This is a genomic window from Paenibacillus sp. FSL M7-1414 (assembly GCF_038003195.1).
GTDB classification, from domain to species: domain Bacteria; phylum Bacillota; class Bacilli; order Paenibacillales; family Paenibacillaceae; genus Paenibacillus; species Paenibacillus amylolyticus.
Window position 1 is genome coordinate 2,479,876 of sequence record NZ_JBBOOS010000001.1, and the last position, 57,671, is coordinate 2,537,546.

Consider the following 57,671-nt stretch of genomic DNA (forward strand, 5'->3'; position numbering starts at 1 on the left):
AGCCGGACGGTGACGCAGTCAGCTCGACGGTAACGGTGGGCTGGCTGCTGTCATGTCTGGGTAAGACATTCACGATGATTAATGAAGGTGAAATCCCCGGGCGTATGCAATTTTTGTGGGAAGCAGGCAACATTGTGAACATGACCGAACAACCACCGCAGCGAAAATATAAAGCTGTTATCTGTGTGGATTGTGCAGACTTTGCCAGAGTAGGTTTGACACGTCATTATTTCGAAGACGATGCTGTTATTTTGAATATTGATCATCACCCTACAAATGACGGTTATGGTACAGTCAACATCATTAAGTCTGATGCTGCTGCAACGGCTGAAATCTTGTTCGATTTTCTTAACCTGTTCCAAGTAACATGGGATAAAGATGTTGCGACGGCAGTTTATACAGGATTGCTTACCGATACAGGTGGATTCCGCTATGCCAACACCAGCCCAAATGTAATGACAACTGCCTCCAGACTGCTTGAACATGGCGTGGATGGACCCTATCTCGCCCAGACCTTGTTGGAGCAGGTGACTCTTCCGCAAGTTCGGATTTTGAATCAGGCACTATCAAGCCTGCAGATGACAGATGATGGAAAGATAGCCTGGGTTGTTATTACACCAGATGATATGGTGGCTTGTGGAGCAGCTAATGAAGATCTTGAAGGGGTAGTGAACTATCCGCGCAACATTCAGGGCGTGGAAGTTGGTATCTTTTTCAAAGTCATCAACGAGAATGCAGTCAAGGTTTCTTTGCGTTCAGCTGGTAAAATTGATGTTGCTGCACTAGCACAGACCTTTGGCGGAGGCGGGCATGTGCTCGCAGCCGGATGTCGTCTGGAAGGCAGACTTGATGATATTATCGCAAAAGTGCTGAAGCAGGTGAATTCACAATGGTAAAGCCATTTGAAGGTGTACTTCCGGTATATAAACCGGCGGGATTTACTTCTCATGATGTTGTAGCCAAAATGCGTCGCATTCTCAAAATGAAGCGCATTGGGCATACGGGCACACTTGACCCACAAGTTACAGGCGTTCTGCCGCTCTGTCTTGGACGGGCGACACGTGTGGTGGAGTACATGCAGGAGCTTCCGAAGGAATATCTGGCTACGCTGAGATTGGGACTGTCTACTGACACAGAGGATATGACAGGGGAAGTCATTGAGCGGGCTGAAACGACTGTGGAAGTAACACAGGAACAGGTTCAACAGGTGCTTGAGCAGTTTCTGGGCACGATCTCACAGGTACCACCCATGTATTCTGCGGTAAAGGTAGACGGCAAACGTCTTTATGAGCTTGCTCGTGAAGGTAAAACGGTAGAGCGTAAGAGCCGTGAGGTCACAATCTATGAGCTCGAACTTACAGGAATTGATACTCAGGGTGAGACCACCGATATATCCTTCCGGGCCTTATGTTCAAAAGGTACTTATATTCGGACATTGTGTGTAGACATTGGTCGGCAACTCGGATATCCATCAACCATGGTTCAACTGGAGCGTACGATATCGGCAGGTATCTCTGCAGATCGTTGTCTTCGTATTGAAGAAGTGGAACAACTTATGGCTGACGGGACTTTGGCGGAGGCGCTGATTCCTGTTGACGAGGCTATTGCTTCAATTCCGGCCCATAAGGTTGGAGAAGAACAGACCAAAGGAGCACTTCAAGGTCAGAAACTGTCTGCACGTCTTCTGGAACCGCCTGTAGAGCAACCTGGTCTATTGCGGTTGTATGCTCAGGATGGTACGTTTCTGGGGATATTTGAACGGGATGAACTAAAACCAACGGTGAGGGCAGTTAAAGTCTTTTTGCCGGAATAAAGAGGTTTCGGGCTTGGAGTTGTGGTGATGCTCTAGCTTGGCCTATCTAGTGAAATGCAGGTGAATGATTGTGAAAACCGTAATGCTAACCTATCCGCAGACGTTACATTCGACTGAGCTGAGCACACTGCCCCAAGTGCTTGCGATTGGTCAATTCGACGGACTGCATCTCGGACATGCAAGTGTCATTTTATCAGCTGTCCGCATTGCGCGGGAAACGGGCATGCAGGCAGCGGTCATGACCTTTCATCCACATCCGAAGGAAGTTATGCGCAAAGGGGATTACGAGGGTTATTTAACTCCCTTGAGAGATAAAGAAGACATCTTGGCAGGAATGGGCGTTGATGTACTCTATGTGGTGGAGTTCAATGAAGATTTCTCACGGTTGACGCCGCAACAATTTGTACACGACTTGTTGATTCCTCTTCAGACACGAACAGCGGTGGTGGGTTTTGACTTCCGTTTTGGTCACAAGGGTGCAGGGGATGAACAACTTCTTCGTACTTTGGGAGAAGGAGAGATGACGGTGGAAACCGTTCCTCCTTTCTTGTTAAATGGTGAAAAAGTGAGCAGTTCTCTCATTCGTGGCCTGTTGAAGCGTGGGGAGATGGATGAGGCCAGTCAGTGGCTTGGCCGACCTTACAGCATCAGAGGAACCGTCATTCACGGGGAGAAGCGTGGACGAACGATTGGATTTCCTACAGCCAACCTTGAACTCACGGATCATTACGTTACCCCGTCGAAGGGTGTGTACGCTGTTCGTGTGCAGTATGGCGAACAGGAACTGCATGGCGTAATGAATCTCGGTGTGAAACCTACGTTTCACGAAAGTGGGATGAAACCTACGTTTGAAGTGCACCTGCTTGATTTTGATGGACACTTGTATGACCAGGAACTAAAGGTTGAGCTCGTTCACTATATTCGTGCAGAACGAAAGTTTGACTCCATTGAGGCATTGATTAGCCAGATTCGTGAAGATGCATTAACTGCCGGCCGCCTGTTATCTTAAAGGTTCAGGATTAAATGCATGTTTACATTTACTTTAACTAGGCAATTATGATATACTGTACTACGTTGTCGATTGAGGCAACATTAACCTTGGCTTGGTTGCTTGCTCTCACCGGCGGTGACGAGGCTAATGGCGATTATATTGAAGGAGGTGAACAGGATGGCATTGACTCAAGAACGTAAACAACAACTGATCGACGAGCACAAAACTCACGAGTCCGATACAGGATCTCCAGAGGTGCAAGTTGCTATCCTTACGGAAAACATCACAAGTTTGACAAACCACTTGCGTACGCATAAGAAAGACCACCACTCACGTCGTGGACTTTTGAAAATGGTAGGTCAACGTCGTAAGCTTTTGGCTTATGTGAAAAACAAAGATGTTAAACGTTACAGCGCACTGATCGAAAAACTCGGATTGCGTCGTTAATTATCGTACATGTTTTCAAAATCAACCTGGCTGTTATCCGTCATTCTTTTGTCTAAAAGGACAAGCGGAACTTACAGCCGGGTTGTTTTGTAGATGAACATGTTGCCATATATTTGTAGATGGGGCTCCGTGAGGAGCTTTTGTTGTGCAGGTTAGCATGTTGAAAGTTCCATACATAGCTAATGAATGCAGGACAAGCAGGAAATACTGTGAATATGCAGAATCCATTGAATTAGGAACGAATAAAAGGAGGGGTTTCATGGAACAGCGTGTTGAAATGCAGCTTGGTGGAAGAAAGCTTACGCTTGAGACCGGGCGTTTGGCCAAGCAGGCTAATGCTGCCGTTAAGGTAACATACGGGGATACCGTGGTATTGTGTACCGTGACAGCATCAAGTGAGCCGAAAGATCTGGACTTTTTCCCATTAACGGTGAACTATGAAGAAAGATTGTACGCCGTAGGTAAAATCCCGGGAGGATTTATTAAACGTGAAGGCAGACCGAGTGAGAAAGCCATTCTTTCAAGCCGTCTGACAGACCGTCCAATTCGTCCTTTGTTCCCGGAAGGCTTCCGGAATGATGTACAAGTTCTGAATATCGTTATGAGTGTGGATCAGGATTGCGAACCGCAAATCGCTGCAATGATTGGTACATCGGCAGCATTGAGCATTTCGGATGTTCCATTCAGCGGACCGATTGGTGGCGTGAAAGTTGGACGTATTGATGGCGAGTTCATCATTAACCCAACGATTGCACAGCTTGAAGTCAGTGATATTGAACTGGTCGTTGCAGGAACCAAAGATGCCATCATGATGGTTGAGGCCGAAGCAAACGAAGTGCCGGAAGAAGTGATGCTCGAAGCAATCATGTTTGGACATGATGAGATCCAAAATATTATTGCTGTAATCGAACAACTTGTGCAAGTTGCTGGAAAAGAAAAAATGGCTGTTAAGTTGCGTACCGTTAATGCTGAAGTTAACAGCAGTGTGCGTGAATTCGCCAGCGCTCGTCTGGTCGAAGCGGTTAAAATCGCCGAGAAACATGCTCGTCAAGATGCAATCGATGTAGTGAATGACGAAACCGTTGCTCACTTTGAAGAGAAATATATTGAAAGTCCGGAATTGTTCAAAGACGTGAAGGAAGTTCTGCACGATATCGTCAAAGAAGAAGTGCGTCGTCTGATCACGCATGATAAAGTTCGTCCGGATGGACGTGGACTTGCTGAAATTCGCCCAATTGAATGTGATACATCTCTGTTGCCACGTGCACATGGTACAGGACTGTTTACGCGCGGTCAAACGCAAGCACTTAGTGTTTGTACACTTGGTGCACTGGGTGATGTTCAGATTTTGGACGGAATCAGTCTTGAAGAAACGAAACGATTCATGCATCACTATAACTTCCCACCATTCAGCGTAGGCGAAGCGCGTCCATTGCGTGCTCCAGGCCGTCGCGAAATCGGACATGGTGCTCTGGGTGAGCGCGCTCTTTCCAAAGTGATCCCTTCCGAAACGGATTTCCCATACACGATTCGTTTGGTATCTGAAGTTCTGGAATCCAACGGCTCATCATCTCAGGCAAGTATCTGTGCCAGCACTTTAGCTATGATGGATGCAGGGGTACCAATCAAAGCTCCAGTTGCGGGTGTAGCTATGGGTCTGATCAAAGATGGAGATCATGTATCCATTCTGAGTGATATTCAGGGTATGGAAGATCACCTGGGTGACATGGACTTCAAGGTAGCAGGAACACCTGATGGTGTAACCGCGATTCAAATGGACATTAAAATTGCTGGTATTAATCGTCAAATTTTGTCTGATGCATTGGCGCAAGCCAAAGAAGGTCGTATGCACATTTTGGGCAAAATGAACGAAATTTTGAAAACTCCACGTGAGCAGTTATCACAATATGCGCCTAAAATTACAACGATGCATATCAATCCGGACAAAATCCGTGATGTTATCGGTGCAGGTGGTAAAATTATCAATAAAATCATCGAAGAAACCGGTGTTAAAATTGATATTGAACAGGATGGACGTGTCTTTATCGCTTCTTCCAACCAGGAGATGAATGATAAAGCCAAAGCGATCATCGAAGGTATTGTGCGCGAAGTATTGGTCGGCGAGATTTATGTCGGCAAAGTAAAACGCGTAGAGAAATTCGGTGCATTTGTTGAAGTACTTCCGAACAAAGAAGGTCTGGTACACATCTCGCAACTGTCAACTGAACGTGTTGCCAAAGTGGAAGATGTTGTAGCTATCGGTGATTCCATTACGGTAAAAGTAACAGAAATTGACCCACAAGGTCGAATCAACTTGTCCCGTAAAGCAGTTTTGACTGCTGAAGCTCCGGCTCAATCCTAGGATACCGAAGCGACAGGTTATAAATGGATAGATTGAATGAAGAGACAGAATGTGAATTTCTGGCTCTTTTTTTAACGTTTAAATACGTAAAGCAAGGATGAAACCATGGCTCAGCATTCATATTTTTGCCCTTGTCCTCATATGATGGGGACAAAGACGGCGGGAGGATGGAGCTGTGGGAAACCAATCCAAAAAGCTGGCGGCTGTTCTGGCGGGTGTGACTGCGGTCATATTGATCGGACAAGTTGGCAGTGTACGTACATACATTACGGAGATCCGTGATGGGCCAGGTACGCAAAATGCTTTTGACATGTTTAAGGAGGCAACTGGAGAAGATGCGCTGTTGTCTGCGATTCGGGATAAAGCGGCTGAAACGAAAATTGCTCCGATAAATGCCAGAGTGGATCGGGTATGGAAAGCGATTCCTGGTTATAATGGCATGGAGATTGATGTGGAAGCGACATACCGTAAGGCGCTGAGTGGAACATTGAATACCAAAATAGCGTATGTCTACCGTCAGATTGAGCCGGAGATTCAGCTTAAGGATTTGGGTGCACATCCGATCTATCGGGGGAACGCAAACAAACCGATGGTTTCTTTTATGATTAATGTGGCTTGGGGGAACGAATACATTAAACCGATGCTGGATACGCTCGATGCCGAGAAAGTGAAGGCTACTTTTTTTCTGGATGGAAGTTGGTTAAGCAAAAATGTTGAACTGGCCAAAGAAATTCAGAAACGTGGGCATGAGATGTCCAACCATGCATATTCTCACCCTAATATGAGTCGATTGAGCGCAGAACGGGCTAAGCTGGAAATTAGCAAAACGCAGGATCTGCTCCATAAGACACTGGGCGTAGAGAATCGTTGGTTTGCTCCGCCATCCGGTGACTTTAATCAGAAGACCGTTGACATTGCTTCATCCATGGGACTGCGCACGGTGTTATGGACAGTAGATACTGTGGATTGGCGTAAGCCAAGCCCGGATGCCGTTGTTGCCAAAATTGCTAAAAATACCGAGGCTGGAACGTTAATTCTAATGCACCCTACAGCTGCTTCTTCGGGAGCTTTAAAGGGCATGATTCAATCCATACGGGCCAAAGGTTTGGTGCTCGGAACAGTAAGTGAGACGCTGTCTTCAGAACGTGTAGATACGTCTGCGGTTGAGTGAACGTTGTTTTTTTGTTAATATCAAACAGTTGGAACCAAATGTCGATTTCAATTTCAAGGTTGAGATCAAGGCAATTATAGAGATGTAGGAGGGCCAACCATGAAAAAAATTCAGCTGGGCAATGGCCTCAGAGTTGTCATGGAACAGATACCGACCTGCCGTTCTGTGTCTTTCGGAATATGGGTCAAGACAGGTTCGCGTAATGAGCAACCTGCAAGTAACGGAGTATCACATTTTATTGAACACATGTTGTTCAAGGGAACCGATCGTTATGATGCCAAGGCGATTGCGGAGCAGTTCGATGCGATTGGCGGTAACGTGAACGCATTCACTTCCAAAGAATACACGTGTTATTATGCTAAAGTATTGGATGAGCATTTGCCGATTGCGGTTGATGTATTGTCTGATATGTTTTTCCGCTCCAAAATGGATGATGGTGAATTGATCAAGGAGAAAAACGTCATTCTGGAAGAAATCTCGATGTATGAAGATACGCCTGATGATATGGTTCATGATCTGATGGCCTTGGCCGCCTATGGTGAGCATCCACTCGCATACCCAATCCTGGGTACGGAAGAACGTCTCAAAGCGATGGATTCCAGCCATCTGCGTGCATATATGAAGGAGCACTACACAATTGAGAACACGGTCATTAGTATCGCGGGTAACATTGATGACAGTGTAATCGATCTGATGGAGAAGCATTTTGGTGCTTTTGATGTAAATGGAGTATCGGAAGCAGTCACGATGCCAGCCTTCCAAAGCGGACAGCTCTTTCACAAAAAGAAAACGGAACAGAATCATATCTGTATCTCGTTCCCGGGCTGTAAAATCGGAGATCCGCTGCAATTCGCTATGGTTGTTCTGAATAACGCCATTGGTGGAGGCATGAGCTCCCGGCTGTTCCAGGAAATTCGTGAGAAACGGGGTCTTGCGTACTCCGTGTATTCCTATCATAGCTCTCATGCGGACAGTGGACTTTTCACGATATACGCAGGTACAGCACCGAAACAGACCAAAGAAGTGCTTGATCTGACCAAAGAGGTTCTACGCGACTTGGCTGTAAACGGCTTGTCCGAGGATGAACTTCGTAAAGGAAAAGAACAGCTGAAAGGCAGCTTGATTCTGAGCTTGGAAAGCACAGGCAGTCGCATGAATCGTCTGGGTAAAAACGAGCTTATGCTGGGCAGACACCATACACTGGATGAGATGATCGCCAAAATTGAGCAAGTTACCATGGACGATATTAACGCGGTACTAGATCTGATGTTTGCTGAACCTTTTGCACTTGCTATGGTTGGCGCTTCAGATAAAACGATCGCTGGATTGAGAAGGGATGATTTTGTTGCATTACGTTCAAATACAGAAACTGCCGGGCAATGAAGATATTAAACTGCCTCAAAAAATGTCTGAGCTGGCATCCGGCTTTGATGTAGTAGCTGCACTTCAGGAAGATGTTGTACTGCAGCCGGGTCAGCGTACACTGATTCCGACCGGACTTGCGATGGCAATGCCAGCTGGATTGGAAGCACAGATCCGTCCTCGGAGCGGACTGGCTTTCAAACATGGTATTACTTGCCTCAACACACCGGGGACCATTGATGCGGATTATCGCGGAGAAGTTAAAGTGCTGTTGATTAATCTGGGTCAGGAACCGTTCACGATTGTACGGGGAGAGCGCATTGCACAGATCGTCTTCCAGACCGTGCCTGCGGTTGAATTGACGGAAGTGAATGAACTTTCGGAAACGGTACGTGGCGAAGGCGGATTCGGTCATACCGGGAAATAAGCAGCGTAAGTATACTCATTCTTTAGAGTCGTCCCTGACAGGGGCGGCTCTTTTTTACATTTGAGAAACGGACGGTGGAATGCAATTATTGTTTTCACCCCCCTGTGGGCCCCTGCATACGATAAGGCATACATGTGGTGAAAGGAGTGACGTCCCGATGCTGACCGGAGTCCGGATTGTAGTCCTGGGCGGAGATGCGCGGCAGCTTGAAGTCATTCAAAAGTGCGCTGAGCTGGATGCAACGGTAAGTGTGGTGGGTTTCGATAAAATAGAGCGTTCCATTCCAGGGATCGAGCACCAGGAACTGGAGGATGAAGTGTTTGCTTCCGCAGATGTACTCGTACTGCCTGTTGTCGGTTGCGATGAGCAGGGAAAAGTAAGTACTTCATTCAGTGACACACCGATCTATTTGAAAAAGGAACATATTGCAGCATTACCAGAGCATTGTATTGTGTTCACAGGTATGGCAAAGCCGTTCTTGCGCGAACTTTGTCTTGAAAATGGGCTGCGACTTGTTGAAGTACTTGATCGTGATGATATTGCACTTTATAACTCTATTCCAACAGCTGAGGGAGCCATCGCCATAGCTATTCGGGAGACGGACTTCACAATCCATGGTTCGGAATGCATTGTGCTTGGCATTGGTCGAACAGGATTCACAATGGCCAAAACACTGCAGGGACTTGGAGCAAATGTACGGGTGGGAATCAGGCGGGAAGAGGATGCTGCCCGCGCTACAATCATGGGCTGGAAGCCTTTCATGACAACGGATTTGGCCGCTCAGACCGGGGAAGTTGACTTGCTTTTTAATACGATACCGACTATGATAATCACAGCACAAATCCTGTCCAGAATGCCGCAAAAGGCTGTCATTATCGACCTCGCATCCGCTCCTGGCGGCTGTGATTTCAGGTATGCCGACAAACGCGGTATCAAAGCGCTACTTGCGCCTGGCCTCCCCGGCATTGTTGCTCCCAAAACGGCTGGCGGCATTATTGCCGACGCGTTGATCCGTTTGCTTTTGGAAGAACAGAACGCACGGGAGGTTAAATCATGAACTGGCAGGGAAAAACGGTAGGTTATGCAATTACGGGTTCTCATTGTACGTTTGAAGAGGTTATGCCGGTAATTAGCCGCTTCGTAGCTGAAGGTGCCAACGTCATTCCGATTATTTCGAATTCGGTTCTGACGACGGATACACGCTTTGGTACGGCGCAAAATTGGCAAAAACAGTTGAAAGATATAACAGGTAATGATATCATTTCTACAATTGTTGAAGCGGAGCCATTAGGGCCTTCCAAGCTGCTTGATGTGCTGGTTATTGCTCCATGCACAGGGAATACAACAAGTAAGCTGGCTAATGCGATGACCGACAGTCCAGTGCTAATGGCAGCCAAAGCGCAGATGCGCAATCAGCGTCCGCTTGTGCTCGCGATTTCCACGAATGACGGTCTGGGCTTGAATGCTGCGAATATCGCCAAATTGCTTGTGGCTAAATACTTGTATTTTGTGCCATTTGGGCAAGACGATCCAGTGAAAAAACCAAACTCGTTAGTCGCCAAAATGGAATTGATTCCAGAGGCTTGCTGGAGTGCTCTTGAGGGCAAACAGTTGCAGCCGATGATTGTGGAGCGTTCTTCACAGGCTTGATGGAACAATGATTTGGTGACAACGTTTATGCGCTTGGAGAAATGAAGAAGGGTTCGAGAGACAAAGAAAATCATGGGGGACAATATGCTGGATTGAACAGCTACTATGTCCACGTTCCTGTCTATAAGGCATTCCTGCTTGCGGGCAGTACAGGTTAAGCAAGCGGGAGAGGTCTATTGTGAATGTATGCATCATGACCTCGATAACAACCGCGACCTTTGATTTGCGATTGTCCCAGACAATTACAGAAAATAAGGAGCGGCATGGAATGCCGTATAAAATGCTGAAATTATCGCATCAGAACGCTCCCTAGAGTGATCCATTTGTTGATTTGACCCGTGTCCAGTCTTCTTGCGTACACAAATGGAGGAATAAAGATGCGTATCATGGTACAGAAATTCGGAGGCACGTCTCTCTCCACTGTTCAGGCGAGAGAGCATGTGCTCCGTCATGTTAAACGTGAACTTGAAGCAGGATTGAGTCTGGTCATCGTTGTGTCTGCGATGGGGCGCCGCGGCGAGCCATATGCGACCGATACGTTGCTGGACTGGGCTGCACAGAACGGAAACGCACTATCCGCACGCGAAAAGGATTTACTGCTGTGCTGTGGTGAAATCATATCGGCGACAACGTTGAGCAGTTTACTCGAACATGAAGGCATTCCAACTACAGTGCTGACCGGTGCACAAGCAGGTTTTGTGACGGACGACAATTTCGGGAATGCCCGGATATTGGATGTCCGTCCTGTTCGTGTGTTGGAGCAGCTTCAGCTTGGCCGTGTCGTTGTTGTAACCGGATTCCAGGGGCAGACAGAGAACGGAGACTTCACGACACTGGGTCGTGGGGGAAGCGATACGTCAGCTACAGCTCTCGGTGCAGCATTACGTGCTGAAATGGTGGATATTTACACAGATGTGAACGGGATACTCACCGCTGATCCGCGAATTGTTGAGGATGCACGTCCACTGACTGTTGTGAGTTATGCAGAGATCTGTAACATGGCCCACCACGGGGCCAAGGTAATCCATCCACGTGCGGTTGAGATTGCGATGCAATCCCAGATTCCAGTGCGGGTAAGATCTACTTTTGCAGACACGGAAGGAACGCTGGTTACGCATCCGGAAGGATTCCAGGATGTGCAGACAGGCATTGTTGACCGTTATGTAACAGGCATCGCCTACGTGAGCAATGTAACGCAAATTACGGTGGATGTGCCTGGTGGTGGTGCAGATCGATTGCAACTAAAAGTGTTCAAAACCATGGCTGAGAATTCAATCAGCGTTGATTTTATTAATGTTACCCCCTCGGGAGTTGTCTATACGGTTTTTGACAGTGATTCCGAGAAAGCCATACAGGTATTGCAGGAGATAGGTCTCAAGCCACAAAGCCTGTCCGGTTGTGCCAAAGTGTCCGTCATTGGCGGAGGCATTAATGGTGTACCTGGAATCATGGCTCGAATCGTGGAGTCCTTGACACTGGCAGACATTCAGATCCTGCAATCGGCAGATTCGAATACAACAATCTGGGTACTCGTAAAAAAAGAAGATATGGTTCAGGCCCTGAGGGCACTTCACGCCTCATTCGAACTTCATTTGTAAATAACTGAAGTTAGAGGAGCCAAACCTGTTTTGAAGGAGGAATCGAATTGGACTTTGGAAGATTGATTACAGCAATGGTCACTCCGTTCAATGAACAAGGAGAGATTCATTGGGAGGAAACGGCACGTCTAATCGACTATCTGATTGTAGATCAAAAGTCGGAGACGCTTGTGGTTTCTGGAACAACAGGGGAGTCTCCAACACTTAGTGATACTGAGAAAGTTCAATTATTCGAATTTGCAGTGAAACATGCGGCCGGTCGGTGCAAAATTATAGCCGGAACGGGAAGCAATAACACGGCACATTCCATCCATTTGACACAGGAAGCTGAACGTGCCGGAGTGGATGGCATTTTGTTGGTTGTTCCGTATTACAACAAACCTAGCCAAGAAGGTTTGTTCAAACATTTTGAAGCGATTGCAGGCTCCACCAAGCTGCCAATTATGCTCTACAACGTGCCTGGGCGTACAGTAACCAGCCTGTCAGCAGAGACAACGCTTCGTCTTGCACAGATTCCTAACATCGTCGCTACGAAGGAATGTGCGTCTATGGAGCAGGTTACGCTGATTGCAGCAAGTGCTCCAGAAAATTTCAGAGTTTATTCCGGTGATGATGCTTCAGGCTTACCAGCGATTGCGGTTGGAGCACATGGAATTGTCAGCGTGGCCAGTCATGTCGTAGGGGCAGAAATGAAGAAAATGATTGACGCCTTCTATGGCGGAGCACCTCTTCAGGCTGCTCAGATTCATCAGCAGTTGTTCCCGGTGTTCAAAGGCCTGTTTGAGTGTCCACAGCCTCTACCAAACCCCGTAGCGGTGAAATATGCGCTGACATTGCGTGGTCTAGACGTTGGTTCCGTACGGTTGCCCCTTATTCCCCCAACGGAAGAGGAGCAGGTTTATATCAAAGGTTTGCTTAATTTGTAATCATTTTGGTTGTATATGGACTATTTTATTAATCATGGGAATATCCTTCAGATCAGCAAAAGAACCGCTCCTCTTCCTAGAGGCTGCGGTTCTTTTTTTTACGAGTAATGTGAGGTTTCTTTTCCACTGCTAAGGGGAAACCTACAGGTTAACGAGAGAGTGACTTGTTTTTTTTGTTTTTAATCATGTATAATGATGTCAAGTGACTGGGTGCGGTATTTTTTTGAAATTGAAAGCGACATCGCTTCGTGGTGTAGCTTTGCGGTGAAAAAGGAAGGAACGGCTAAGAGGGAATTTCAACTCCAACTTGTTGGTCAAAGGGAATAACTTCGAAGAACTTCTTCCAAATATCGTGAATAAAGGTGTTCTTTTGCATTCATCCCGATAGGTGGGTATGTGATGTATGGACTACTTTTCTTAACTTACAATAAATAATAAGGTACGACGTCCAACTACCATAGGAGGTTTAGATTCATTTGTCTAAGAAAAATAATAACGATAAACTGATGATTTTTGCTTTGGGCGGCGTAGGCGAGATTGGTAAAAACATGTACGTCATCCAATACGCCAACGACATTGTAGTCGTAGATGCTGGTCTTAAATTCCCGGAAGAAGATATGCTTGGTATTGATATTGTCATCCCTGACATTTCTTACCTGACTGAGAACCGTGACAAAGTAAGAGGAATCATTCTTACTCACGGACATGAGGATCACATTGGTGGTCTGCCATATGTTCTCAAACATCTGAATGTTCCTGTATACGGAACAAGACTTACGCTTGGACTTGTAGAAAACAAGTTGAAAGAAGCGAATTTGCTGGGTGAAACAAAACGTATTCTGATTGATGCTGATTCCGAGATCCAACTTGGATCTGTTCTGAAAGCATCGTTCTTCGCTACTAACCATAGTATTCCCGATTCTGTTGGTGTATGTGTCGAAACACCGGAAGGTGCAGTTGTTCACACAGGTGACTTCAAATTCGACCATACTCCAGTCAATGGTCAATATGCAGATCTTCAGCGTATGGCACAGATCGGAACAAATGGCGTGTTAGCGCTGTTGTCCGACAGTACGAACGCTGAGAAACCTGGATTCACACCATCGGAGAAAAATGTGGGTATCGTGCTGGAAGATATCTTCCGTAAAGCAAGTCAACGTGTTGTTGTGGCGACATTTGCTTCCAACGTACACCGTATCCAACAGGTGATCAATGCAGCAGAAGTGACTGGACGTAAAGTTGCAGTTATCGGACGCAGCATGGTGAACGTGGTTGGTATTGCTTCAGAACTGGGTTATCTTGAGATTCCGGATGGCATGATCATTGAGCCTGAAGAAGTAGGCAAGATGGCAGCTGATCGTGTCGTGATTCTCTGCACAGGAAGTCAAGGAGAGCCAATGTCAGCACTGACACGTATGGCTCGTTCCACACACCGTAAAGTGGACATCCTGCCAGGTGACACTGTTATTATTGCAGCAACTCCGGTTCCAGGTAATGAAAAATATGTAGGCCGTACGATTGATGAACTGTTCCGTCTGGGTGCTAACGTGCATTACAGCGGTGCTAACAGTGGCGTCCACGTATCTGGTCACGGTAGCCAGGAAGAGCTGAAACTGATGCTCAACCTGATGAAACCGAAATTCTTCTTGCCAATCCACGGTGAATTCCGTATGCAGCGTCGCCACGCGGTTCTTGCTGAATCTGTAGGGGTAGAACCTGAGAACATTTTCATCACGGATATCGGTGAAGTGATTGAAATTCAAGGTGGAGCAGCACGTAGAGCAGGTAAAGTTACTGCAGGTAATGTGTTGATCGATGGCTTGGGTGTAGGCGATGTGGGTAACATTGTACTTCGTGACCGCAAATTGTTGTCACAAGATGGTATCCTTGTTGTTGTGGTAACACTGAGCAAACAGGATGGAAAAATTGTTTCCGGTCCTGACATCATCTCTCGCGGATTTGTGTACGTACGCGAATCGGAAGGACTATTGGATGAGGCCAACCGGATCGTTAGCAGCACATTGCAGAAGTTGATGAGTGAGAACGTTAACGAGTGGGCTTCACTCAAAACAAATGTTAAAGATGCACTGGGACGCTTCCTGTATGAGCAAACTCGTCGTAGACCGATGATTTTGCCAATCATTATGGAAGTTTAAAATAAGTTAAACAAAAACATATATTCAGGCACACAGTCGCCCCTTCTCTACGAGTAATATTGGACGGTTCCTCGTAGAGAAGGGGCTTTTTTTGCGTTTTCAGGAAGATCTGCAATAGCGTCAATATGTGAAGCAATTTGATGCTAGCGGGTATAAGGCGGTTGGAAAAATCCCCATACTAAGGAAATACATTAAATGTTTCTGGAGAAGGGGATTATTGAAATGAATGAACGTATGAATGACAAGCAGGCGTCAAGATCCAATCAACCGGAAGTTGAAGCGCCGGAAATTCCGATTCAGGAGGAAAAGGCCATCTCTCCCGTGACAGAGACTATTCAGCAATTTGGGCAGACACAGTCGCCTGCAGGTGAGTCGAATATTTTCTGCATGACCATTATTGGACAGGTCGAAGGGCATTTGATTTTGCCACCACAAAATAAAACAACAAAGTATGAGCATATCATTCCACAGCTGGTGGCCGCAGAACAGAATCAGCGCATTGAAGGTATTCTGATCATTTTGAACACGGTAGGTGGAGATGTAGAGGCGGGTCTGGCCATTGCAGAGATGATTGCTTCTCTGAGCAAACCTACGGTGACTGTGGTCATTGGAGGTGGGCATAGCATTGGAGTACCGATTGCTGTAGCTTCAACATATTCCCTGATTGCGGGAAGTGCAACGATGACGATCCATCCGATTCGGATGAACGGCCTTGTCATTGGTGTACCTCAAACGTTTGAGTATATGGAGAAAATGCAGGAAAGGGTTGTTCGGTTCGTGACTTCGCATTCGAATATCTCTGAAGAGATGTTCAAAGAACTAATGTTTAAGACTGGTGAGTTGAATCGGGATATTGGTACAGCTGTAGGAAGCGCAGATGCAGTGAAACATGGATTAATGGATGCAGTGGGCGGGATTGGACAGGCTATTGCTCAGTTAAATCAGCTCATAGGAGACAAGAGACAGACTCTGCAAGCGGGAGGTTATACCCAATGACATTATATACAGTGATGCCCCCGGAACAACTCTGGTCGGGAATGTGGAAAGAGGGCGAAGATACAAAGGAGATCAAAATGAATGGTTTGTTAATGCAGGTGAGACCTGTTAATGACAATGAAGCCGTTATTGTACGTTTGCTGGATTGTCCACTTGAAGCCTATCTCAATCCTGCTAATATGCCCGGTTCGACCATTCCGCTTTCGGGTAACTTGGGATCAGCATAACGCGACGAATTCAGACAAATTGAGCAGAAAAAGAACATATGTACGGATTATATTTGTATGGTATAATATTCTTCTGGGGGTGACCTGATTTTGGCCAGAAGAAAAAAGAGGAAAAAAAAGGGCGCTGGTTTTAGTGGCGTTTTAAAATATGAAATTTACGGGATTGTGCTTATTACCCTTGCTGTCATAGCATTATCGGGTGAAGCCACCGTTGGACGTTCGCTTTCCAAGATGTTCGGACTGATGCTTGGTAAGTTTTATTTTGCGATTCCACTTGTTGGTATTTATTATGGTCTCATGGTGATGATTCACCGGAAATGGCCGAGTGGCTGGACCACACGCAAGACAGGACTTGTTTTGCTGGTCTTTGCTTTAACTCTCATGAGTACTGTTTCTGCAATGCACCAGAAGCTCATTCCGGTTGGTGCGCTTGAGCCTGGTGCTGTGATTACGCAGGTACATAATGATATGCAAACCGAGTTGCTAACCCCTGCTGCGCCAGGTGAGAGGGACTCCATGCTTAACAAGGACATCAGCGGTGGTTATCTCGGAGCTGGGCAATTTGCTCTTTTCCTGTGGCTGTTCGGCAGCCTTGGGGCGAGACTCATCATGATTGTCATGTTTATCATCAGTTTTATGCTGATTACGAGTCTATCTTATGTGGATTTGATTCGAATATTCCGTACAAAGATTTGGGATGCTGGGAGTTCGATGTACAAAAAGCTGGAGTCGAGACCGTCTGCACGTTCTGCTTCAGCATCTGATGGAAGGAAGAAAGGTAACGCTCGTAAAGTGGTGCCTGTTCCTGTTGAAGATGACGAAGACGAGTATGAGGATGAATTAGAGGAACAGCATCTGCCAAAACGAAACTCGCCCATATTCTTCCAACTTTTCGGAAAATGGGGAGCTAAACGGGACCAGGCGACATCAGGACGTGAAATGGATGAGGTCGATTCGGCAGAAACAGAACAGATTTTATACCGCGCCGAACAAGATCACAATCTAGAGGCGTGGCAGGATGCAACCGAAGACGTAGCGAACAAATCAGCTTCATCACGTGTTCCTGTTCAGGCTAAACCTAACTCAGCGCCGATCATTCGAGACTTTTTCGAGCACGTCAGAACAGAAGAGGCAAGCATTGAAGATGATCTGGACGATGCTTATCCTTTCCCGGATAATCTGGCCGATCCAAATGTAGTACAACAGGGCGAGCATGCCATTAAAATAACGGATGAACTGGTAGAGACGGAGTGGTCTGCATCCGATGCGGGTACAAACGGGATGAATGCTGTGGATGAGATTCAGAGTGGAGAAGAAGTACCTAATGATGCAATGCAGGGAACAGATACTCCAACTCCTGAAGGGCAGGACACACAACCGGTGAAACCACCACCGCCACCTCCTAAGCCGTACAAGCTACCATCATTCCGTCTCCTTGCCAAGCCAAACAATGGGGGCAAGGCGGGTGACCAGAAGGATTATATGCAGACAGCACGCAAGCTGGAAGCTACACTGGAGAGTTTCGGTGTTCGCGCCAAAGTGCTTGAAGTGGTCCGGGGCCCTGCCGTTACAAGGTATGAAATTCAGCCTGATATTGGTGTTAAGGTCAGCAGAATTGTCAGCCTAACTGATGATATCGCGTTGGCTCTGGCGGCAAAAGATATTCGGATGGAAGCACCGATTCCCGGAAAGTCTGCGATTGGTATTGAAGTACCTAATGGTGAAGTATCGGTTGTAACGATGCGGGAAGTAATGGAGACAGCAACGTTCCAGGATGCAGAATCCAAAGTGACCATTGCATTTGGCCGAGATATCTCGGGACAGACGATTATTGGTAACTTGGCTCGTATGCCCCATTTGTTGGTTGCGGGTGCTACAGGTTCTGGTAAGTCGGTGTGTATTAACGGAATTATTACCAGCATATTGTACAAAGCCAAGCCGGATGAAGTGAAGTTCCTGATGGTCGATCCCAAGATGGTTGAGTTGAACGTATATAACGGGATTCCCCATTTGCTGGCACCGGTAGTAACTGATCCTAAGAGAGCGTCACTTGCTCTCAAAAAGATCGTGGTTGAGATGGAGAAACGATATGAACTGTTCTCCAAATCAGGCACACGTAACGTCGAGGGTTACAATAATCTGATGAAAGATAATCCTGCGGCTGTTCTGCCTTATATCGTTGTCATTGTGGATGAGCTTGCAGATCTGATGATGGTTGCAGCCGGAGATGTGGAGGATGCCATTGCACGACTCGCTCAGATGGCTCGTGCAGCAGGAATCCATCTGATTATTGCCACACAACGTCCTTCTGTTGACGTTATTACCGGGGTAATCAAGGCTAACATTCCATCGCGGATTGCCTTCGGCGTATCCTCCCAAGTCGATTCCCGAACGATTCTGGATATGGGTGGGGCTGAGAAACTGTTGGGTCGTGGAGACATGTTGTTCATGCCAATGGGCGCATCAAAACCGGTTCGTGTACAAGGGGCATTTATGAGCGATGAAGAAGTCGAGAATATTGTAAACTACGTACGTGGTCAAGGTGAAGCGCAGTATGATGAGTCCCTTGTACCTGAGGTGGACGACACTATCCAGGCTGAAGATGAAGTACAGGACGAGTTATACGAAAAGGCAGTACAGATTATTCTGGAGGCCAAGCAAGCGTCTGTTTCTCTGCTACAACGTCGAATGCGAGTAGGATACACCCGTGCCGCACGTTTGATTGACTCCATGGAAACCCGGGGCGTTATTGGTCCTTACGAGGGTAGCAAACCAAGGGAAGTACTGGTTTCACTTGAACAGTATCAGCAGAATAAAATAAGCTCGTAGTGTAACATGTAACATGGTTTCAACGAATCGTTTAAGCCCTCAACCGTATTGGTTGAGGGCTTTTTGCTTGCTCAGCAGACTGAAGTTTTGCCATCTACTCCAAAGATCGGATGTTTTGGTGCATAGGAAACAAGCAGGCTTGTCATAATAACCTTAGCGATTCTGTTAATCCCACAAGAGAAAGGTAGAGCACAGTCGATGCGAAAAATGAACCTATGGCTTTTCACTGCTATTTTGCTGATATCCGCATTGGGAATTCGTTATTTGCTTCCTGGGAATACAGCAACTGAAATTTCAGCCGAGCGTACACCGCAGGTAGAAGAAAAGGCCTTGCCTACGTTTAGCAGCAATACAGTGAAATATGGAAGTTACGGTCAGGATGTATATGAGCTTCAGGGGCGTCTGAAGTACCTGGGATTTTACAATGGTAAAATCGACAGTAATTTTGGCAGCAGCACACTGAAATCCGTTAAATGGTTTCAATCCGAGTTTGGCATGAAGGCAGATGGTGTGGTTGGAGCTGAGACCAAGCTCAAGCTGTACAATGCGTCAACCAAATGGTCGCCAACAGAGCCGCCGCTACACAAGGAATCCTCAGGTGGGGGTGGAGGCAGCAACAATACGGCAAATAAAGAGCAAGACAATATGGGATCTGCCAATGCCCTTGGTCTCTCAGAGAATGAACTCAAGATTATGGCTAACGCTGTATATGGTGAAGCCCGGGGTGAACCGTTTGAAGGTCAAGTCGCAGTAGCAGCAGTAATTCTGAATCGCGTAAATTCACCAAGCTTTCCAAGTACACCTTCTGGTGTAATTTTTCAACCAGGTGCATTTACGGCTGTAGCGGACGGACAGATCTATCTGGAACCAAACGCACAAGCCAAAAAGGCAGTTGAGCAGGCCCTGAATGGATGGGATCCGTCCGGTGGATGTCTCTATTATTTTAACCCGAAGACAGCAACATCCAAATGGATCTGGACCCGTCCACAAGTGAAAACAATCGGACAGCATATCTTTTGTATGTGATGATGTTGGAAGCAACCAGAAGGCGTGACTTCGGTTGCTTCTTGCCTTTTGAATGGGTTAAAATGGTTGTTACGTTTAGCTTAATATGATTGCATGATAAATGACGCCGTAAAGGGGTTTTAACATTTGAATACATCAGGATTCGAACGAGGTAGCAAGAGAGAGTTTCGTATACATGTGCTTCCGACTAAACGTTTTAAAACGTTTGCTATATCGTTATATGCAGGAGTTCCCTTACGGGAAGATACAGTAACCAAAGTAGCGCTGACACCTTTTGTTCTACGACGCGGCACGGAGTCCTATCCGGAAACAACGCAATTTCGTGAACAACTGGAGCATCTGTATGGAGCAGGTTTTGGTTTTGACGTTTATAAACGCGGGGATTACCAGATTGTACAGTTCCGAATGGATACGATTAATGATTCCTTTGTTGGAGGGGATGAGCAGCTACTCGATCGTTCATTTGCCTTCCTTGGAGAGGTTCTTACACGACCTGCACAGGAGAATGGACATTTCAGGACGTCTTATGTACAAGCAGAGCGAGAGACTGTTCGTAAAAAGCTGGAGTCCATCGTGAACGATAAAATGCGCTATGCCGCTGAACGCAGTATCGAGGAAATGTGCAAGAATGAGCCGTACCGTCTTCATCCACTGGGTGAGCGAAAGGATCTGCCTGGGATTGAGCCCGACACACTGACTGCGTCTTATCACGAGTGGCTGCAGCAGGCGAGTATGGATCTGTACGTGGTAGGGGATACGACACTGGAGGAGGTCGAGGACCTTGTTCAGCGTCATTTCAATGTTGATCGAACGTCCTCCTCCGATTACCAGACACAGGCAGCGGTTCGAGGAGATAAGGAAGTGGAGACCGTTGTTGAGCGACTGAATGTGAGTCAGGGAAAACTCAATATGGGACTCCGTACATCTATCACTTATGGAGATCCTCAGTATGCCGCAGCACTAATGTACAACGGGATTCTCGGTGGTTATCCTCATTCCAAACTGTTTGTCAATGTTCGTGAAAAAGAAAGCCTGGCGTATTACGCTTCTTCGCGTTATGACGGACATAAGGGCATTGCAACGATTCAATCCGGGATTGAAATCCCTAATTATGAGAAGGCTGTCACCATCATCAAGCAGCAGCTGGAAGAAATGAAAAGCGGTACAATCAGTGATCTGGAAATGTCCCAGACCAAAGCAATGATCCGTAACCTGCTCAAGGAAATGCAGGATTCTGCTTTTGAGATGATCGCTTATGACTTCAATCGACAGTTGTCTGGCAAAGAAAGAACGGCTGAAGAACTGTTGGCTCAGGTAGAACATATTAGCAAGGAAGATGTACGTGAGGCGGCAGAACAATTCCGTCTGGATACGATTTATTTCTTGCGGGACGAGAAGGAGGAATAATCGGTGGAGAGCATTCGGTATGAGCATTTGCAGGAGACACTATATTACGAAGTAATGGATAACGGACTGCATGTCTATATTTTGCCTAAACCGGGGTTCCAGAAAACGTATGCCACGTTTGCAACCAAGTATGGATCGGTGGATAATCATTTTCAGGTTGAAGGGCAGGAAGAAGTGAAGGTTCCGGATGGAATTGCTCATTTCCTGGAGCATAAAATGTTTGAAGAACCAACAGGCGATATTTTTGCAACATTTGCGTCTCACGGTGCCTCAGCTAATGCGTTTACGAGCTTTGATCAGACGGTTTATTTGTTTTCAGCGACTGAATATGTGAATGAAAATATACAAACATTAGTCAACTTTGTGCAAAATCCTTACTTCACGGATCAAAATGTGGAAAAGGAAAAAGGCATTATTGGACAGGAAATTGACATGTATGCTGATAATCCGGATTGGCGTGTTTATTTTGGATTGATCGAAGCCATGTATCAGAAACATCCGGTGCATATCGATATTGCAGGAACGGTGGAATCCATCCGTACGATTACCAAAGAGATGTTGTATGAGTGTTATAACACCTTCTATCACCCGAGTAATATGCTCTTGTTTGTGGTGGGTGGTGTAAATCCACAAGAAGTCATTGATATGGTTCGATCGAACCAGGAGCAGAAGGATTATAAGCCACAGGGGAGCATTCAACGTTTCTTCGAACCGGAGCCTGAGCAGGTAGGAGAAGCCAGACGGGAAGCGAAACTGGCTGTTTCACTGCCCAAATGTCTGTTTGGATTCAAGGAGACGGACGTTGGACTTACCGGGGAACAATTGTTACGGCGAGATATGACAACGCAGCTTATGATGGATCTTTTGTTTGGCTCAAGCACACGATTATTTCAGAAGCTCTACGATGAAGATCTGATCTCGGATAGCTTTGGACATGAGTATAACAGTTCGCCGCAATATGCGTTTTCAGCCATTGGTGGTGATACAAAAGACCCGGATCAACTGCTCGCGCGTATACGTGAAGAAGTGGATGCCATTGTAGAAAAAGGGTTCGAATCCACGGATTTTGAACGTGCACGCAAAAAGAAAATAGGCGGATATTTGCGTATGCTCAATTCTCCGGAGAACATTGCGCATGAATTTACACGTCAGCAATTCCGTGGCGGTGATTTTTTCAATATGCTCCCGCTCTATGAATCGATTACACTGGAAGATGTAAATCTCAGACTGAGAGAGCATATTCGCTGGGATCAACTGGCTGTATCGCTAGTCGTGAGTCCTTGATATGGAGAGGGGAACAGGACAATTGAAGGCAATCGGGGAAATGACTGTACTGGTAACTGGTGCAAGCGGTGGTATTGGAGCGGCTATCGCAGAACGCTTCGCCAGAGTGGGAATGAATGTTGTTATACACTATATGAAATCGCATGAAGCAGCGAATGAAGCCGCCAGACGGTGCATGGAACAGGGCAGTGGAAAAATCATGACCGTGTCTGCGGATCTTCGCAGCCGGGATCAGATTGAGCGCATGCGTGAGAAGCTCGAGTCGCATAATCTCATGCCTGATATTCTTGTGAACAATGCAGGAATCTCGCACTATGGGATGTTGGCTGATGTTACAGAGGAGATCTGGGATGAAGTGATGGCGATTAACCTCAAAGGCACGTTTATGTGTACACAGGAAATGATGCCTCACATGATCTCCCAAAGGTATGGCCGAATCATTAATGTATCGTCGATTTGGGGACTGTCTGGTGCTTCTTGTGAGGTGCTGTATTCCACAACCAAGGGTGGGGTGAATGCATTCACCAAAGCGCTTGCGAAAGAACTCGCACCTTCCGGAGTAACCGTAAATGCCGTTGCTCCTGGCGCCGTTCAGACATCCATGCTGAACCATCTGGATCAGAGTGAACTGAGGATGCTGGAAGAGGAAATTCCGGCAGGAAGACTTGCTCAACCTGATGAAATCTCATCACTGGTTTATTTTCTGGCCCTCCCTGAATCGGGTTATATCAATGGGCAGATCATCAGTCCAAATGGCGGTTGGTTAACGTAAAAAAGCAAGAAAACTTGTCTGGCTGTGAACGAAACAGGTGAAGGTTGCTTGAGAAGCGACCGTCTTCCGGATTATTTTCAAAATGCTCGTATATAAAATGTCTCGAAAGCACATATTACAACTGTTGATTTTAAATCTCATGCGTCATCTAAGGAGGATTTATCATGTCAACAGAAAAAACAGTGCTCTCCAGTTTTGACACATGGAAGAAGTTCCTGGGTGACCGCGTACTGCAAGCAGAGAAGATGGGGATGAGTGAAGAAACCATCAACAAACTTGCGTATGAAATCGGCGACTTCCTTGATGAGAAAGTCGATCCGGCGAACCATTCCAACCGGGCATTGAAAGAGTTATGGGATGTCGGCGATGCAGATGAGCGTCGTACGATTGCGTGCCTGATGGTCAAATTGGCCAAACAAAACGCATAAGATTACAGATGAAGAGCTCCCGCAAGGGGGCTTTTCTCTAATGATTACAAACGGATTACAGAGCTGTTCTTGTAATTCATTTTCATTTTATATATCATTAACGTGACCCATTTGTAGAAGATGTCTCAGATTGTTGTCCAGTGGACACGTTCTGTTGCTGTCGAATAATGTGGAATAATGCATTACGGGGTGTTGAAATGGAATCTAAACAATGGTATATGGAATATAAAATACATAAGAACAGACCCGGTTTGTTAGGCGATATTGCCTCTATGCTGGGGATGCTTGAAGTGAATATATTGACCATTAACGGTGTTGAAGGCAAAACTCGAGGCATGCTGCTTGAATCGGATGATGATGAAAAAATCCGTTTGCTTGGTGAAATGCTTGGCAAAGTAAACAGCATCACCGTATCGGCTTTGCGGCAACCTAAATTGGTGGATATTCTGGCCGTGCGTCATGGCAGATACATTGACCGTGACTCGGATGATCGCAAGACATTTCGTTTTACACGAGATGAACTTGGGTTACTTGTGGACTTTTTGGGTGAAGTATTTAAGAGGGAAGGCAATCAGGTCATCGGTTTGCGCGGAATGCCTCGTGTCGGCAAAACGGAGTCAATTATTGCGGGCAGCGTATGTGCAATGAAGCGATGGACGTTTGTTTCCTCCACACTTCTTCGTCAGACGATAAGGAGTCAAATGTCCGAAGACGAATTGAACCCGAACAATGTCTTCATCATTGACGGAATTGTAAGCACGATTCGTTCCAGTGAGCGGCATTACAATTTGTTGCAGGATATTATGTCCATGCCTAGCACCAAAGTTATTGAACATCCGGATATTTTTGTGCAGGAATCCGAATATGATTTTAATGATTTTGATATTATTATTGAACTTCGCAACAATCCGAATGAAGAAATTATTTATGATACGTTTACGGCTAGCTACACCGACGAATTGTAAGGAACCGTACGGAATCATGAAATAGATTAGCAACAACTCAAGAGATAAACATAAGGAGGAGATGGCATGTCTGAACTGGGTCAGCAGTTAAGGGAGGCCCGGCTGCAAAAAGGGATGAGTCTTGACGATGTACAGGAAATGACAAAAATTCGCAAGAGGTATCTGGAGGCCATAGAAGCAGGAGACTACAAAGTGCTGCCGGGTAGCTTCTATGTGCGTGCTTTCATCAAAACCTATGCGGAGACCGTGGGACTGAACCCTGATGAGCTGCTGGAGGGACACAAAAAAGACGTACCCGCAGAAGAGACGGAAGCAACGATGGAACCGGTTATTCAGAAGCGTTCCAGCCGTCCGGTTGAGCGTAGTAATCGGTGGATGTCTGTCGCGTTGATGTGGACATTCCCTGTTTTGATCGTAGTACTGTTGTATGTATACGTGGTGTATAACAATGGTGATGAATCAGATAATCCGGGGCTTGATTCAGTCAAAATTACAGACAGTCAACAACAGCCTGAGGATAAACCGGATCCACCTGCCGACAACGGACAGGCATCTAATCCGCCTGCGACAGATTCAGGTACTGACGGGACTGGTGAGGGCGACGCTGGGGGTAATGGTGGCGGTACAGACACTGAAGGACAGACGGACGGTCAAACTGATGGCCAAACGGATGGACAGACGGATGAAACTGAGGAAAAACCAACTGACAATTCACCGTCTAATGTGACTGTGGCAGAAGATGGTAAATCAGGGAATATTACGAACTTTAAAGTTAACGGTAGTGCAGGGCAACCTGTAACGGTTACGATCAAAGCAACAGGTAATAGCTGGCTGGAAGTGTATAAAGGCGAAAACTCCAGTGGAGAGAAGTTGGAGTATGGTAACACAGCCGAAGGTGACAGCTATACCTTTGAGTTGGATAGTGTAGGCATGTATATTAAGTCTGGTTACGCTGCAGCGACCACGATTGAAGTTGGCGGGCAAGTTGTAACGGATGGCAAGGCGACCAATCGGATTCGTTTGAAGCTTGGTGAAGACAGTAGTAGTACTACTTCCACAGGTGTCGAAAATGGATCAACGGACGGTACAGGAGGTACCACGGGTAGCGAATAACCGGGTCAACTGCAGGAGACAATAATCGTGTCTTAACTTGCAGTTAACTTTTGGTGAAGTGAGGTGGATGGCTGTGACAGTCAGCTGGATCGTAACAGGTTTAGGGATCATTGTCAGCCTCCTGGGTTATTACCTGACTCCAAGTGCTTGGGGTTACGGAATATTGGGTTTTGGACTTGCACATGTACTTTTGGGTGTGCTCGATATGTTCAGACAGCCCAACCGCAGCCGCTATTAGGTTGGAAGCTGGAACAGCAAGCATTTTTGGCAACCACTTGAAGTGGAAGCCAAAAATGCTTTTTTCTTTGTGTAAAACAGCTTGAAATTAGACTTTTGCTTAAGGTATCCTCTATAATGTTACAGAACATACGATTAACTGAAAGGGTGACTGGTTTGAGCTCAGAAAATTCATTTGATATCGTGTCCAAAATGGACTTGCAAGAACTGACAAATGCCGTTACACAAACCGAGAAAGAAATTGGCGCTCGTTATGACTTCAAGGGCAGCAAGAGCAGCCTGAAACTGGATAAGGATGCGTTAACGATCGTATCTGATGATGAGACCAAACTCAAGGCTGTCATTGACGTGCTTCAATCCAAAATGGCGAAGCGTGGTCTACCATTGAAAAACATTGATTACGCAAAGGTAGAGCCAGCGTCTTCTGGTACAGTCCGCCAGCGTTTGAATTTTAAACAGGGGATTGATCAGGACATCGCCAAGAAAATCAATATCCTGATTCGGGATTCCAAGATGAAGGTGAAGAGTCAGATTCAGGGAGATCAACTTCGGGTAACTGGTAAGAGTAAAAATGATTTGCAAGCTGTCATGCAGTTGCTAAATGGTGCTAACCTGCCTCTGGATTTGCAATATACAAATTTCAAGTAATAAGGCCTTTTTGTAGCAAAAGTGTTTTTTGACACGGTATTGGGCGTATATTATACTAAGTGTGCATTGCTGGCAGTCAAGCATCAAGTCCAGTCCTCATCGTTTGCTGACTTTGTGAAAAGCAGTACATCTTCTGGAAGTCACCGGAACGTTTAAAGCGTTTTGCTTTTGAGCGGTTGACTTTATTTTTTGCGTTTCTACATAGTGGGATCATGTTAATATGGATTGACATTGAAACTGTACATTTCATGTTCCGGATGATGATAACGGGATTATGATGATTGTTTGGGATAATGGAGGATATGAGGGAGGGCGTCTTGTGAATTTACCCAACCGGATTACGCTTGCACGAATTTGCTTAATCCCTTTTTTGATGGTGTTCCTGCTCGTGGATTTTCCATTTTATCCAGAGCCGTTGCAGCTTGGAAGCTTGTCGCTTCCGTATAATCAACTGATTGCTGCTGTTATTTTTATCATCGCCGCAAGCACAGATGGAATTGACGGATACCTTGCGCGGAAAAATAACATGGTTACCAATCTGGGGAAACTGCTCGATCCACTCGCAGACAAGCTGCTGGTTACTGCAGTTTTGATCTCGCTTGTGGAGATGGGCAAGCTGGATTCCTGGATTGCAGTTGTGATTATTAGTCGTGAATTTGCAGTTACCGGCTTGCGTCAAATTGCATTGCTGGATGGTTCGGTTGTTGCCGCCAGTGCTTGGGGCAAGCTGAAGACTGTAGTGCAGATTGTGGCGATTGTGCTGTTGCTGTTGAACAATTTCCCGTTTTCATACACGGGTATTCACGTCGATATTATCGCGGTATGGGCAGCAGCGCTTATTACCATCTGGTCGGGTATCGATTACTTTATCAAAAACAAAAACCTGCTTCATTTAACAAAAGCATAATGGTTTGTTCTTAAATGGGTAATCATGAAGGAAGCATTGGGTCAGGGGCAATAGGAAATTATCCTATTGCCCTTTGATCACTCACCACGTGTACAGGAGGATGCTCAATGAAGGCAGAAATCATTGCAGTTGGCACAGAGCTACTGCTTGGACAAATCGTCAATACCAATGCCAGATACCTATCCCGTGAGTTGGCTGCGATGGGGATCGATGTATATTTCCAAACGGTGGTTGGGGATAACCTGAACCGACTTAGTGAAGCTATTCGCATTGCGCAGAGCCGTGCAGACGTTATTTTATTTTCCGGTGGCATCGGACCTACCCAAGATGATCTGACCAAGGATGCGCTCGCAGCTGTTCTTAACCGGAAACTGCATACAGATCGAATGGCAATGGACAAAATTGAGAGCTTTTTCAGAGATCGTAATGTGGATATGACAGAGAATAACCGACGTCAGGCGATCGTTATTGATGGCGGAACACCTCTGGCCAATGAAACGGGCCTTGCGGCAGGAAATGCGATTTCTGACAATGACAAATATTATGTTGTGATGCCTGGACCACCTAAAGAGTTGATTCCAATGTTTGAACAGGAAGTCAAACCTTGGCTGTTCCAGCATGTACTCACAGAAGAGATGCCGATCTATTCCCGAATGCTCAAATTCGCAGGTATTGGTGAATCTGCTCTTGAAGATCGACTTCTGGATCTGATTGACGCGCAGACAGACCCTACGATTGCTCCTTACGCGAGCGAAGGCGAAGTTACGGTACGTGTCTCCACAAAGGCTGCGAGTGAGGGAGAGGCGAAGCTGAAGCTGGATGCGATGGAGGTTCAGATTCGGGAGCGTTTGACAGAACATCTCTACGCGAACGAGGATGTGCCTATAGAGTACACGATTGTAACCATGATGTCTGACATGGGGCTGACGCTCAGCGCTGCTGAGAGCTGTACAGGAGGGCTTGTCATGCAAAGTCTGACCTCTGTACCCGGAAGCGCATCAATGCTCAAAGGTGGAATTGTTTGTTACTCCAATGAAATTAAAGAAAAGCTGCTGAATGTGCCTCATGATTATCTGGAAGGTGAAGATGCGCCTGGGGCGGTAAGTCCTGAGGTTGCAAAAGTGCTTGCTGAGCAGGTCCGCATGATTGGTGATGCTGATTTTGGCTTGGCTGTTACCGGTGTAGCTGGACCGGGATATTCGGAACGCAAACCACCCGGACTTGTCTTCATCGCTCTTGCTGAACGTGGAAAAGAGACGGAAATTCATGAGCTGCGTATTAATGGTAATCGCGAGACGGTTCGCATTCGTTCAGCCAAAGCGATTCTCTATCGCTTATGGCAAAAACTTGTGGCGATGGATTGATTAGTTAATAGCTTCGATTGCATTTACAGTTCCAAGCAAGTATAATTAAGGAAGACGGAAGAACCGTAGAATTAGGCTTTACAGCCTTGTTTACGGTTCTTTTTTCTGTTTAATGGAAAGTTTCCTTGAGGAAGAGGCGCCTCGGCCTTTACAAAAAAAACGAATGTATGTTCGAAAAAAAGCTTGGCAAACGTGTTAAAACAAGGTATCATTATCTTATAAACAGTAAAGGGTGTGAGCTTATTGTCAGACCGTCGTGCCGCGCTTGATATGGCGCTCCGTCAAATAGAGAAGCAATTTGGTAAAGGATCCATCATGAAACTGGGTGAGTCCACTCATATGAATGTGGAAATTATTCCCAGTGGTTCCTTGGCTTTGGATATTGCATTAGGAACAGGCGGCTTGCCTAAAGGCCGTATTGTTGAAATATATGGACCTGAATCCTCTGGTAAAACAACCGTAGCATTGCATGCTATCGCTGAAGTACAAAGAGCGGGTGGACAAGCTGCATTTATCGATGCCGAGCATGCTCTTGACCCACAATATGCAAGCAAACTTGGTGTTAATATTGATGAATTGCTTCTGTCTCAGCCAGATACGGGTGAGCAAGGGCTGGAAATTGCAGAAGCTCTTGTACGCAGTGGTGCAGTAGATATCGTCGTTATTGACTCTGTAGCCGCATTGGTTCCAAAAGCAGAGATTGAAGGCGAAATGGGTGATTCACACGTTGGTTTGCAAGCGCGTTTGATGTCTCAGGCGCTGCGTAAACTGTCTGGTGCAATCAGCAAATCCAAAACAATCGCAATCTTCATTAACCAGCTTCGTGAGAAAGTTGGCGTTATGTTTGGTAACCCGGAAACAACACCTGGTGGTCGTGCTCTGAAGTTTTATTCCACAGTACGTCTGGATGTGCGTCGTATTGAGAGTATCAAATCAGGCAATGACATGATTGGTAACCGTACTCGTATTAAAGTTGTTAAAAACAAAGTGGCACCTCCGTTTAAACAAGCGGAAGTGGATATCATGTATGGCGAGGGTATCTCGAGAGAAGGCAGTATCATTGACATTGGTACAGAGCTGGACATCGTTAATAAAAGTGGTGCTTGGTACTCCTACGAAGGCGAGCGTTTAGGACAAGGCCGTGAGAACGCAAAGCAGTTCATGAAAGAGCATAAAGATATTGCTGACATCATTGAACAAAAAATTCGTGTAGCCAGTAACTTGGTTACTGCAGTTCCTGCGCCAACTAGTGAAGAGCAACAAAAAGAAGCAGCAGAAGAACAAGAATTGTTTGAAATCAACGAGTAATCTCTCAAAACCTCTCTTGTAGGGAGGACCCTGAGGGTGTTCCCCACTGGACTCCGTAAACTTATCTGATTGAGCTTGGATCAATCTGGATAATGGATTGTAGTGGGAGTACTCGTGCTGTCTAACAGCCCCTGTCCCAATGGACAGGGGCTGTTAGCACGCTAACTGTGGAGTAAAGGCCGGGCAGAGTTCCGGTCTTTTGTATTATTAGTGTTCTTTGTCTTATGTGAAGATGTGCTTGGCGTAGTCAGAATGAAAATGTTATGAAAGGGGAGACCAGAATGGATCAACATGACGAGGATTTATATGAAGAAGCAGAACAGGATGGCCTATCCCAATTTCCGGACAACGAAGAACTTATTATTACACGTGTAGAACGAACGAAGAGCAGGCAAGCTCGTTATCGAATCACTTTTGGCATCCACTCCATTACGGTTCTTGAAGATGTGATGATTAAATACAGGATGACTCAAGGTAATACGTTTATGAAGAAGGATCTGGAGGAAATCATTGTAGCTGATGAGCGACAGCGGACGTATGCACAGTCTCTGCGTTTTTTGGAGCATAAGCCACGTACGCGCCATGAATTAAGTCAGAAACTTCGTCAGAAGGAGTTTGCTGCACCTTTGATTGAAGAGGCGCTGGATCGGCTTGAGCGGGAGAACCTGGTGGATGACGATCTATTTGCGAAGGAATGGACAAGACAGCGTATGGAGGGCAAGCGGAAGGGAAAACTGTGGATAAGGCAAGAGCTGCGTCAAAAGGGCATTGCCAATGATCTCATTGTTGAGGCACTAGAAGGTATTAGTACAGATGCGGAATTTGAGACTGCCTTGAGTGCCGGACGCAAAAAATGGAATCAGGTCAAAGGGGACGTCAAAGAGAAGAAAAATAAAACGCTTCCCTTCCTAATGAGGCGTGGTTTTTCAATGGATATGGTGCGCAAGGTCGTGAATTGTTTAATTGAAGAAGATGAGGCTGGGGACCCTGAAGATGACGAAGCGTTGTTATGGGATTAGCAGACTAGAGTCTCTATACTGCATTCTCTTGACAATTTCTTTCGTCAAATACTAAAATGGACATGAGTCTGTAAGAAATGGACAACCCTTTTTCCTTCCAAAAAAGCGGTTTCGGTTTCTTAAGATTTATACCATTCTTAATTATGGGTTCGCTGGAAACAGTGAATAGTACGTGGAAACATGTACATGTGAAATGAAAATCGGCGGGGGATCGCCGTGAGTATTCGTTATTCCCAAACATATGTAAGGTTTGAAAACTGCAAATTGACCCAAGGAATGCCTTGGAGGAACCAACGAGGAGGTGAACAGTATGGAAATTGCAATCACGATCGCTCTCGTTGCAGCCGCGCTATTCATTGGGTTCGGAGTAGGATATTTTATTCGCAAATCTCTTGCAGAGGCTAAAATCTCTAGTGCGGAACAAGCTGCCGTACAAATCGTGGAGAACGCGAAGAAAGAGGCAGAAGCACTGAAGAAAGAAACGGTGCTGGAAGCGAAGGATGAAATCCATCGCATTCGCGCTGAAGCTGAAAAAGACACTCGTGAACGTCGGAATGAAATTCAACGACAAGAAAGACGATTGTTGCAAAAAGAAGAGTCGCTGGATAAAAAATTGGAATCACTCGAACGTAAAGAAGAGCAAGTGGCTAACAAAGAGAAACGAATTGATGAGACTCAGCAGCAGATCGAAATGATTTACAAAAACCAGGTGACAGAGTTGGAACGTATATCCAACCTCACCATGGAAGACGCACGCAGTATCATACTGTCCAACGTAGAACAGGAAGTTCGTCATGAGACGGCTCAAATGATCAAGGACATTGAACAACAAGCGAAGGAAGAAGCGGACAAAAAGTCCCGCGAGATTATTACACTCGCCATCCAACGTTGTGCGGCTGACCACGTAGCGGAAACAACGGTATCTGTTGTTACCCTGCCAAATGAAGAAATGAAAGGCCGGATTATCGGTCGTGAAGGACGTAACATCCGTGCGCTTGAAACCCTTACAGGGATTGACCTCATTATCGATGATACGCCAGAAGCTGTTATTCTGTCGGGCTTTGACCCGATTCGCCGTGAAATCGCCCGTACTGCCCTGGAGAAACTGGTGGCTGATGGACGTATTCACCCGGCACGGATTGAAGAGATGGTTGAGAAATCCCGCAAAGAAGTGGATGAGCGCATCCGTGAATACGGTGAGCAAGCTACCTTTGAAGTGGGCGTGCATGGTCTGCATCCGGATCTGATCAAAATTTTGGGCCGGTTGAAGTTCCGTACAAGTTACGGTCAGAACGTCTTGAAACATTCCATGGAAGTCGCTTATCTGGCTGGACTGATGGCTGGCGAACTGGGAGAAGACGTAACTCTGGCAAGACGTGCAGGTCTATTGCATGACATCGGTAAAGCGCTGGATCACGAAGTGGAAGGATCACACGTCGAAATTGGCGTGGAACTGGCGAAGAAATACAAAGAACATCCGGTTGTAATCAACAGTATCGCGTCCCATCACGGAGATTGCGAAGCGACTTCGGTCATTGCCATGTTGGTTGGCGCAGCAGATGCGCTCTCCGCAGCAAGACCAGGCGCACGCCGCGAAACGCTGGAAACGTATATCAAACGACTGGAGAAGCTGGAAGAAATCTCAGAATCCTTCGAAGGTGTCGAGAAATCGTACGCCATTCAGGCCGGACGCGAAGTTCGCGTTATGGTACAGCCTGAGAAGATCGATGATGCTGAAGCTTTCCGCTTAGCCCGTGACATCACGAAGATGATTGAGAATGAACTCGACTATCCGGGTCACATCAAAGTCACCGTCATCCGGGAAACCCGTGCGGTTGAATACGCAAAATAGAGCATTACGGAAAAGTGGCCGCAGTAGTGGGCCACTTTTCCTGTTGATAGCCTGTTAAAGGCAACTACACATCATGGAGCATGAGATAGAGTCCTGCAAAGGTTCAACATTTGAAGTAAGAGGACTTTGCAGGAATTGAGGAGGCAGTAATCAATGAAAGTTTTGTTTATTGGTGACATTGTAGGTAACGTGGGACGTAAGGCATTAAAGGAAAATTTACCGTATCTGAAATCGAAGTATAAGCCACATGTAGTGATTGTGAATGGTGAAAATGCGGCAGCAGGTCGCGGCATTACCGGCGCAATCGCAAATGAGTTTTTCAACTGGGGTGTACATGGTATTACACTTGGTAATCATACTTGGGACAATAAGGATATTTTTGATTTTATAGATGATGAGCCCCGCATGATTCGTCCAGCGAACTTTCCACCAGGCACACCAGGACGAGGGTACACGGTTGTCAAAGGCGAAGGGAAAGAGCTGGCGATTGTCAATCTTCAAGGAAGAACGTTCCTGCCTGCTCTGGATTGTCCATTCCGTGTAGCTGATGAAATTGTAGATGAGCTGCGCCAAGACCATAAATGTATTTTGGTCGATATGCATGCTGAAGCGACGTCAGAAAAGATTGCCATGGGATGGCATCTGGATGGACGTGCGTCTCTCGTTGTAGGTACACATACGCATGTACAGAGTAATGATGATCGGATTTTGCCTGGAGGAACAGCTTACTTGACGGATGCAGGCATGGTAGGGCCTCGTGACGGCATATTGGGTATGGAGCGTGAGGCCGTGCTGCGTAAGTTCTACACCCAGCTACCTGTACGTTTTGTTGTGGATGATGGCAAATGGCACTTCCATGGTGTTTTTGTTGAAATTGATGAAGCCACAGGTGCGGCAACACGCATCGAAAAAATTCGTCTGACGGAGGACGAGTGGCGCATGGAATAGGGGTATTGTCCCAATTTGCAGGGAAACCCGTCTAAAAAGAAGGAATTTTTTTGCCTCCCGCGAATAACATCTAGTAAGTGGAAACAAACTTTCAACATTCCCAGGGAGGTACTTACCATGGATGTATTAAAAGTTTCAGCAAAGTCCAATCCTAATTCTGTAGCCGGCGCTCTTGCAGGGGTTCTTCGTGAACGTGGAAATGCTGAACTGCAGGCAATTGGAGCGGGAGCACTGAACCAAGCCATTAAAGCGGTAGCGATAGCCCGGGGATTTGTAGCACCAAGCGGAGTTGACCTGATTTGTATTCCAGCTTTTACAGACATTGTGATCGACGGCGAGGACCGAACGGCCATTAAGCTGATTGTGGAGCCCAGATAATACATGCAGTATGCATTGAACCTGTTTACGATGTAGACAGGTTTTTTTGCGTTTTTTGCAATCACATATTGAGGAGGGTTTAAGATGTCCATGTCTGATTGGCGTGTAGCTGATTTTCACTGTGATGCACTGAGCAAAATTTTGATGCAGCCTGCCCTTTCATTTGAAAATGCTCCACAACTGGATGTAAACTTGCAACGTTTGAAAGAGGGGAATGTAGGGTTGCAGGCGTTCGCCATCTATTTACCCGAAGTACTTGGCAGAGGCAAGTTTGAACATGTGATGGGGCAGTTGGAGATCTATCGTAGACGTGTGGAGAGAAGTCAGGAGCGGCCTGACGGCACACAGACGTTGTTATGGAGTGAACAGGTGGCTCAGGTGGGGCAAACAGAGGGTCTGTGGGGATTAATCACACTGGAGGGTGTGGATGGCCTAGAGGGCAACCTGTTCTATCTGGAGTTATGTTATCAGATGGGCGTTCGAATTATTGGACTAACGTGGAATTATGCCAATTGGGCGGCCGACGGAGTAATGGAGAAGCGTGGAGCAGGTCTGACCGAGAAGGGGAAGGAACTGGTGCGCCAGTGTAATGAAATCGGAATGCTGTTAGATGTGTCACATTTGACGGAGAAAGGTTTCTGGGAACTGGCTGACTTGAGTAAACGTCCTTTTATCGCCTCCCACTCTAACAGCTACAGCGTATGTCCCCATGTGCGTAATCTGAAAGATGATCAGATTCAGGCTATTATTGCCCGGGAAGGGAGGATTGGACTGACGTTTGTACCCTGGTTTGTAAAGCAGGAGGGTGAGGTACGTATAGAAGATCTGCTGCCTCATATTGAGGAGATCTGCTCTCTGGGCGGGCAACATCACCTGATGATGGGGTCTGATTTTGATGGGATTTCAACGTATATTCAGAAACTTGAACATTCAGGACATTATCCGAGACTGACGGAAATCCTGCTCAAGCATTATGATGAACATTTAGTGCGCGGCTGGTTGTGGGGGAATGCAATGAGTTATCTGGGGGAACACTTGCCAGAGAGCAATCCGAAGATGCAGATGAAGGGGAATTCCATGAAATAATGAACTGTGTGTGCGTTGAATGGCTTGAATTAAAACTTGTTTTCCAAATAAAGGAGGGGAATGATGGTGAAATAAGTGTATTTCATGAATTTTCACCAGTTCGTTTTCATTTCACTCCAAAAAGGGGTATAATACCATTGGATTGTTAAGAGCCTGAGTACAGGCCATAGATAAACAAGGAGTGAATTTACAATGAGTAAAACAGTACCTGTGGGCGTATCTGCCCGTCACATTCATGTATCCCAAGAGCACGTTGAAATTTTGTTTGGCAAAGGTTATGAACTGACTGAATTTAAACCTCTGTCCCAGCCTGGCCAATACGCTGCTAACGAAACTGTAGCGGTAATTGGTTCGAAAGGACAGTTTGATAAAGTGCGTATCCTTGGACCTGTTCGCCCTGAAACGCAACTGGAAATCTCCATGACAGATTCATTTGCGATTGGTGTTAAAGCACCTGTACGTGAATCTGGAAGCATTGAAGGTACACCAGGAATCACAATTAAAGGTCCTGCTGGCGAAGTAACGATTGATAAAGGTGTTATCGTTGCTGCTCGTCACATTCACTTCCATACTTCTGATGCTGCTAAGTGGGGTATCGAGGACAAACAAATGTTGAAAGTTCGTCTGGGTGGAGATCGTGGTCTGGTACTGGAAAATGTACTGGCTCGTGTATCCGATTCTTTCGCACTGGACATGCATATTGATACAGATGAAGCTAACGCTGCTGGCGCTCGTAATGGCGACACTGCTGAAATCATCGATTAATTACATGTAATAGCTTCAGCCCCCAATTATGGCGGTCTGAATAACATATAAACCTGAGCACAGCCAACAGGGGCCGGTTAATTCCAGCCCTGACGGCAAGGCTCAGGTTTTTGTGTTTTCTGAGTGTTCTTCTGAGCATGGCATGTCTCGAATTAGACGAAGGGACATGCGCTTTGGATGTGGAACTACAGCCCAATTCATGCTATAATTTGCTGTAATGCTCTTTTAATGTTCCAAGCAAGATATTCATGTGGAACAGGGATGAATGAACGATTTTTTATTAATAGAGGCTGTAAGGAGTGACCGAAGGAAATGGCTAAAGACTCAAAAAAGGATTACTCCCAATATTTTGATTTCTCCGATGCCAAAGTAATTTCGCAAGATGAATTCAGCAAAAAGATAAGAATCCGGGGCCGTGAGATTAACATCAAATCGGAACCCAATCATCGTCAGGAGAAACAACGAGGCAAGGAAGACGTCCAGGTGCTTTACGAAAATGCCGTTCCCGATGAACTGAAAAACATAGGGAAAGGTAAACATTATATTGTATATACGTATGGATGTCAGATGAACGAGCATGACTCGGAGACCATCAAAGGCCTGCTTGAGTCTATGGGATATCAGGCTACAGAGAATCGCAAAGAAGCTGATATTATTCTGCTCAATACGTGTGCCATACGAGAAAATGCGGAAGATAAAGTATTTGGTGAGCTTGGTCACCTCAAAACGCTAAAACTCGAACGTCCGGGATTGTTACTTGGCGTATGCGGTTGTATGTCCCAAGAAGAAGGCGTCGTCAACCGAATCATGCAGAAGCATGGCTTTGTGGATATGATCTTTGGTACACATAATGTGCATCGACTGCCACATCTAATCCAGGAAGCGTTGTTCAGCAAAGAAATGGTTGTTGAGGTATGGTCCAAGGAAGGCGACATTATTGAGAACCTGCCGAAGAAACGTGAGGGTATGCGCGGCTGGGTGAATATTATGTATGGCTGCGACAAGTTCTGTACATATTGCATCGTTCCGTTTACGCGGGGCAAAGAACGCAGCCGTCGTCCAGAAGATGTCATTGCCGAAGTTAGGGATTTGGCACGACAAGGCTTTAAGGAGATCACGCTGCTTGGCCAAAATGTGAATGCGTACGGCAAGGACTTCACCGACCTGAACTACAGTTTTGGTGACTTGATGGATGCCATTCGCCAAATTGATATTCCGCGGGTACGTTTTACAACCAGTCACCCACGTGACTTCGATGACCACTTGATTGAAGTGCTGGCCAAGGGCGGAAATCTGGTGGAGCACATTCATCTTCCGGTGCAATCTGGCAGTTCGGAAGTACTCAAACGTATGAGCCGCAAGTATAACCGGGAACACTATCTGAAGCTGGCTGACAAAATTAAAAAGGCCATCCCGGATGTTGTGTTGACAACGGATATTATTGTTGGTTTTCCGGGGGAAACGGAAGAACAGTTTGAAGATACACTTTCCCTTGTCCGTGAAGTAGGGTATGATTTTGCCTATACCTTTATATATTCCCCACGGGAAGGTACACCGGCTGCAGTGATGGAAGACAACGTACCGATGGAAGTGAAGAAGGAACGTTTGAAGCGCTTGAACGAAACGATCAACGAATACAGCCACCGAAGCAATGAAGAGCAACGCGGCAAAATCGTTGAAGTGCTCGTTGAAGGCGAGAGCAAACGGAATTCCGAAGTTCTGGCAGGACGTACACGCAGCAACAAGCTGGTGCATTTTGAAGGACCTAAAGATTTGATCGGTACTTTCGTACAAGTGGAAATCACCGATCCGATGACTTTTTATATTCGGGGCAACCTGCTCTCCGAGCCGGTAGCTGCCAATCAGTAATACACACACCAATAAGATGAATACTTTTTGCACTTAGCGGGTTACGGCCGAGCGTAGCGAAGGTGACGGAATCGATTCTGTAGAAGCGAAGCGTTCGCCTTTGTCTCCAAATTTTAACCATGAACAATTTCAATCGAAAAAATTCGGAGACAACAGCGATCAAAAGAACGATCCGACACCGCAGCGGTCACTCAGCAGTCGACTGAGCTTAATGCAACATTGAGTTTTCATCTTATATCATCTCATAGAATGGAGCGATTTCAGTGGCGCAGGAAGAAGTGCAGTACAACCATTATGGAATGCCAACCTACGATACGCGCAATCTGGTCATACGCGACGACATTATGGGAAAAGCCAAAGAATTGGCTGATATGCTCGGAACGAGTGAGGAAGTTAGACAGTTTCAACAGGCTGAAACCAAAATTCGGGATCATGAGCGCATCCAGCAGTTGATTGCAACGATCAAGAAAAAACAAAAAGAGATTGTTGCTTTTGAAAGCTTCAAAAATGTGGAGATGGTCAGCAAAATTGAACAGGAAATTGAAGATCTGCAAAGCGAACTGGACAGTATTCCATTGGTTACGGAATTCCAGCAGAGCCAGAGCGACATCAACTACTTACTTCAACTAGTGATCTCTGTAATCCGGGATACGGTTTCTGAAAAAGTAAACGTGGAGGCTGGAACGGATTCACCTCCGACCAGTTGCGGTTAAATGACGGAAGGGTGCGGACGCTGTCCGCGCCTTTTTTGACATTACATAACCGTTAACGTGGAGTGGCTATCGCCAAGTACTCGGAATATAATTCCAAGCAAAGCTCCACGCTGTGGGGTTATTTTGTGTGGCGCAGCTGATTTTTAATGATAAAGGCACATGACATCAAGAGAGCTTGATACGTACAGTGAATAAAGGAGAAATGAATAATGAGTATTTTGGACAAAATGGTGGAAGACGGAGACGGACGATTCTGGGGATTTCTAGGTTGTCGTTATATTAAAGGAGACGGAAAAGAAGTACAGATTGCGTTGACAGCAGGCGAACATCATACCAACTCCATGGGGATCATTCATGGGGGTGTATTGACTTCACTGATGGACCAGGCAATGGGTATGGTTGCAACAGCAGCAATGGAAGTGGATGGCTGTGTGACAACAAATCTGAACGTACATTTTCTTGCACCAATGAAACAAGGGGAATTAACGGTGACAGCTACGGTACTGCATCAAGCAGGACGCAGTGTTACGACTCAATCGGAGGTTCGTGATGAATCGGGCACATTGGGATGTATGGCTACGGCGACATTCCGCATAGCACGCCCGAGAACGTAACGCATGAATCCTGCGGTTGACAAAAGATATTATTATGTCATAATGAAATTATCAAAATGAAAATAGTCGGTGGTGCCCATGAGCGAAAACTACGAACACTTCAATGCAGAGAGCGACGAACAAGCAGCACGTGCTTATAGTTCCCAAAAATATCGTACCCCCGATGGTGTTCCTGCGGATATCGTTATGTTCACCTTGACCAAGCGGGAACGCAAGACGGTGACGAAGACACTTCCCATTCGGGAACTGAAAGTGATGCTGATCAAGCGCAAAGGCTGGCCTTTTGCAGGCAGATGGGCATTACCCGGTGGATTTTGTCAGGAAAATGAATCCATCTATGGTGCAGCTAAGCGTGAACTGATGGAAGAGACAGGTGTAGATGGTGGACATCTGGAGTACTTGAATGTATACAGTCAGCCGGGTCGTGACCCAAGGGGCTGGATTATCTCTCACGCATTTTTCGCGCTTGTGGAAGAATGGATGCTGGATCAACGCCAAGCAGCAGATGATGCTGAGGATGTTGGATTGTTCACCATTCAAGAGGCGCTGCAAGAACTGGAACTGGCCTTTGATCACAGAACAATCATTGAAGATGCTTATCGACGTATTCAACAGCAGATGCTGGAAACGACGATTGCTCGTCAGTTCCTGCCACGTGATTTTACATTAAGTGAATTATATCAGGTTATTCAAAGTGTTGTACCGGATTTTGAAGAACCAAACTTCATTCGCAAGATTACGTCTACCCGCAGCCGTAAAGGCATTGTGGAAGAAGTAAGAGATGAAGAGGGGAACCTGGTGAGTTCCAACCAGTACTCGCAGCGTCCGGCGCAGTTATATCGTTTTACAGAACTCGTACCACGCCTGTCCATCTACACGTAATAAGGTGTAGATGTGTCAATCTGATTGAATCAGGATCAACCATTTCTGGGCTAAGGGAGTGTTGACGATGAAAGCACTGATTGTCATTGATTTTACGAAGGATTTTGTGACAGGTTCTTTGCCAGTAGGTCAGCCGGCAGTAGAGATTGAAGAGACGATTGCAGCTGTAACCGAGGCCTACTGTAAGAACAAACATGAGGTAATCATGGCTGTGGATCTGCATGAAGAAAATGATCCGTATCACCCGGAGACTGTACTTTTCCCACCTCATAACATCAGAAATACGGAGGGAAGACAGTTGTATGGTCGTCTTGCCCAAGTGATGGAAGAACGGAAAACAGATATTCAGTGGATGGATAAGACGAGATATAGTGCATTCTGTGGGACCGATCTGGAACTCAGACTGCGTGCACGTGGTATTACGGATATTGCACTCATAGGGGTATGCACGGATATTTGCATATTGCATACCGCAGTGGATGCTTACAATAAAGGTTTTCATATTACGGTATATGAAGATGCCGTTGCCAGCTTCAATCCGGCAGGGCATGAGTGGGCACTTGGACATTTTCGTTCCAGCCTTGGTGCTTCGGTGGTTAAGGCGAGCGAGACAGTCTTGGCTTAATTTACTCCATAGTCATGTTTGGTTGACCTCATGTTAGGAACCGGATGAATGTGGTGAATGGTGTATAGAGTTTTTTACGGGAGACTTGTTTGTTTAATACGGATGAACAGAATCATGAAGAATGAGTCTCCATATGTTAACCCGTGTTCACAGATGAAATCTGGGGGCACGAGCGGAAGTCAGAGAGGATGAGACAAATGCAGACAACTAGCCTGGCTTTACATACGGATAAATATCAGATCAATATGATGTACGCCCATTGGGTGAATGGTACTCACAAGCGGAAGGCGGTATTTGAAGCCTATTTCCGTAAGCTTCCTTTTGGTAACGGATATGCGGTATTTGCCGGATTGGAACGTATTGTGAACTATATCAGCCAGCTTCGGTTTACGATGGACGACATCAAATTTTTATCCAAACAAGAGGAAAATTACGATCCGGTCTTTCTGGAAGAATTGCTCCAGTTTTCATTTCAGGGGACGATTCATTCCATGAAGGAGGGTGCAATTGTTTTCCCTGACGAACCGCTCATTCGGGTAGAAGGCTCCATTATGGAGACTCAATTGGTGGAGACGGCGATACTTAACTTCATGAATTATCAGACGTTGATTGCAACTAAGGCTTCGCGGATCAAACAGGTAGCGCAGCAGGATACGTTGCTTGAATTCGGCACACGGCGAGCGCAGGAAGCGGATGCTGCCATCTGGGGCGCACGTGCCTCGTATGTAGCAGGCTTCGATGCAACGTCTAATATGCTGGCTGGAGAGCGCTTTGGAATCCCAACAGCAGGTACACATGCCCATTCCTGGGTACAGAGCTTTATGAGCGAACAGGAGGCGTTTGACGTGTATGCCAAAGTGTTGCCTGATCAGGTTACGCTGCTGGTTGATACCTTTGACACGTTGAACAGTGGAGTACCTCACGCCATCAAGACAGCCAAGAAGTTGGAGAGCCAAGGCAAAAAGATGAATGCGATTCGTCTGGACAGTGGAGACCTTGCGTACTTGTCGATTCAGGCACGTCAGATGTTGGATGAGGCTGGGCTGGATTATGTGAAAATTGTAGCATCCAATGATTTGGATGAAAATACGATTTTCAACCTGAAGGCTCAGGGAGCACGGATTGATACATGGGGTGTTGGTACACAGTTGATTACCGCTTCTGACCAGCCATCTTTGGGTGGAGTGTACAAATTGGTGGAGCGTGAAGTGGACGGGGCCATGCTGCCTACGATTAAAATATCTGCCAATCCTGAAAAGGTGTCCACTCCAGGTAAAAAGGAAGTGTTCCGGATCATTGATCCGAAACATGGCAAAGCGATTGCAGATTATATCTGCTATCCAGAGGAAGAGCAGCCGCTACAGGGCGGACCGCTCAAGCTGTTCAACCCGCTACACCCTTACCTGAAAAAGACGGTTACCCGCTACGAAGCGGTCAATATGCTGGAGCCAATCTTTGTGAATGGACGTAAAGTGTATGAACTGCCTAATCTGGATGAGATTCGTGCGTATCACCGGGAACAGATGAACCTCTTCTGGCCTGAATACCAACGGAAGCTCAACCCGGAGATCTACCGTGTGAACATCAGCCCTGCGGCATGGAATATGAAGCAGAAGCTCATTGCGGAACATGTGAAATCCACAGAGGAATAATTCACACATAAGAATTACAGAGAGGCATAACCAGTGAGGTATACTGGCTTATGCCTTTTTGATATGACCCCGATGGGATGGACCAGTGATGTAAGAAATCTCATGGACAGGCTGCCAAGGTAGCAGGCTATACTGGAAATAGTCATGCACAATTCAAGAAGTTGTAGGGGAAAAGTAATAATTATTTCTCGGGAAAGCGCAGGAGCCGCCAAATTCTGCAACTATTGATTCAATCCCGTAGCAGTAGGGGATGAAAGTAAGAGGAGGTGCAGACATGAGATGGATATTAGGACTGGTCTGGATCGCTTTTATTGCCTATGCAGTGTTGTTGGCACCAGGGCAGTCACCTGGAAGTGACCCGGTATTCAAAGAACTGATTACAATGCAAAGCAAAGAACCTTGGTTACTTACGGTATTTTCGTGGTTAGGTATTTTCCCGGCAGTGTATGCTTGTATGCTGTTAAGAACATCTGCGAAAGAACGAGGCCGTGTTCCGGCTTGGCCGTTTGTCATACTTTCTTTCGGACTTGGTGCTTTTGCTCTGCTTCCCTATTATGCATGGTCATCGTCCGCAAATGGAGCATCGGGTTACACAAGCTTACATTTTGGTGGTCAGCGGGAGTCGGGAATTGGACGGGTAGCAGCCCACAAGCTGACGCATGTAGTCCTTCTGCTGTTGACGCTGGGGACAGCTTTCTATGCCGTGACGCAAGGTCATCCGGATGTATATATGGAAGCATTCAAGCAATCTGCCTTTGTACATATCATGACGATTGATTTTGTACTGCTGACCTTACTTTCCATGATTGCGATATACAGGGATACTAAAGTGAGTCGACGTTCAGCAGCTTGGACCGCGGCAGGCATCATCCCTATTGTGGGTCCACTAATCTATCTGTTGACGCTCAGGAGAGACAGAGTTTGATCATCAATATTTGAAGAATTCCACAGGTAAAAGGAGCCGTTAAGCTGAATGCGAACAATTCATGTGCTTAATGGAAAAATATACAAAATTCAAAGAAGGAGTGGCTATCAATGAAAAATCAATTTAACGCATACGTTGTCCGTAAAGAAGAACAGGGCGGAGTGAACGCTTCTATAGAGCAACTGAAGAAGGAAGATCTGCCAAATGGAGATGTTATGGTAAAGGTGCAATATTCCAGTGTCAATTATAAAGACGGACTCGCGACGCTTGAAAAGGGTGGTGTCGTTCGTGAATATCCGATGGTACCGGGAATTGATCTGGCTGGAACGGTAGAGGAGTCGGTCAGTGGACGTTTTGCACCAGGAGATCGGGTGATCAGTACAGGGTTCGAACCTGGCGTATCCCATTACGGGGGGTACAGCGAGTATGCTCGTCTGCGCAGTGAATGGCTGGTGCCTCTGCCACCGGGCCTTAGTGAGAAAGAAGCCATGGCGATTGGAACCGCAGGATTTACGGCTGCACTTTCGGTAGATGCGCTGTTACAGGCTGGAGTGAAACCGGAGATGGGCAAGATTCTGGTTACGGGTGCAACAGGTGGCGTTGGAAGTATGGCAGTTGCGATTCTGGCGAAACTTGGCTTTGAAGTAACAGCCAGCACAGGCAAGAAGGATCAGGAGGAGTCATTGCTCCGAAACTTGGGTGCCTCAGAGGTTATTACTCGTGAAGAAGCTGATGCTCCAGCCAAAGGAGCCATGGGGAAACAGCTATGGGCGGGAGTTGTTGATCCAACAGGAGGACCAGCTCTCGCGGAGCGATTAAAACAGATTCAATACGGAGGTGCGTTAGCGGTATCAGGGTTAACAGGCGGCACAGCTTTTGAATCCACGGTACTTCCGTTTATTTTGCGTGGCATCCAGCTTATTGGTATAGACTCTGTGTATTGTCCGATGGAACGTCGGGAACGATTGTGGAAACTGCTCGGCGGAGAATGGAAACCGGAGCGTGCGCTGGAACTGGGAATCCGCGAAATTTCTCTAGACCAGTTGCCTCATACGCTGGAGACGATACTCCAAGGTGGTGCAGTAGGTCGTACGGTGGTCAATACGATATCAGATCTGCCATCCGCATAAGATTCTAAGTCCTTAGACATGCTAATTCTACCTGATTGGGTCACAGTACACGTGGCTGGAAAGGAAGGATTGGCATGTGGTTTGCTAGAAAAGGCCGAAGTCTGGCTGGAAGAACAATGAAGTTGGTACTTGTAAGTGGCGTGTTGATCACGAGTATCTGGTCACTGGTGGCTTGTTCGGCATCATCCATTGAACAGGAGCGGAAGGTCTACACCCGCGAAGCGACAGATGAAGGAAATATGAGGGCACAGAGTCAAGGACACGGATTAAACGGTGAATTGGTGAGTGAGATCAGTAAGAGTTTTGAAGCAAAAGGCATTCAGCTGATGAATAATATGTCTGCCGATGACGGCCATGGTGGGATCTCTTATATGTATTTGTTGAATGGAAGTGGCAGACATATCGTGAAAGTCCACATTTTCAGTGATGCGACAACCCGGGCTGCCAGCATGAAACAAATGTACAGTGAGAATCGTGATGAAGCTGTCTTGGAGAATGCGCTTGGCCGAACAACGATTCGCAGCAAAGGAAACGTCTCACTCGTGTATACGGCTTCTGGTGGGGAAAAGGACGAGTATGAGCAGGACGTTATGCAGGTGTTCCAACATGTGCTGGAGCAACTAAGGTAGGAGAAGATGGGAGCACAGAAAACTTTCAATCCTTACCCTACAGCTGAAAATAAACCCGAAAAACCCGTCTGATCTTTCAGACGGGTTTATATATTTCACGCATCACATGCCGCAGCTCGGGCAAAATGAGTTTTTCCATGGCCAATTTGACGGCTCCTTTGGAACCCGGCATGGAGAATACGGCTGTGCGTCCGATCGTTCCAGCGACGGCTCTGCTCAGGATGGCAGCGGAACCGATATCTTCGGTGTAACTGAGAAAACGGAAGATCTCGCCGAAACCCGGGAGTTCCTTGTCGAGTAGTGAGGATACCGCTTCGTAGGTTGTATCTCGGGGTGCAATCCCTGTTCCGCCGCTAAGCAGCACGGCTTCGATATCATCACGAACGGCTGCATCTTGCAGGATGCTTCGAATGTTCTCCGTTTCATCTGGTGTGATGATGTATTCAACAATCTGATAACCCGCTTCATTCAGAAGCTGGTGCATGAGCTGGCCACTGGTGTCGGTGTCTTTGGTGCGGGTGTCAGAAACTGTAACTATCATGCACGATACCGTGGTTGGAGCTTCCTGGCGATGTTGTTCCACTGAATTAGTCATGAATCTTCCTCCTTCAATCAACATGTCCTCATAGCATAGACCATCCGGTAGAATCAGGCAATGTACTGGGGAAGAGTTGAACATTATTGCACAACGAATGCGGGATGGTGTACACTCGCTAGATATATATAGTCAGGTTACAAGAAGGACAATCAGAGAGGTGTTTAAGGATGAACGAAACGATTTTAAAAGAACAATCCATACCTGTATATATACTGTCAGGTTTTTTGGGGAGTGGCAAAACAACATTGCTTGTTCAGTTGATCGAACATTGGCAACAGCAGGGTTTGCGTCCCGCAGTGGTTATGAATGAGTTAGGCGAAGTCAATCTGGATGGTCAGATTGTGGATTCCACCGTTCCGATGACAGAGATGTTAGGCGGCTGCATCTGTTGTACTGTACGTGGTGACTTGGGATTGCAACTTGCTGATCTCGTTCAAGAGGAATCACCGGATGTGATCATCATTGAAGCAACTGGTGCCGCGAACCCAATGGAGATTTTGGATGCGGTAACGGAGACCTCACTCTACATGCGACTGGAACTGAAAAGTCTCATTACTGTTGTGGATGCAGCGCATCTATCTGGCCTATATCAGGAGCAGAAGGGGCAGACGTTCAAACTGATGCAGGAGCAGATTCGTTGTGCGTCTGTGCTTCTCTTAAACAAAACGGATCGGGTGAGTGCACAGGAACTGAAGGACTTGGAACAGCTTTTGGCAAAATGGAATGGCTTCGCACCTGTAATTCCTACGGTCAAGTGTGAGGTGGAGATGGATATGTTGCTTCGCAGTGGGGCAGACGTGCATGTACGTGATTCAGCTTCTGAAGCAGGTAAGCCGGCTCACCAAGAACATCATGTTCATACGGAAACCTGTGGCACAGATGGATGCAGTCATGGACATGAACATACACATCATACAGTCCAAGGCGATGCTACGAATACTGACGCATCTCATAACCATAGTCATGACCACGGTCACGAGCATTCTGCTCCACATGCCTCACACGAACATGTTATGGTGTATACGCATTATTTCAGTCATCCGGTGAACAGTGAGGCGTTTGAACAATTTGTATCTGCTTTGCCACGGGATGTGTATCGAGCAAAAGGCATTTTATCGTTTAGTGACACAGCGAGTCGCTTCTGGTTCCAGTATGCCTACCGTGAATCGGACTACATGAAGATCACACCTCAGGGAGAGGTCCCTAATGTTGCAGTGTTTATAGGTGAACATTTTGACCAAACTGTCATTCGTGACCAATTACTGGAATTGGAAGCGATAAAGTAGGTTAGATGATTCAATATTCCTCCGAACTGGGTATTAAGATGCATAGCAAACTTTGCCTGGGAGGTAACTTTAAATGACACAACAACAATATCAACAATGTATCGATGCTTGCCTGGAGTGCATGAATGCTTGCAACGTATGTTACATATCGAGTCTGAAAGAATATGATCTGGCGATGCTGCGTGATTGCATTCGTTTGAATCGGGAATGTGCGGAGATTTGCAGTTTTGCTGCACAAGCGATGACACGTGGAAGTGATTTTATTGCTGAGATATGCGAATTGTGTGTGAAAGCTTGTGAAGCTTGCGCCGCAGAGTGTGGCAAACATCACCATGATCACTGCCAAGCATGTGCAGAGGCTTGCCGCAGATGTGCAGAAGCTTGCCGATTGATGGCAGCAGTAGCGTAATTATTTTTTCTCTGGAATATATATAATTAAAACCGATAATGACCGTTGTCCCCTAAGGGAAGGCAGTGAACACAGGCATCTGAGACGATGTGCCTATGTGTTGCCTTTCAGTAGGGGATTTTTAATGCGGGTTGCCAAGTCTGATCGTGGTATGTATAATGATGGCAATGAATTGAAACGAAGAATATCAATGATCGGGAGAGTAACCAGATCCATACATGACAGCGAGCCGGGAGAGGTGGAAGCCGGTATGATATGACCTGAGTGAACCGCACCCGTGAGATGGTTATCCGAAAAGATGTTTGCATCCTGAGTGTGGGTGTACTATATCTGTCTGAGGGTAATTCGGCTTGCGACCGTTATACGCATCGAGCGGAACAGGTTCTACTGGTATGCATGTTGATGCATATTAAGAGTAGCTGTTCACCTAGAGTGGTACCGCGGGAACTGTTAAGTCAGCTCTCGTCTCTTATGTAGAGGCGAGAGCTTTTTTGTGTTTATTTTAACCCAATAATGAATGGATAAGGAGTGTTCGACATGTTGATGAAGCAGGCTGCGGCCGATATTGCCCCTTTAACGGGATTGAATGAAGAAGAGGTTCTAAGATTACTCGAAGTCCCACCGCAGGCGGAGATGGGTGATGCAGCCTTCCCTTGTTTTGTATTAACGAAGTCATTAAAAAAAGCACCGGCAGTCATTGCGACCGAGCTCGCAACGGGATTGCAGGCAGCAGGACTTGAAGCGACTCCCGCCGGGCCGTATGTAAATATCCGTTTCAACCGGGAGAAGCTCGCGCCGAATCTGCTGAAAGAACTGGGGAATGCCACATTTGGTAAGCTTCAGCTTGGTCAAGGTTCACGTGTTGTGATTGATATGTCTTCCCCTAACATCGCAAAACCCTTCGGAATTGGACATTTGCGTTCTACTGTAATCGGTGCAGCACTGTATAGGTTGTATAACGAAGCGGGTTATACCTCCGTAAGTGTGAATCATCTGGGAGACTGGGGAACCCAGTTTGGCAAGCAGATCGCAGCGTACAAGCGGTGGGGCAATGATGAAGCCTTGCAGGCAGACCCGATCCGTACTTCTCTGGAGCTGTATGTGCGTTTCCACGATGAGGCGGAGAACGATCCTTCTCTGGAGATTGAGGCACGGGAGTGGTTCCGCAAGCTGGAGCAAGGGGATGATGAAGCACAGCGGTTATGGGCGTTCTTTGTGGAAGTGAGCATGAAGGAATTCAACCGGATGTATGAACGTCTGAATGTACAGTTCGACCATACGCTGGGGGAGAGCTTTTACAATGACAAGATGGGCGCGGTGGTTGAAGAACTCAAGGAGAAAGGTTTACTTGAAGAGAGTGATGGAGCACTCGTGGTACGTCTGGAGGACGAGAACATGCCCCCGTGCCTGATTATCAAAAAAGATGGAACAACAATCTATCCTACACGGGATTTGGCTACGGCGGTTTATCGTCATGAGGTGATGAAGGCAGATCGGTTGTTATATGTGGTCGGAGGCGAGCAGAAGTTACATTTCCGGCAGGTATTTGCGGTCCTATCCCGGATGGGTCATGAATGGTCTGCGAAGTGTGAACATATCCCGTTTGGCTTAATGCGTTTTGAGGGACGGAAAATGTCTACACGTCGTGGTAAAGTCGTCTTTTTGCAGGAAGTGTTGGATGAGGCAGTTGCTCGTGCACTACAGATTATTCAGGAGAAAAACCCGAATCTGGAGAACCCTCAGAAAGTGGCCGAGGCTGTTGGTGTAGGTGCAATTGTCTTCGGTGATCTACGTAATAATCGGTTAAACGATGTGGACTTCTCACTGGAAGATGCGGTGAGTTTTGAAGGGGAGACCGGACCCTATGTGCAATACACCCATGCTCGGATTCAAAGTGTGCTTGCCAAGGCAGAAGAGGCGATCCGCGTGGAAAATGAAAACCCTCTGCCTAACCCCAGCCTTGCGGATGGTGAGAATGACACAGTGACCACTCCATCCTGTGTCGGAGATACCTCATGGGCATTGCTGAAACTGCTTGGTGAATATCCCGAGTATTTGGAAAAAGCAATTCATCGGAATGAGCCTTCGGTCATTGCCAAATATACAATAGATGTCGCTCAAGCATTCAACCGCTTCTATCACGCCGAACGGATTGCGGATGCGTCATCTGATGTAAGATCCTTCCGGGTGGCATTGGCCAAACGGACTGCCGAACGCCTCGCGTACAGTTTACATTTGCTAGGTGTGCAAGCTCCAGAGCGGATGTGATCCCAGGTGATATGGAGTACACGTGGACTTTTCAAGAAAGCCGATCAAGATGTAGCAGACTCATCAGGTCGAGGTATGTTGCTTCAACAAGTGAGCAAGCGATTAGGCAGTACTCAGGTACTGAATCAAATTAATCTGGAAGTGAAACAGGGCGAATGTTCTGTGCTTGTTGGCAGAAACGGCTCGGGCAAAAGCACGTTGCTACGTATGTTGGCAGGTATTTTGTTACCCGATACAGGATCGATCCAGCGCACAATGAAGGGTTCTGATGGGTATGCAGTAGATGGTCTGCCACGTTTACCCTTTACCTCTGGAGAGTACTTGTGGGACATGGGTCGGATTCGGGGCATTCGCCCCGAAGTACTGCGTGGGCGGATTAGAGAACTTAGTGAACTTTTATATCTCGATACCGCGATTGATCAGAAGTTACCCTTATTATCGAAGGGCACACTGCAAAAAGTAAATTTGATTCAGGCCCTGTTACCTGAACCGGGTGGTCTTTTGTTGCTGGATGAACCTTTATCAGGCTTGGATATTCCAGCTCAAGAGGCAGTTGTATCCTTATTGGGGCAATGGAAGGATGAAGGGACATCCATCGTTACAGCGTGCCATGAACCGTTGCTTATTGAACGTTTGGCAGACCAGGTGATTGTGTTGAAGCAAGGCCGCGTCCTCCGTTACTGGAGTCGTGAAGATATACTACAAGCTGGCGAACCCGTTGTATGTATTCAAAGTCTGACGGAAGCTGGAGAGGATCTGGCCAAAAATCCATCCGTTGTACAACAACCGGGAGTACTGTCTTTAGTTCGTAATACAAACTCGGAGAAATCCAAGTCTTGGTTGTGGGATTGGAAAGTAGTTCAACAATCAACTGATGATGTACTCAGAATGATTCTGGCTTCCGGAGGTTCGGTTGTGTCCGTACAACAGGAAGAAAGTCAATTACATATGGAAAGTCTGCTGGAAGGACAACATCCAGCTGTACATGCGAGTCGTGGAGATGTCACAGAATCTGTGGACTTAAGCTCTTCCATGGATGATGCGGGGGGAGAAGCCAAATGATCTATCTGACCCGATATTTGTTAAGGCATCACATTCGCTCACAGAAATATTTTGCACCGGTTATCTTTTATATCATCGCCATGCTGCTAATCTATTCCTACAAACCCAACCCTATTGCGGACAGTTACAGTGTTACGGCTATGCTGTTATTTCTGGCAGCTGCTTGGCTCGGAGTAATGGTGATGAATACGGAACCTGCAAAGCAGTATCAATTGCTCGTCCTTCATACAGGAAGCAGGCGTAAGGTTGTAACAAGTCAACTCATTTGTGCCTGGATAATGCAATTCATGCTCACCGTAATCACTGTGCTGTATCCCGTGTTCGCTGGAATGTTCGAGAGACAACCCACAGGTGAGGAGTGGATGATGACTTGGTTAGGACATTTGGGGTTATCACTGCTGGGATTAGGCATCAGTGTATTTTTTCAAAAATCGTACATTCCCTTGCTTAGTCGAAGTATGCCTGCCCTCATTATTGTATTATTACTATCGTTTATCCAAGGTTCCTTAAGTGAACGTTTGCCTGAATCATTAGAATGGCTTGGCCGCATTCTTCCGCCAGCTTTTTATCTGGTTCGTGAGATGATGTTATTTGATGAATCAAAGATGGACTCTTTTGTTTCGGTTACGCTGTGGACTGTGCTCTACGCAATGGGGTTACTAATCATCCATGTGTGGCTGTCCGGTAGAAGAGATCTGCGGAGTTAGAAGACGCGCTTCCCGATAACTTGAATGTTGCTCTTGGTTTGGTTAGGATAGAGGGACATGGAATGGTTAACATTGTACGGTTGAAGGGGGCGCTCGCATATGCAAAATACAGATATCCAGAATGGTGACATGCTGGACAGCGAACACTCCAGGGAATTGTTTGCCTATTACGGATTGGCCGTGTACTACGGGCAGGCGCTTGAACAGCAGCTGGTCAATCTGATTTTATTAATGAAAATGTCTCAGGGCAAAGCCGTGTCTGAAGAGGATCTGGAAGATCTGTACGAACGAAAGATGAGCAGTTCACTGGGGCAGCTCATTCACGAAGTGCGCCATCATTTTACATTCTCTGAGGAAGAGACTCGCCAGTTGAATGAATTATGGCAGCAACGTAACCGTATCGTACATCATTATTTCAAGGAACGAATTCACGAGACATTCAGTCCGGAAGGACGATCACGCATGATTAAGGAATTGGAGGATTTCAAAGACCGTGCACAGGAGTTGGAGATCCGTCTTCAGCAATATACGGGTGCCTGGATTGCAGAGCTTGGTCTGGATGCCGAATCCGCAGCAGCTCTACAAACGCTGGAGCGGATTCATACCGAGAGTATGCAAGCAAGGGCTTTGGAAGAGGATGAATGACAAGCAAACGGATAACGAAACGCTGGATATTAATGACGGTTCTGGCTGTAGTATTGGGTGGAATCCTGTGGACCGTGGTTACCGCAATCCGTATATCTGCATATACGGATGAGGATTCATCCAGGATATCGGATGCAGCAATCATTCTGGGCGCAGCCGTGGCGGGGGATAACCCTTCACCTGTATTTCGCGAACGTATTGAACACGGGATTGAGTTATACCGTCAGGGTACCGTTCGTAATCTGCTTTTCACAGGCGGGTCAAGTGGTGATGGAGAACATACGGAAGCTGAAGTGGGTCAGAAGTATGCCATCGCACATGGAGTAGATCCTGCGAACATTCGCATAGAGACCAAATCCAGAATTACCGAGGAGAACCTGGTCAATTCAATTCCGATTGGTGAACAGGCCGGTTATCAAACCTATACGATTGTGAGTGATCCTTTACATATGAAACGGGCCATGAAGCTGGCTGCCGGACTGGGTATGGATGCCGTACCCTCTCCGACACGAACTACGGCGTATCGAACCTGGCGCAGCAAGTTTCCTTTTCTCGCAAGAGAGACCGTGATGTACATGGGATATACGATCAAAGGATGGATAGACAATCCGCAGTAGCCATGAGGTTGCACGCGGATTGTTTTTTTGTCTGGACGAAATAAACAGTAACCGAACATGCCTCCAGATGAAAATACAAAAAACCGATTTACACCGCAAACCCTGAGGTAGCTGTGTAGATCGGTTTTTGTTTTGCCCTCGAGTACATCATTTTGATTGGTTACTTAAAGAGCTATCTGTTTTACTCTGTTATGCATTGCCTCCGGCAAAGGAGGTTGAGGTTGGAATGATCTCACCCGACGGATTCTCGCTGGTTGCACTCGCTGCTGCTTGCGCACCTTGCTGGAGCTGATACATTTTATAATAGCGGCCTTTAAGCTCCATCAGTTCATCATGTGCACCTTGCTCAACGATACGCCCGCGATGCAAAACCAGAATCTGATCTGCCGAACGAATAGTGGACAGACGGTGAGCAATGATGAAGGTGGTACGTCCTTTTTTGAGGACTTCGAGTGCGTTCTGAATCAATGCTTCCGTTTCCGTATCAATATTGGCTGTCGCTTCATCCAAAATGAGGATGGCCGGATCAAACGCCAGTGCACGAGCAAAGGAGATCAACTGACGCTGTCCAGCAGACAATGTACTTCCTTTTTCGATGACAGGTTCGTCAAAGCCTTTAGGCAAATGGGCCAGTATGCGTTCAGCACCTACATCACGCAGCGCCTGTTCAATTCGCTCACGGGAGATCTTCTCATCGCCGAGACTGACGTTGGAAGCAATGGTGCCTGTGAACAGATACGGGTCCTGCAATACAATTCCCATATGCTCGCGAATCCACTGTTTAGGCAGATCTTTGACGTTCTGACCGTCAATCGTGATCTTGCCTTTTTGCGGGTCATAGAACCGGAACAGCAGGTTGATGATTGAGCTTTTACCAGAACCGGTGTGACCGACCAGAGCGACTGTCTGACCTTGGGATGCTTTGAACGAGATATTGTTAAGCACGTAATCTTTTTTATAGGCAAAGGATACATCATCGAAGACAACATTCCCTTTGTATCTTGGCATGGAGCCATCGGTCACAGCTTCTCCCTTTTCATCCATCAGCTCAAAGACGCGACCAGCAGATACGAGGGAGGAGTCCAGGTTGGCGAGTTGATTCACCATACCGGTGATTGGCTGGAACAAGCGACCCAGAACATCAACGAAGGCATACAGAACACCTAATGAGATAATACTTGTGCCATCCAACACGCTGGAACCGAAGTACCACAGGACAACCGCAAAGGCGATATTCCGTAATACGTTAACCAGATTGTGTGAGGTGAAGGCATTTAGGTTCAGCATTTTGTTCTGGTGTTTCATATAGTCATCATTCAGATCTTCGAATTCCTGTTTGGTTTGTTTCTGATGGCGGAATACGCGGATAATGGACATTCCCTGAATGGACTCGTTAATGATTGCATTGATTTCACTCAGTCGGGATCGAATGATCGTGTTGTAGCGAGTGGCGAATTTGCGATAGAGCACAATCCATGTAATGAGCATCGGCACAACGAATAATGAGATTAGACCCAAGCGAACATCAAGCAGGAAGAGTGCGACATACACACCTGTAATCGTGATGATTCCTGAGAAAAAGTTCGAAAGAACAGCAACGAACAGATCCTTGACGGCTTCTGTGTCGTTTGTGACCCGAGATACAACTTTACCTGCGGGCAGGTTATCAAAAAAGTGAACCGGCAGTCGCTGAATATGGGCATACACATCGTTACGCAGTCTTTGAATGACCTTGTTGGCCGAGGATTGCAGCCAGAAAGTTTTACCAAACTCCATAATGACCGAGATCACGAGGAAGATCATGTAATACACAATTAATTGATAGATGCTGGGCATCTCCGGTTTGTAAAAAGCAAACAGTTCACCCGCGGACAGGGGTGTTGCCGCATATTGGCCTGTTACCTCGCCTGCGCGTGTAACCGTGAGGGTTCCATCTGTATATGTGCGGTCCCCGTCAGGTGCGCTTACCGGTTCGTTTACAAAATAAAAACTTCTGCCGGCTTGTAATACCCGGACTTCGGAACCTTTGTTTTCATCCGGTTCGAACAAGCCTTCGCGTTTGTAGTTCTTACCGTTGTAGACTGCGGCTTCATCTGAAGCTGTTGTCTCATAGAAAGGCTGCTCAATCGCGAGCAAGTGATTGTCGATCATGGATTTGGCGATGAACGGTCCGGCAAGTTCGGCCGCAACACCAATGGTAAGCATAATTAATGCAGCGATAAATGTTCCTTTGGCTTTCAAGGCGTAATCAAGCAGCCTTTTGCCTGTATTAGACTTCAATGAATTGACCTCCTACGTGGACAGATTGGACTCGACCTGTTGCCGTTCATACTGTTCACGGTACCAGCCGTTCATGGCTAACAATTCCTGGTGAGTGCCTTCTTCCGTAATTTTCCCGTGCTCCAGTACGATGATTCGGTCAGCGTGTTCAATAGCAGACAGGCGATGAGTCGAGATCAGCGTGGTTTTGCCCGAGCGTTTGTTGCGTATATTTTCAATGATTTTGGCTTCAGTACGTGCATCGACAGCAGATAAGGCATCATCGAGGATCAGAATATCAGGATTAGCAATAAAGGCACGCGCCAGCGATACCCGCTGTTTCTGTCCACCGGACAGAGAGATTCCTTTTTCACCAACGAGTGTATCCAGTCCATCGGATAAGGTTCCCAGATCCCCGTCAAAAGCGGCGGTACGAATGGCTTCCATGATAACTTCATCACTGGCCCCAGGTTGACCAAATTGAATGTTTTGACGAACTGATTTGGAGAACAGAACTTGTTCCTGTGGTACGTACCCAATCCAGCTGTGCAAGTCATCTTTGGCGATATCCTGAATCGGATGACCCGAGATGCTTAATGTGCCCGAACCGGCAGGGTATTCATGAAGCAGTTGTTTGAGCAAAGTAGACTTACCGCTACCCGTACGACCCACAACACCCAATGTTTGACCCCGTCGTAGCGAAAAGCTGATATGACTGAGATTGTCGACAGTGGAACTTGGGTAACGGAATGTAACATCCTGCATCGCAATTTCTTCCGGATTCGTAACGTGAGCAGGTTGCTCCACATCTTGTACGGCAGGTTCTACCGATAAAGTCTCGTTGACCCGATCAAGCGAAGCGCTACCACGTTGCATCAGGTTAATTAATTCGCCGATGGCAAACATGGGCCAGATCATCATCCCCAGGTACATGTTAAACGATACGAGATCCCCCAGGGTAATTTCATTATGAAATACAAGATAAATGCCGTAGGCAAGTGCAATCACATAACTGAGTCCAACGAAGAGGCGGATGGTGGGTTCAAATAGGGCATCCATTCTGGCAACAGCCAGATTTTTACGATACACATCTTCGGTCACGTCGGCGAACCGTTTCTCGTCCAGACGTTCCTGCACATAAGCACGCACGACACGAATCCCGGCGATGGATTCCAGCACCTGGTCGTTCATATCTCCGAATGCATCCTGTGCCAGGGTGTAACGTTGATGTACAGCTTTACCATAGATCATCATGGCAATGGCGATAAAAGGTAATGGCAGGATTGCCGCCAAGGTCAGTTTCCAACTAACCAGGAAACCCATGGCGAACAATACGGTGGCCAGAAAGGCTGTAGAGTCTGTTAAGGTCAGCATGCCGAAGCCTGCTGTAGTGGCAATGGAACGAAGATCATTGGTGGCCCGAGCCATCAGATCTCCTGTTCTGTTTTTCTCAAAAAAGGGAGGAGTCATCCGTAACAAGTGGTCCATAAAGCGGGAACGAAGCAGCCGCTCCACTAGGTTGGCACCACCAAATAGTTTGTGCATCCAAACGTATGTAACCAGATAGATAATGATGACCGTTCCTAGAATAAGCAAAATATAACGCGTAAGTGAGGTGCCGGTAATGGAACCGCGCACAATCTCGTCGATGGCATTACCAAGAAGACGAGGAGGCAGCAGTTCGGCAATGCCCACCAGAATAAGCAAAATGACACCGGTTAGGTATCGTTTGCGTTCCAGCCGGAAGAACCAGGCCAGGTTTTTAAGTACAGAGAACAAGTGTTATCCCTTCCTTTCGATGTCCGAGAAATGCAAATTCCGTTCATGAATGCCGAAATGTACCCACAAAAAAAGACATACCGCACGCAGGCGGTATGTCTTCATATAATCATACGGCAGCATGGCTCAGAGAACAGAGCCGTCACCATATATAAGTTCGATTGTGAGTATACATCACAGAGGTTCTAATGAAAGATCGCCTGTCATGCCGACTTATGAACGGAATAATGATTTCGGGTGTGCTCCGGTATTTAGTTGTGTGCTGAATTGACCTATCATATGTTTGTTAAACACCGTAATCACCCTTTCTTTTTTTGGAAATAAATACAATGTAGACCTCGTATGTTTGCATCTTAACACCGGCTTTTACAATCTGTCAAACATTTTTCACAACTTATTTTGTCTTTATGTGGTCACTCGGGTTTGTATTCAAGTCCCTGTCGAGATATGATGGAACATATATATACAGAAGGAGCTGACACCAAATGAGTACCATACATGTATCCGATCAAGCTGCTCGCTGGTACAAGGAAGAGCTGA

54 protein-coding genes (2 of these 54 only partly in view) are annotated in these 57,671 nt (G+C 46.6%); 51 read left to right on the top strand and 3 right to left on the bottom strand.

Annotated elements, in window-relative coordinates; genetic code table 11:
- The 43 genes from MHH92_RS11265 to MHH92_RS11475 form a co-directional block, all read left to right on the top strand.
- A protein-coding gene (locus MHH92_RS11265) for a DHH family phosphoesterase (protein WP_076318527.1) crosses the window boundary here: on the top strand, window positions 1-896 show its 3' portion. The gene continues 82 nt to the left of window position 1, outside the view; the window shows 896 of its 978 coding nt (coding positions 83-978); the start codon falls outside the window, past its left edge; the stop codon is at window positions 894-896.
- Window positions 890-1,813, top strand: a complete 924-nt coding sequence (truB, locus tag MHH92_RS11270; RefSeq protein WP_340903749.1) for a tRNA pseudouridine(55) synthase TruB — start codon at window positions 890-892, stop codon at window positions 1,811-1,813. The genes MHH92_RS11265 and truB overlap by 7 nt, the downstream gene beginning before the upstream one ends.
- Window positions 1,814-1,883: 70 nt before the next feature.
- Complete coding sequence (locus MHH92_RS11275; protein ID WP_036671020.1) at window positions 1,884-2,822, top strand: bifunctional riboflavin kinase/FAD synthetase; 939 nt, start codon at window positions 1,884-1,886, stop codon at window positions 2,820-2,822.
- A gap of 159 nt (window positions 2,823-2,981) precedes the next feature.
- The gene (gene rpsO, locus MHH92_RS11280) at window positions 2,982-3,251 is read left to right on the top strand and encodes a 30S ribosomal protein S15 (RefSeq protein WP_036609297.1); all 270 of its coding nucleotides are present in this window, start codon (window positions 2,982-2,984) and stop codon (window positions 3,249-3,251) included.
- Between the two features lie 259 nt (window positions 3,252-3,510).
- A complete protein-coding gene (gene pnp, locus MHH92_RS11285; protein ID WP_340020013.1) occupies window positions 3,511-5,613 on the top strand; it encodes a polyribonucleotide nucleotidyltransferase in 2,103 nt (700 codons plus the stop codon).
- A gap of 175 nt (window positions 5,614-5,788) precedes the next feature.
- Window positions 5,789-6,784, top strand: coding sequence for a polysaccharide deacetylase family protein (locus tag MHH92_RS11290; protein ID WP_340903752.1), 996 nt, complete (start codon window positions 5,789-5,791; stop codon window positions 6,782-6,784).
- Window positions 6,785-6,883: 99 nt separating this feature from the next.
- Complete coding sequence (locus tag MHH92_RS11295; protein ID WP_036670399.1) at window positions 6,884-8,167, top strand: M16 family metallopeptidase; 1,284 nt, start codon at window positions 6,884-6,886, stop codon at window positions 8,165-8,167.
- Window positions 8,127-8,573 (top strand): dUTP diphosphatase, encoded by a 447-nt coding sequence (dut, locus tag MHH92_RS11300; RefSeq protein WP_017689132.1) that lies wholly within the window; start codon window positions 8,127-8,129, stop codon window positions 8,571-8,573. The genes MHH92_RS11295 and dut overlap by 41 nt, the downstream gene beginning before the upstream one ends.
- Window positions 8,574-8,730: 157 nt before the next feature.
- Entirely contained in the window at window positions 8,731-9,630 is a 900-nt protein-coding gene (gene dpsA, locus MHH92_RS11305) for a dipicolinate synthase subunit DpsA (RefSeq protein ID WP_017689131.1), read from the top strand.
- Window positions 9,627-10,223 (top strand): dipicolinate synthase subunit B, encoded by a 597-nt coding sequence (locus MHH92_RS11310; protein WP_062833836.1) that lies wholly within the window; start codon window positions 9,627-9,629, stop codon window positions 10,221-10,223. Before dpsA ends, MHH92_RS11310 begins: the two co-directional genes overlap by 4 nt.
- A gap of 377 nt (window positions 10,224-10,600) precedes the next feature.
- The gene (gene dapG, locus MHH92_RS11315; RefSeq protein ID WP_036670402.1) at window positions 10,601-11,821 is read left to right on the top strand and encodes an aspartate kinase; all 1,221 of its coding nucleotides are present in this window, start codon (window positions 10,601-10,603) and stop codon (window positions 11,819-11,821) included.
- A gap of 47 nt (window positions 11,822-11,868) precedes the next feature.
- Complete coding sequence (gene dapA / locus MHH92_RS11320) at window positions 11,869-12,747, top strand: 4-hydroxy-tetrahydrodipicolinate synthase (protein WP_036670403.1); 879 nt, start codon at window positions 11,869-11,871, stop codon at window positions 12,745-12,747.
- 476 nt (window positions 12,748-13,223) lie between these two features.
- Window positions 13,224-14,903 (top strand): ribonuclease J, encoded by a 1,680-nt coding sequence (locus MHH92_RS11325; RefSeq protein ID WP_076208870.1) that lies wholly within the window; start codon window positions 13,224-13,226, stop codon window positions 14,901-14,903.
- Window positions 14,904-15,137: 234 nt separating this feature from the next.
- Window positions 15,138-15,899: a ClpP family protease gene (locus MHH92_RS11330; RefSeq protein WP_036609439.1), complete on the top strand. Its 762-nt coding sequence runs from the start codon at window positions 15,138-15,140 to the stop codon at window positions 15,897-15,899.
- Window positions 15,896-16,126, top strand: coding sequence for a YlzJ-like family protein (locus MHH92_RS11335; RefSeq protein ID WP_036670404.1), 231 nt, complete (start codon window positions 15,896-15,898; stop codon window positions 16,124-16,126). The genes MHH92_RS11330 and MHH92_RS11335 overlap by 4 nt, the downstream gene beginning before the upstream one ends.
- Window positions 16,127-16,216: 90 nt before the next feature.
- Complete coding sequence (locus MHH92_RS11340) at window positions 16,217-18,955, top strand: FtsK/SpoIIIE family DNA translocase (RefSeq protein WP_253507529.1); 2,739 nt, start codon at window positions 16,217-16,219, stop codon at window positions 18,953-18,955.
- Between the two features lie 198 nt (window positions 18,956-19,153).
- Window positions 19,154-19,981 carry a spore cortex-lytic enzyme gene (gene sleB, locus MHH92_RS11345; RefSeq protein WP_253507532.1) on the top strand — a complete coding sequence of 276 codons (828 nt, stop codon included), beginning with the start codon at window positions 19,154-19,156 and terminating at the stop codon, window positions 19,979-19,981.
- A gap of 126 nt (window positions 19,982-20,107) precedes the next feature.
- Window positions 20,108-21,388 carry an EF-P 5-aminopentanol modification-associated protein YfmF gene (yfmF, locus tag MHH92_RS11350; RefSeq protein WP_253507534.1) on the top strand — a complete coding sequence of 427 codons (1,281 nt, stop codon included), beginning with the start codon at window positions 20,108-20,110 and terminating at the stop codon, window positions 21,386-21,388.
- A 3-nt stretch (window positions 21,389-21,391) separates the two neighbouring features.
- On the top strand, window positions 21,392-22,672 hold the full coding sequence (gene yfmH, locus MHH92_RS11355) for an EF-P 5-aminopentanol modification-associated protein YfmH (protein ID WP_340903765.1): 1,281 nt from the start codon (window positions 21,392-21,394) through the stop codon (window positions 22,670-22,672).
- Window position 22,673: 1 nt separating this feature from the next.
- Entirely contained in the window at window positions 22,674-23,444 is a 771-nt protein-coding gene (ymfI, locus tag MHH92_RS11360) for an elongation factor P 5-aminopentanone reductase (protein WP_047842509.1), read from the top strand.
- A 164-nt stretch (window positions 23,445-23,608) separates the two neighbouring features.
- The gene (locus tag MHH92_RS11365) at window positions 23,609-23,872 is read left to right on the top strand and encodes a DUF3243 domain-containing protein (protein ID WP_017689119.1); all 264 of its coding nucleotides are present in this window, start codon (window positions 23,609-23,611) and stop codon (window positions 23,870-23,872) included.
- A gap of 197 nt (window positions 23,873-24,069) precedes the next feature.
- Window positions 24,070-24,837 (top strand): DUF3388 domain-containing protein, encoded by a 768-nt coding sequence (locus MHH92_RS11370; RefSeq protein ID WP_047842510.1) that lies wholly within the window; start codon window positions 24,070-24,072, stop codon window positions 24,835-24,837.
- Between the two features lie 66 nt (window positions 24,838-24,903).
- Window positions 24,904-25,950 (top strand): helix-turn-helix domain-containing protein, encoded by a 1,047-nt coding sequence (locus MHH92_RS11375; RefSeq protein WP_047842511.1) that lies wholly within the window; start codon window positions 24,904-24,906, stop codon window positions 25,948-25,950.
- Window positions 25,951-26,023: 73 nt separating this feature from the next.
- Window positions 26,024-26,188: a hypothetical protein gene (locus MHH92_RS11380; protein ID WP_167350848.1), complete on the top strand. Its 165-nt coding sequence runs from the start codon at window positions 26,024-26,026 to the stop codon at window positions 26,186-26,188.
- A gap of 155 nt (window positions 26,189-26,343) precedes the next feature.
- A complete protein-coding gene (locus MHH92_RS11385) occupies window positions 26,344-26,835 on the top strand; it encodes a YajQ family cyclic di-GMP-binding protein (protein WP_047842512.1) in 492 nt (163 codons plus the stop codon).
- A gap of 319 nt (window positions 26,836-27,154) precedes the next feature.
- On the top strand, window positions 27,155-27,742 hold the full coding sequence (pgsA, locus tag MHH92_RS11390) for a CDP-diacylglycerol--glycerol-3-phosphate 3-phosphatidyltransferase (protein ID WP_017689114.1): 588 nt from the start codon (window positions 27,155-27,157) through the stop codon (window positions 27,740-27,742).
- A gap of 107 nt (window positions 27,743-27,849) precedes the next feature.
- Window positions 27,850-29,106, top strand: a complete 1,257-nt coding sequence (locus MHH92_RS11395; RefSeq protein ID WP_047842513.1) for a competence/damage-inducible protein A — start codon at window positions 27,850-27,852, stop codon at window positions 29,104-29,106.
- 243 nt (window positions 29,107-29,349) lie between these two features.
- Window positions 29,350-30,414, top strand: coding sequence for a recombinase RecA (recA, locus tag MHH92_RS11400; RefSeq protein WP_036609261.1), 1,065 nt, complete (start codon window positions 29,350-29,352; stop codon window positions 30,412-30,414).
- Window positions 30,415-30,695: 281 nt separating this feature from the next.
- Window positions 30,696-31,433: a regulatory protein RecX gene (locus MHH92_RS11405; protein WP_047842514.1), complete on the top strand. Its 738-nt coding sequence runs from the start codon at window positions 30,696-30,698 to the stop codon at window positions 31,431-31,433.
- A 310-nt stretch (window positions 31,434-31,743) separates the two neighbouring features.
- The gene (gene rny / locus MHH92_RS11410; protein ID WP_036670418.1) at window positions 31,744-33,285 is read left to right on the top strand and encodes a ribonuclease Y; all 1,542 of its coding nucleotides are present in this window, start codon (window positions 31,744-31,746) and stop codon (window positions 33,283-33,285) included.
- A 153-nt stretch (window positions 33,286-33,438) separates the two neighbouring features.
- Window positions 33,439-34,233 (top strand): TIGR00282 family metallophosphoesterase, encoded by a 795-nt coding sequence (locus MHH92_RS11415; RefSeq protein WP_036609256.1) that lies wholly within the window; start codon window positions 33,439-33,441, stop codon window positions 34,231-34,233.
- A 117-nt stretch (window positions 34,234-34,350) separates the two neighbouring features.
- Window positions 34,351-34,611 (top strand): stage V sporulation protein S, encoded by a 261-nt coding sequence (locus MHH92_RS11420; protein WP_007430104.1) that lies wholly within the window; start codon window positions 34,351-34,353, stop codon window positions 34,609-34,611.
- Window positions 34,612-34,695: 84 nt separating this feature from the next.
- Window positions 34,696-35,697 (top strand): dipeptidase, encoded by a 1,002-nt coding sequence (locus MHH92_RS11425; protein WP_253507547.1) that lies wholly within the window; start codon window positions 34,696-34,698, stop codon window positions 35,695-35,697.
- Window positions 35,698-35,889: 192 nt separating this feature from the next.
- The gene (gene pduL, locus MHH92_RS11430; protein WP_017689107.1) at window positions 35,890-36,462 is read left to right on the top strand and encodes a phosphate propanoyltransferase; all 573 of its coding nucleotides are present in this window, start codon (window positions 35,890-35,892) and stop codon (window positions 36,460-36,462) included.
- A 312-nt stretch (window positions 36,463-36,774) separates the two neighbouring features.
- Window positions 36,775-38,331 carry a tRNA (N6-isopentenyl adenosine(37)-C2)-methylthiotransferase MiaB gene (gene miaB, locus MHH92_RS11435; RefSeq protein WP_036609253.1) on the top strand — a complete coding sequence of 519 codons (1,557 nt, stop codon included), beginning with the start codon at window positions 36,775-36,777 and terminating at the stop codon, window positions 38,329-38,331.
- A gap of 299 nt (window positions 38,332-38,630) precedes the next feature.
- Complete coding sequence (locus tag MHH92_RS11440; RefSeq protein ID WP_197997748.1) at window positions 38,631-39,044, top strand: RicAFT regulatory complex protein RicA family protein; 414 nt, start codon at window positions 38,631-38,633, stop codon at window positions 39,042-39,044.
- Window positions 39,045-39,253: 209 nt separating this feature from the next.
- Window positions 39,254-39,658 (top strand): PaaI family thioesterase, encoded by a 405-nt coding sequence (locus tag MHH92_RS11445; protein ID WP_047842517.1) that lies wholly within the window; start codon window positions 39,254-39,256, stop codon window positions 39,656-39,658.
- A gap of 78 nt (window positions 39,659-39,736) precedes the next feature.
- Complete coding sequence (locus tag MHH92_RS11450) at window positions 39,737-40,540, top strand: NUDIX hydrolase (protein WP_036609248.1); 804 nt, start codon at window positions 39,737-39,739, stop codon at window positions 40,538-40,540.
- Window positions 40,541-40,607: 67 nt separating this feature from the next.
- Window positions 40,608-41,165, top strand: coding sequence for a cysteine hydrolase family protein (locus MHH92_RS11455; protein ID WP_036609245.1), 558 nt, complete (start codon window positions 40,608-40,610; stop codon window positions 41,163-41,165).
- A 197-nt stretch (window positions 41,166-41,362) separates the two neighbouring features.
- Window positions 41,363-42,817, top strand: a complete 1,455-nt coding sequence (locus MHH92_RS11460) for a nicotinate phosphoribosyltransferase (protein WP_036609243.1) — start codon at window positions 41,363-41,365, stop codon at window positions 42,815-42,817.
- A 274-nt stretch (window positions 42,818-43,091) separates the two neighbouring features.
- Window positions 43,092-43,742, top strand: a complete 651-nt coding sequence (locus tag MHH92_RS11465; RefSeq protein ID WP_253507553.1) for a hypothetical protein — start codon at window positions 43,092-43,094, stop codon at window positions 43,740-43,742.
- Between the two features lie 110 nt (window positions 43,743-43,852).
- Window positions 43,853-44,872: an oxidoreductase gene (locus MHH92_RS11470; RefSeq protein ID WP_253507555.1), complete on the top strand. Its 1,020-nt coding sequence runs from the start codon at window positions 43,853-43,855 to the stop codon at window positions 44,870-44,872.
- A gap of 74 nt (window positions 44,873-44,946) precedes the next feature.
- Window positions 44,947-45,501, top strand: coding sequence for a hypothetical protein (locus MHH92_RS11475; RefSeq protein WP_253507558.1), 555 nt, complete (start codon window positions 44,947-44,949; stop codon window positions 45,499-45,501).
- A 76-nt stretch (window positions 45,502-45,577) separates the two neighbouring features.
- On the opposite strand, the gene MHH92_RS11480 is transcribed toward MHH92_RS11475, so the two are convergent.
- Window positions 45,578-46,096, bottom strand: a complete 519-nt coding sequence (locus MHH92_RS11480; RefSeq protein WP_047842524.1) for a MogA/MoaB family molybdenum cofactor biosynthesis protein — start codon at window positions 46,094-46,096, stop codon at window positions 45,578-45,580.
- A gap of 170 nt (window positions 46,097-46,266) precedes the next feature.
- Between MHH92_RS11480 and MHH92_RS11485 the strand changes: the two genes are divergently transcribed.
- The 7 genes from MHH92_RS11485 (at window position 46,267) to MHH92_RS11515 (ending at window position 53,093) form a co-directional block, all read left to right on the top strand.
- Window positions 46,267-47,385, top strand: coding sequence for a CobW family GTP-binding protein (locus MHH92_RS11485; RefSeq protein WP_091031797.1), 1,119 nt, complete (start codon window positions 46,267-46,269; stop codon window positions 47,383-47,385).
- A 73-nt stretch (window positions 47,386-47,458) separates the two neighbouring features.
- Window positions 47,459-47,794 carry a four-helix bundle copper-binding protein gene (locus MHH92_RS11490; protein ID WP_036609230.1) on the top strand — a complete coding sequence of 112 codons (336 nt, stop codon included), beginning with the start codon at window positions 47,459-47,461 and terminating at the stop codon, window positions 47,792-47,794.
- A gap of 537 nt (window positions 47,795-48,331) precedes the next feature.
- On the top strand, window positions 48,332-50,062 hold the full coding sequence (gene argS / locus MHH92_RS11495; protein WP_091031795.1) for an arginine--tRNA ligase: 1,731 nt from the start codon (window positions 48,332-48,334) through the stop codon (window positions 50,060-50,062).
- 6 nt (window positions 50,063-50,068) lie between these two features.
- Entirely contained in the window at window positions 50,069-51,124 is a 1,056-nt protein-coding gene (locus MHH92_RS11500; RefSeq protein ID WP_253507560.1) for an ATP-binding cassette domain-containing protein, read from the top strand.
- A complete protein-coding gene (locus MHH92_RS11505; protein WP_091031789.1) occupies window positions 51,121-51,831 on the top strand; it encodes a hypothetical protein in 711 nt (236 codons plus the stop codon). The genes MHH92_RS11500 and MHH92_RS11505 overlap by 4 nt, the downstream gene beginning before the upstream one ends.
- A 99-nt stretch (window positions 51,832-51,930) precedes the next feature.
- A complete protein-coding gene (locus tag MHH92_RS11510) occupies window positions 51,931-52,476 on the top strand; it encodes a hypothetical protein (RefSeq protein ID WP_091031787.1) in 546 nt (181 codons plus the stop codon).
- Window positions 52,473-53,093: a YdcF family protein gene (locus MHH92_RS11515; protein ID WP_253507564.1), complete on the top strand. Its 621-nt coding sequence runs from the start codon at window positions 52,473-52,475 to the stop codon at window positions 53,091-53,093. Before MHH92_RS11510 ends, MHH92_RS11515 begins: the two co-directional genes overlap by 4 nt.
- Window positions 53,094-53,282: 189 nt before the next feature.
- Here MHH92_RS11515 and MHH92_RS11520 read toward each other — a convergent pair whose 3' ends face one another.
- Together MHH92_RS11520 and MHH92_RS11525 are read right to left on the bottom strand one after the other, a co-directional pair.
- Window positions 53,283-55,373, bottom strand: a complete 2,091-nt coding sequence (locus tag MHH92_RS11520) for an ABC transporter ATP-binding protein (protein WP_253507567.1) — start codon at window positions 55,371-55,373, stop codon at window positions 53,283-53,285.
- A 12-nt stretch (window positions 55,374-55,385) separates the two neighbouring features.
- A complete protein-coding gene (locus MHH92_RS11525; protein ID WP_036609220.1) occupies window positions 55,386-57,131 on the bottom strand; it encodes an ABC transporter ATP-binding protein in 1,746 nt (581 codons plus the stop codon).
- Window positions 57,132-57,616: 485 nt separating this feature from the next.
- On the opposite strand from MHH92_RS11525, the gene MHH92_RS11530 reads away from it, so the two are divergent.
- Window positions 57,617-57,671, top strand: the 5' end (the start) of a protein-coding gene (locus MHH92_RS11530) for a HesB/YadR/YfhF family protein (RefSeq protein ID WP_036609218.1). Its footprint extends 242 nt past the window's final position; 55 of the gene's 297 nt are visible here — the first part of the coding sequence; the start codon lies at window positions 57,617-57,619; its stop codon lies off the right edge, out of view.

Coding starts and splice junctions, on each gene's coding strand:
- truB (WP_340903749.1), top strand. CDS start 890: ATGGTAAAGCCATTTGAAGGTGTACTTCCGGTATATAAACCGGCGGGA.
- rpsO (WP_036609297.1), top strand. CDS start 2,982: ATGGCATTGACTCAAGAACGTAAACAACAACTGATCGACGAGCACAAA.
- pnp (WP_340020013.1), top strand. CDS start 3,511: ATGGAACAGCGTGTTGAAATGCAGCTTGGTGGAAGAAAGCTTACGCTT.
- MHH92_RS11295 (WP_036670399.1), top strand. CDS start 6,884: ATGAAAAAAATTCAGCTGGGCAATGGCCTCAGAGTTGTCATGGAACAG.
- dpsA (WP_017689131.1), top strand. CDS start 8,731: ATGCTGACCGGAGTCCGGATTGTAGTCCTGGGCGGAGATGCGCGGCAG.
- MHH92_RS11310 (WP_062833836.1), top strand. CDS start 9,627: ATGAACTGGCAGGGAAAAACGGTAGGTTATGCAATTACGGGTTCTCAT.
- dapG (WP_036670402.1), top strand. CDS start 10,601: ATGCGTATCATGGTACAGAAATTCGGAGGCACGTCTCTCTCCACTGTT.
- MHH92_RS11330 (WP_036609439.1), top strand. CDS start 15,138: ATGAATGACAAGCAGGCGTCAAGATCCAATCAACCGGAAGTTGAAGCG.
- MHH92_RS11335 (WP_036670404.1), top strand. CDS start 15,896: ATGACATTATATACAGTGATGCCCCCGGAACAACTCTGGTCGGGAATG.
- sleB (WP_253507532.1), top strand. CDS start 19,154: ATGCGAAAAATGAACCTATGGCTTTTCACTGCTATTTTGCTGATATCC.
- ymfI (WP_047842509.1), top strand. CDS start 22,674: ATGGAGAGGGGAACAGGACAATTGAAGGCAATCGGGGAAATGACTGTA.
- MHH92_RS11365 (WP_017689119.1), top strand. CDS start 23,609: ATGTCAACAGAAAAAACAGTGCTCTCCAGTTTTGACACATGGAAGAAG.
- MHH92_RS11370 (WP_047842510.1), top strand. CDS start 24,070: ATGGAATCTAAACAATGGTATATGGAATATAAAATACATAAGAACAGA.
- MHH92_RS11375 (WP_047842511.1), top strand. CDS start 24,904: ATGTCTGAACTGGGTCAGCAGTTAAGGGAGGCCCGGCTGCAAAAAGGG.
- MHH92_RS11395 (WP_047842513.1), top strand. CDS start 27,850: ATGAAGGCAGAAATCATTGCAGTTGGCACAGAGCTACTGCTTGGACAA.
- MHH92_RS11405 (WP_047842514.1), top strand. CDS start 30,696: ATGGATCAACATGACGAGGATTTATATGAAGAAGCAGAACAGGATGGC.
- rny (WP_036670418.1), top strand. CDS start 31,744: ATGGAAATTGCAATCACGATCGCTCTCGTTGCAGCCGCGCTATTCATT.
- MHH92_RS11415 (WP_036609256.1), top strand. CDS start 33,439: ATGAAAGTTTTGTTTATTGGTGACATTGTAGGTAACGTGGGACGTAAG.
- MHH92_RS11420 (WP_007430104.1), top strand. CDS start 34,351: ATGGATGTATTAAAAGTTTCAGCAAAGTCCAATCCTAATTCTGTAGCC.
- MHH92_RS11425 (WP_253507547.1), top strand. CDS start 34,696: ATGTCCATGTCTGATTGGCGTGTAGCTGATTTTCACTGTGATGCACTG.
- pduL (WP_017689107.1), top strand. CDS start 35,890: ATGAGTAAAACAGTACCTGTGGGCGTATCTGCCCGTCACATTCATGTA.
- miaB (WP_036609253.1), top strand. CDS start 36,775: ATGGCTAAAGACTCAAAAAAGGATTACTCCCAATATTTTGATTTCTCC.
- MHH92_RS11440 (WP_197997748.1), top strand. CDS start 38,631: ATGCCAACCTACGATACGCGCAATCTGGTCATACGCGACGACATTATG.
- MHH92_RS11445 (WP_047842517.1), top strand. CDS start 39,254: ATGAGTATTTTGGACAAAATGGTGGAAGACGGAGACGGACGATTCTGG.
- MHH92_RS11450 (WP_036609248.1), top strand. CDS start 39,737: ATGAGCGAAAACTACGAACACTTCAATGCAGAGAGCGACGAACAAGCA.
- MHH92_RS11455 (WP_036609245.1), top strand. CDS start 40,608: ATGAAAGCACTGATTGTCATTGATTTTACGAAGGATTTTGTGACAGGT.
- MHH92_RS11460 (WP_036609243.1), top strand. CDS start 41,363: ATGCAGACAACTAGCCTGGCTTTACATACGGATAAATATCAGATCAAT.
- MHH92_RS11465 (WP_253507553.1), top strand. CDS start 43,092: ATGAGATGGATATTAGGACTGGTCTGGATCGCTTTTATTGCCTATGCA.
- MHH92_RS11470 (WP_253507555.1), top strand. CDS start 43,853: ATGAAAAATCAATTTAACGCATACGTTGTCCGTAAAGAAGAACAGGGC.
- MHH92_RS11475 (WP_253507558.1), top strand. CDS start 44,947: ATGTGGTTTGCTAGAAAAGGCCGAAGTCTGGCTGGAAGAACAATGAAG.
- MHH92_RS11480 (WP_047842524.1), bottom strand. CDS start 46,096: ATGACTAATTCAGTGGAACAACATCGCCAGGAAGCTCCAACCACGGTA.
- MHH92_RS11485 (WP_091031797.1), top strand. CDS start 46,267: ATGAACGAAACGATTTTAAAAGAACAATCCATACCTGTATATATACTG.
- MHH92_RS11490 (WP_036609230.1), top strand. CDS start 47,459: ATGACACAACAACAATATCAACAATGTATCGATGCTTGCCTGGAGTGC.
- argS (WP_091031795.1), top strand. CDS start 48,332: ATGTTGATGAAGCAGGCTGCGGCCGATATTGCCCCTTTAACGGGATTG.
- MHH92_RS11505 (WP_091031789.1), top strand. CDS start 51,121: ATGATCTATCTGACCCGATATTTGTTAAGGCATCACATTCGCTCACAG.
- MHH92_RS11510 (WP_091031787.1), top strand. CDS start 51,931: ATGCAAAATACAGATATCCAGAATGGTGACATGCTGGACAGCGAACAC.
- MHH92_RS11515 (WP_253507564.1), top strand. CDS start 52,473: ATGACAAGCAAACGGATAACGAAACGCTGGATATTAATGACGGTTCTG.